The organism is Lacrimispora amygdalina, from assembly GCF_003432035.1.
Lineage (GTDB): Bacteria > Bacillota > Clostridia > Lachnospirales > Lachnospiraceae > Lacrimispora > Lacrimispora amygdalina.
In genome coordinates this window covers 1-57,671 of the sequence record NZ_QOHO01000026.1, presented here as the reverse complement: position 1 = coordinate 57,671, position 57,671 = coordinate 1, and the positions used below count along the sequence as shown (strand labels likewise).

General features: G+C 43.4%; 45 protein-coding genes and 1 other annotated feature (1 of these 46 running past the window's edge). Of the genes, 7 read left to right on the top strand and 38 right to left on the bottom strand.

What is annotated here, in order from left to right:
* Positions 1-805, top strand: partial view of a LysR family transcriptional regulator gene (locus DS742_RS09335; protein ID WP_117416726.1) — the 3' portion only. 74 nt of this gene lie to the left of the window's left edge; the window shows 805 of its 879 coding nt (coding positions 75-879); its start codon lies beyond the left edge, outside the window; it ends in the stop codon at positions 803-805.
* A gap of 70 nt (positions 806-875) precedes the next feature.
* Here DS742_RS09335 and DS742_RS09330 read toward each other — a convergent pair whose 3' ends face one another.
* From DS742_RS09330 to DS742_RS09300, 7 genes are all read right to left on the bottom strand, one after another.
* Entirely contained in the window at positions 876-2,165 is a 1,290-nt protein-coding gene (locus DS742_RS09330) for an aspartate aminotransferase type Ic (protein ID WP_117416725.1), read from the bottom strand.
* A 28-nt stretch (positions 2,166-2,193) separates the two neighbouring features.
* Entirely contained in the window at positions 2,194-3,627 is a 1,434-nt protein-coding gene (gatB, locus tag DS742_RS09325) for an Asp-tRNA(Asn)/Glu-tRNA(Gln) amidotransferase subunit GatB (RefSeq protein WP_117416724.1), read from the bottom strand.
* On the bottom strand, positions 3,628-5,124 hold the full coding sequence (gene gatA, locus DS742_RS09320; RefSeq protein ID WP_117416723.1) for an Asp-tRNA(Asn)/Glu-tRNA(Gln) amidotransferase subunit GatA: 1,497 nt from the start codon (positions 5,122-5,124) through the stop codon (positions 3,628-3,630). It abuts the gene before it with no gap.
* An 11-nt stretch (positions 5,125-5,135) separates the two neighbouring features.
* Positions 5,136-5,429, bottom strand: a complete 294-nt coding sequence (gene gatC, locus DS742_RS09315) for an Asp-tRNA(Asn)/Glu-tRNA(Gln) amidotransferase subunit GatC (protein WP_117416722.1) — start codon at positions 5,427-5,429, stop codon at positions 5,136-5,138.
* A 27-nt stretch (positions 5,430-5,456) separates the two neighbouring features.
* A complete protein-coding gene (gene aspS / locus DS742_RS09310) occupies positions 5,457-6,788 on the bottom strand; it encodes an aspartate--tRNA(Asn) ligase (protein WP_117416721.1) in 1,332 nt (443 codons plus the stop codon).
* Between the two features lie 481 nt (positions 6,789-7,269).
* Entirely contained in the window at positions 7,270-8,697 is a 1,428-nt protein-coding gene (locus tag DS742_RS09305; RefSeq protein WP_117416720.1) for an MFS transporter, read from the bottom strand.
* 13 nt (positions 8,698-8,710) lie between these two features.
* Positions 8,711-9,145, bottom strand: a complete 435-nt coding sequence (locus DS742_RS09300; RefSeq protein WP_117416719.1) for a MarR family winged helix-turn-helix transcriptional regulator — start codon at positions 9,143-9,145, stop codon at positions 8,711-8,713.
* Between the two features lie 522 nt (positions 9,146-9,667).
* On the opposite strand from DS742_RS09300, the gene DS742_RS09295 reads away from it, so the two are divergent.
* Entirely contained in the window at positions 9,668-10,231 is a 564-nt protein-coding gene (locus DS742_RS09295) for a manganese efflux pump MntP (protein ID WP_117416718.1), read from the top strand.
* 13 nt (positions 10,232-10,244) lie between these two features.
* Here DS742_RS09295 and DS742_RS09290 read toward each other — a convergent pair whose 3' ends face one another.
* From DS742_RS09290 to DS742_RS09245, 11 genes are all read right to left on the bottom strand, one after another.
* Entirely contained in the window at positions 10,245-11,054 is an 810-nt protein-coding gene (locus DS742_RS09290; protein WP_117416717.1) for a polysaccharide deacetylase family protein, read from the bottom strand.
* Positions 11,051-12,100, bottom strand: coding sequence for a glycoside hydrolase family 88/105 protein (locus tag DS742_RS09285; RefSeq protein ID WP_117416716.1), 1,050 nt, complete (start codon positions 12,098-12,100; stop codon positions 11,051-11,053). Before DS742_RS09285 ends, DS742_RS09290 begins: the two co-directional genes overlap by 4 nt.
* Positions 12,101-12,145: 45 nt before the next feature.
* Positions 12,146-15,274, bottom strand: coding sequence for a rhamnogalacturonan lyase family protein (locus DS742_RS09280; RefSeq protein WP_117416715.1), 3,129 nt, complete (start codon positions 15,272-15,274; stop codon positions 12,146-12,148).
* Positions 15,275-15,337: 63 nt separating this feature from the next.
* Positions 15,338-17,959 carry an exo-rhamnogalacturonan lyase family protein gene (locus DS742_RS09275; RefSeq protein ID WP_117416714.1) on the bottom strand — a complete coding sequence of 874 codons (2,622 nt, stop codon included), beginning with the start codon at positions 17,957-17,959 and terminating at the stop codon, positions 15,338-15,340.
* Between the two features lie 86 nt (positions 17,960-18,045).
* The gene (locus DS742_RS09270; RefSeq protein ID WP_117416713.1) at positions 18,046-19,608 is read right to left on the bottom strand and encodes an extracellular solute-binding protein; all 1,563 of its coding nucleotides are present in this window, start codon (positions 19,606-19,608) and stop codon (positions 18,046-18,048) included.
* Positions 19,609-19,645: 37 nt separating this feature from the next.
* A complete protein-coding gene (locus tag DS742_RS09265) occupies positions 19,646-20,548 on the bottom strand; it encodes a carbohydrate ABC transporter permease (RefSeq protein ID WP_117416712.1) in 903 nt (300 codons plus the stop codon).
* A gap of 15 nt (positions 20,549-20,563) precedes the next feature.
* The gene (locus DS742_RS09260) at positions 20,564-21,526 is read right to left on the bottom strand and encodes an ABC transporter permease (RefSeq protein WP_242996439.1); all 963 of its coding nucleotides are present in this window, start codon (positions 21,524-21,526) and stop codon (positions 20,564-20,566) included.
* Between the two features lie 224 nt (positions 21,527-21,750).
* On the bottom strand, positions 21,751-23,934 hold the full coding sequence (locus DS742_RS09255; protein WP_170313406.1) for a helix-turn-helix domain-containing protein: 2,184 nt from the start codon (positions 23,932-23,934) through the stop codon (positions 21,751-21,753).
* A 12-nt stretch (positions 23,935-23,946) separates the two neighbouring features.
* The gene (locus DS742_RS09250; protein ID WP_117416710.1) at positions 23,947-26,997 is read right to left on the bottom strand and encodes a DUF8487 domain-containing protein; all 3,051 of its coding nucleotides are present in this window, start codon (positions 26,995-26,997) and stop codon (positions 23,947-23,949) included.
* 83 nt (positions 26,998-27,080) lie between these two features.
* Positions 27,081-27,254 carry a hypothetical protein gene (locus DS742_RS28770; protein ID WP_170313405.1) on the bottom strand — a complete coding sequence of 58 codons (174 nt, stop codon included), beginning with the start codon at positions 27,252-27,254 and terminating at the stop codon, positions 27,081-27,083.
* A 99-nt stretch (positions 27,255-27,353) separates the two neighbouring features.
* Positions 27,354-28,052, bottom strand: a complete 699-nt coding sequence (locus DS742_RS09245; RefSeq protein ID WP_242996438.1) for a DUF1961 family protein — start codon at positions 28,050-28,052, stop codon at positions 27,354-27,356.
* Positions 28,053-28,248: 196 nt separating this feature from the next.
* Between DS742_RS09245 and DS742_RS09240 the strand changes: the two genes are divergently transcribed.
* Complete coding sequence (locus tag DS742_RS09240; RefSeq protein WP_170313404.1) at positions 28,249-29,580, top strand: HD-GYP domain-containing protein; 1,332 nt, start codon at positions 28,249-28,251, stop codon at positions 29,578-29,580.
* A 36-nt stretch (positions 29,581-29,616) separates the two neighbouring features.
* Here the strand turns inward: DS742_RS09240 and cypC are convergent, their stop codons facing one another.
* The 9 genes from cypC to DS742_RS09195 form a co-directional block, all read right to left on the bottom strand.
* Positions 29,617-30,888: a CYP152 family fatty-acid peroxygenase CypC gene (gene cypC / locus DS742_RS09235; RefSeq protein WP_117416709.1), complete on the bottom strand. Its 1,272-nt coding sequence runs from the start codon at positions 30,886-30,888 to the stop codon at positions 29,617-29,619.
* A 207-nt stretch (positions 30,889-31,095) separates the two neighbouring features.
* Positions 31,096-32,283 (bottom strand): MalY/PatB family protein, encoded by a 1,188-nt coding sequence (locus DS742_RS09230; RefSeq protein ID WP_341457626.1) that lies wholly within the window; start codon positions 32,281-32,283, stop codon positions 31,096-31,098.
* Positions 32,284-32,311: 28 nt separating this feature from the next.
* Positions 32,312-33,616 (bottom strand): PTS sugar transporter subunit IIC, encoded by a 1,305-nt coding sequence (locus DS742_RS09225; RefSeq protein ID WP_117416708.1) that lies wholly within the window; start codon positions 33,614-33,616, stop codon positions 32,312-32,314.
* 71 nt (positions 33,617-33,687) lie between these two features.
* Positions 33,688-35,613 (bottom strand): BglG family transcription antiterminator, encoded by a 1,926-nt coding sequence (locus DS742_RS09220; RefSeq protein ID WP_117416707.1) that lies wholly within the window; start codon positions 35,611-35,613, stop codon positions 33,688-33,690.
* Positions 35,614-35,654: 41 nt separating this feature from the next.
* On the bottom strand, positions 35,655-35,960 hold the full coding sequence (locus DS742_RS09215; RefSeq protein WP_117416706.1) for a PTS sugar transporter subunit IIB: 306 nt from the start codon (positions 35,958-35,960) through the stop codon (positions 35,655-35,657).
* A 2-nt stretch (positions 35,961-35,962) separates the two neighbouring features.
* Positions 35,963-36,292: a PTS lactose/cellobiose transporter subunit IIA gene (locus DS742_RS09210; RefSeq protein ID WP_242996437.1), complete on the bottom strand. Its 330-nt coding sequence runs from the start codon at positions 36,290-36,292 to the stop codon at positions 35,963-35,965.
* 330 nt (positions 36,293-36,622) lie between these two features.
* Positions 36,623-37,843 carry a tyrosine--tRNA ligase gene (tyrS, locus tag DS742_RS09205; protein ID WP_117416705.1) on the bottom strand — a complete coding sequence of 407 codons (1,221 nt, stop codon included), beginning with the start codon at positions 37,841-37,843 and terminating at the stop codon, positions 36,623-36,625.
* A 40-nt stretch (positions 37,844-37,883) separates the two neighbouring features.
* Positions 37,884-38,138 (bottom strand) — a binding site (T-box leader).
* 93 nt (positions 38,139-38,231) lie between these two features.
* A complete protein-coding gene (aroD, locus tag DS742_RS09200; RefSeq protein ID WP_117416704.1) occupies positions 38,232-38,996 on the bottom strand; it encodes a type I 3-dehydroquinate dehydratase in 765 nt (254 codons plus the stop codon).
* A 187-nt stretch (positions 38,997-39,183) separates the two neighbouring features.
* Positions 39,184-41,019, bottom strand: a complete 1,836-nt coding sequence (locus tag DS742_RS09195; protein ID WP_242996436.1) for a flavocytochrome c — start codon at positions 41,017-41,019, stop codon at positions 39,184-39,186.
* A gap of 1,067 nt (positions 41,020-42,086) precedes the next feature.
* On the opposite strand from DS742_RS09195, the gene DS742_RS09185 reads away from it, so the two are divergent.
* Positions 42,087-42,551, top strand: coding sequence for a hypothetical protein (locus DS742_RS09185; protein ID WP_117416702.1), 465 nt, complete (start codon positions 42,087-42,089; stop codon positions 42,549-42,551).
* Between the two features lie 375 nt (positions 42,552-42,926).
* Here DS742_RS09185 and DS742_RS09180 read toward each other — a convergent pair whose 3' ends face one another.
* Entirely contained in the window at positions 42,927-44,024 is a 1,098-nt protein-coding gene (locus DS742_RS09180) for a GGDEF domain-containing protein (RefSeq protein ID WP_117416701.1), read from the bottom strand.
* 311 nt (positions 44,025-44,335) lie between these two features.
* On the opposite strand from DS742_RS09180, the gene DS742_RS09175 reads away from it, so the two are divergent.
* A complete protein-coding gene (locus DS742_RS09175) occupies positions 44,336-44,884 on the top strand; it encodes a beta-class carbonic anhydrase (RefSeq protein ID WP_117416700.1) in 549 nt (182 codons plus the stop codon).
* 106 nt (positions 44,885-44,990) lie between these two features.
* Here the strand turns inward: DS742_RS09175 and DS742_RS09170 are convergent, their stop codons facing one another.
* Together DS742_RS09170 and DS742_RS09165 are read right to left on the bottom strand one after the other, a co-directional pair.
* Entirely contained in the window at positions 44,991-46,328 is a 1,338-nt protein-coding gene (locus DS742_RS09170) for a CitMHS family transporter (protein WP_117416699.1), read from the bottom strand.
* A gap of 126 nt (positions 46,329-46,454) precedes the next feature.
* Positions 46,455-48,629, bottom strand: coding sequence for an ATP-binding protein (locus DS742_RS09165; protein ID WP_117416698.1), 2,175 nt, complete (start codon positions 48,627-48,629; stop codon positions 46,455-46,457).
* Positions 48,630-48,742: 113 nt separating this feature from the next.
* Between DS742_RS09165 and DS742_RS09160 the strand changes: the two genes are divergently transcribed.
* Positions 48,743-49,429 carry a response regulator transcription factor gene (locus DS742_RS09160; protein ID WP_117416697.1) on the top strand — a complete coding sequence of 229 codons (687 nt, stop codon included), beginning with the start codon at positions 48,743-48,745 and terminating at the stop codon, positions 49,427-49,429.
* On the opposite strand, the gene citC is transcribed toward DS742_RS09160, so the two are convergent.
* The 8 genes from citC to DS742_RS09120 form a co-directional block, all read right to left on the bottom strand.
* Positions 49,419-50,444 carry a [citrate (pro-3S)-lyase] ligase gene (gene citC / locus DS742_RS09155; protein WP_117416696.1) on the bottom strand — a complete coding sequence of 342 codons (1,026 nt, stop codon included), beginning with the start codon at positions 50,442-50,444 and terminating at the stop codon, positions 49,419-49,421. The two genes, DS742_RS09160 and citC, sit on opposite strands and share 11 nt — an antisense overlap.
* Complete coding sequence (gene citG / locus DS742_RS09150) at positions 50,368-51,336, bottom strand: triphosphoribosyl-dephospho-CoA synthase CitG (RefSeq protein WP_117416761.1); 969 nt, start codon at positions 51,334-51,336, stop codon at positions 50,368-50,370. The genes citC and citG overlap by 77 nt, the downstream gene beginning before the upstream one ends.
* 3 nt (positions 51,337-51,339) lie before the next feature.
* A complete protein-coding gene (citF, locus tag DS742_RS09145) occupies positions 51,340-52,902 on the bottom strand; it encodes a citrate lyase subunit alpha (RefSeq protein ID WP_117416695.1) in 1,563 nt (520 codons plus the stop codon).
* A gap of 1 nt (position 52,903) precedes the next feature.
* On the bottom strand, positions 52,904-53,806 hold the full coding sequence (locus tag DS742_RS09140) for an aldolase/citrate lyase family protein (protein ID WP_117416694.1): 903 nt from the start codon (positions 53,804-53,806) through the stop codon (positions 52,904-52,906).
* A complete protein-coding gene (gene citD / locus DS742_RS09135) occupies positions 53,803-54,102 on the bottom strand; it encodes a citrate lyase acyl carrier protein (RefSeq protein ID WP_117416693.1) in 300 nt (99 codons plus the stop codon). Before citD ends, DS742_RS09140 begins: the two co-directional genes overlap by 4 nt.
* Before the next feature lie 126 nt (positions 54,103-54,228).
* A complete protein-coding gene (gene citX, locus DS742_RS09130) occupies positions 54,229-54,765 on the bottom strand; it encodes a citrate lyase holo-[acyl-carrier protein] synthase (RefSeq protein ID WP_117416692.1) in 537 nt (178 codons plus the stop codon).
* Between the two features lie 27 nt (positions 54,766-54,792).
* The gene (locus DS742_RS09125; protein WP_117416691.1) at positions 54,793-56,100 is read right to left on the bottom strand and encodes an MATE family efflux transporter; all 1,308 of its coding nucleotides are present in this window, start codon (positions 56,098-56,100) and stop codon (positions 54,793-54,795) included.
* A 45-nt stretch (positions 56,101-56,145) separates the two neighbouring features.
* Positions 56,146-56,436, bottom strand: coding sequence for a hypothetical protein (locus DS742_RS09120; protein WP_117416690.1), 291 nt, complete (start codon positions 56,434-56,436; stop codon positions 56,146-56,148).
* Positions 56,437-56,620: 184 nt separating this feature from the next.
* On the opposite strand from DS742_RS09120, the gene DS742_RS09115 reads away from it, so the two are divergent.
* Entirely contained in the window at positions 56,621-57,649 is a 1,029-nt protein-coding gene (locus DS742_RS09115) for a 3-deoxy-7-phosphoheptulonate synthase (RefSeq protein ID WP_117416689.1), read from the top strand.
* The last annotated feature ends 22 nt before the right edge of the window (positions 57,650-57,671 follow it).

Below are 57,671 nucleotides of genomic sequence, written 5' to 3'. Positions count from 1 at the left end.
GTCCATGACTCAGCCCGCCATCTCTCATGCCATCAACGAGCTGGAGGAATCCGTTGGTTCTCCCCTGTTTGACCGTGTATCCCGCAGAGTGATGATTAACGAAAACGGAAAATTTTATTTATCCAAAGTAATTCCTCTTCTGGAGTTATATCAGGATCTGGAGAACTATTCCGGTTCCCTGCACTTACAGGCACCTTTGCGGGTGGGCTCCTGTGTGACTCTGGCCAGCTACTTACTTCCAAACGCTGTTTCCCGTTTCGCTCTGACAAATCCTGACATACAGCTGAAGGTTACAGTGGATAACTCCGGAGAAATCATCAATAAGCTGTTAAGGAATGAGCTGGACCTGGCTCTTGTAGAGGGTGTCGTATCCGATGATCAGCTGGAGAAAATTCCATTCTCCTCCTATCCCATGGCAGTAATCTGCTCTCCAAACCACCCCTTTGCAAACCGGGCTGCCCAGCCCGTATCACTGGACAGGCTGATTGAGGAACCTCTTTTATTAAGAGAGACCGGATGTACCATCAGGGATACGTTTGACTGTGCGCTGGCACTGAATAACTTATCTGCTGAACCGTTATGGACCAGTACCAATTCCGACGTAATTCTGCAGGCAGCAAGAGAGAATATCGGTATCGGCGTTGTTCCCAGAATCTTTGCCGATGAATCCATTAAAAAAGGGGATATTTTCGAAATAGAGGTAAAAGATATGGAGATCAGCTGCATGAACCATGTGGTTTTCCATAAAGACAAATTTCAGACAGAATCCTTTCAGGCTTTTATTAATCTGGTTTTATTTGATTAATATTCATCCAACTGAAAAAAACGCCGCACATCATCTCCCGTAAGAGGGGACTTGTGCGGCGCTTTCTATTTTATGCTTTTTCAGCCAGAATGTGGTCAATGCTTACGAGCTTAACACAAAGTGCAAATAATTCCATTGCCTGCTTTAAATCCGGCAGAGTCGGATAAGACGGTGCAATCCGAATGTTATTGTCATGAGGGTCCTTACCATATGGATAAGTTGCTCCTGCACCAGTCATGATCAGACCTGCTTTTTTGCATTTTGCAACAATGGTTTTTGCACAGCCGTCCAAAGAGTCGAAGGATATAAAATATCCGCCTTTTGGACTGGTCCATTCTCCCACTTCCAGACCTCCTAACTCTTTTTCCAGAGTTTCAATGACCGCTTCAAATTTGGGTCTCATGATGTCTGCGTGCTTTCTCATATGTTCAACCATACCATGAATGTCCTTGAAGAAACGTACATGACGAAGCTGATTTACTTTATCGTGACCGATTGTCTGAATCTTTAACTGCTTCATGATATCCGTTAAATTGTTCTCGCTGGCAGCTATGGCTGCAATTCCGGAACCTGGGAAGCTTACCTTTGAAGTGGAAGCAAATTTATAAACCATATCCGGATTTCCGGCTCTCTTGCACTCAGCCAGAATTTCAATTAAATGATCCTGGTCATTGTCGTATAAATGGTGAATGGTATAAGCATTATCCCAGTAGATGCGGAAGTCGCTTGCAGCCGGCTTTAAACGTGCAAAACGGCGTACTGTTTCATCAGAATAGGAAATACCCTGAGGATTGGAGTACTTGGGTACACACCAGATACCCTTGATGGTATCGTCTGAAGCCACCAGCTGCTCTACCAGATCCATATCCGGGCCGGTTGAAGTCATTGGAACGTTCACCATCTCGATTCCAAAGTATTCTGTTATGGAGAAATGTCTGTCATATCCGGGCACAGGACAAAGGAATTTTACTTTATCCAGCTTGCACCAGGGAGTGCTACCCATAACACCGTGAGTCATGGAACGGGAAACGGTGTCATACATTACATTTAAGCTGGAGTTGCCATAAATAATAATATGATCCGGTGCAACCTCCATCATATCGGCAAGAAGTTCCTTTGCCTCCTTGATTCCGTCAAGCACACCGTAATTGCGGCAGTCCGTACCGTCATCACAGGTTAAATCATCGCTGCTGCTTAACACATCCATCATTCCCATGGAGATATCCAGCTGCTCGGCACTTGGCTTTCCTCTGGACATATCAAGCTTTAAGTCTCTGCCCTGAAACTCCTTATACTGTGCAGAAAGTTCCTTTCTAAGCTCCTGTAACTCTTCCTTTGTCATTTCAACATACGGCTTCATAGATTTCTTCCTCCTCATAAAGATTCCTTTAACCTAACAGTTCCTTCAGGATTTTGTTGACCGCTCCCGGATCAGCCTTTCCTTTCATGGAACGCATGGTCTGACCAACCAGAAAGCCCATGGCTTTCTCTTTTCCGTTCCGGTAATCCTCCACAGACTGGGGATTTGCAGCAAGAATCGCCTCAATGGCGGACTTAAGAGCGCCTTCATCGCTCACTACTTTCAGTCCCTTCTCTTCGACATAACGCTCCGGATCTATATCCTTTAGGAAAATCTTCTCAAACACTTCCTTGGCAACCGTGCGGTTAATGGTTCCATTATCCACTAAAATAATCAGTTTTGCAAGATTTTCCGCAGAAAATGTCATATTTTCCATTTCCATCTCATGTTCTTTTAACAGTCTCATCCCCTCTACCATCAGCCAGTTTGCAGCTTCTTTCGGCTTCTGGCAGATGGATGTAACCTCTTCAAATATATCTGCCATATGCTTGGATCCGGTGATAATATCTGCATCATATTCAGAAAGATTATATTCTTCCTGATACCTTGCCATTTTTTCCGTCCGCAGCTCCGGCTGTTTCTCCCTTATACTCTGTATCCATTCATCACTGATAGAGATGGGCGGCAGATCGGGATCCGGAAAATAACGGTAATCCTTGGCATCCTCTTTGGAACGCATGGCATGGGAGGATTCCTTGTTGTCATCCCATCGCCTTGTTTCCTGAACAACTGCCTTCCCCTCTTCAATCAGCTCGATCTGGCGCTTTCTTTCGCCTTCAATCGCACGGGCTATGGCTTTAAAGGAGTTTAAATTCTTCATCTCTGTTCTGGTTCCGAACTGGGAGGCACCTGCTTCTCTTACCGATAAGTTCACATCAGCTCTCATGGAACCCTCCTGCAGCTTGCAGTCTGAGGCGCCTAAGTACTGAATCATTAAACGCAGCTTCTCTAAATAAGCAATTACCTCATCCGCACTTCTCATATCCGGCTCGGAAACGATCTCAATCAGGGGAACTCCGCTTCGGTTAAAGTCAACTAAGGAGCAGTCCTCCCATTCATCGTGAATCAGCTTACCTGCATCCTCTTCCATGTGGATCTCGTGAATTCCCACCTTCTTCTTTCCTGCTGCTGTATCAATCTCCACATATCCGTCGTGGCAGATCGGCAGATAAAGCTGGGAAATCTGATAGTTCTGGGGATTGTCGGGATAAAAATAATTCTTCCGGTCAAATTTGCAATTCTGGTTGATCTGACAGTTAGCAGCAAGACCGACTGCAAGGGCGTATTCCACCACCTGTTTGTTAAGAACCGGAAGAGAACCCGGCATACCGGTACAGACCGGACAGGTATGGGTGTTGGGCGCTCCGCCGAATTCCGTGGAACAGGAGCAGAAGATTTTTGTTTTTGTAGCAAGCTCAACATGAACTTCCAGACCGATCACTGTTTCGTACTGTTTGCTCATTTACTTCTCCTCCTTTTCTTTCATTGCCTCTGCTGCCAGAGAAGGCATCTCGAAGGCTCTGCTCTGCTCCACAGCAAAACCAGCCCGTAAGATATTCTTTTCCTGGAAGCAGTCAGCAATCAGCTGAACACCGATGGGAAGTCCCTTCTGATCCGTTCCAAAGGGAACGCAAAGACCTGGAAGTCCGGCTAAATTCACAGAAATTGTATAGATATCTCCAAGATACATCTTTAAGGGATCGCTTAAGCTCTCGCCCAGTCTTGGGGCTGTCGTCGGTGCCGCAGGACCTAAAATCACATCATATTTGGAAAATGCCTCATCAAAGGCTTTCTTAATCAGCGCTTTTGTCTTTAAAGCCTTCAAATAATATGCATCATAATAACCGGAACTGAGCACAAAGGAACCTAGCATAATCCGCCGTTTTACTTCCGGACCGAAGCCTTCCGAACGGCTCTTTTTATACATGCCGTGAAGACCTGTATATTCCTTCGCCCGGTAGCCGTATTTCACACCGTCAAAACGGGAGAGGTTGGAACTTGCTTCTGCAGATGCAATGACATAATAGGCTGGAATGGCGTATTCCACCATGCCAAGACCAAAGGTCTCCACGACGGCTCCCTTTTCTTCCAGAACCTTCGCAGCCTTTAAAACAGCCTCTTTTACTTCCGGATCAAGACCTTTTCCCATATAATCTGCAGGAATACCAACCTTCAAGCCTTTTACCTCACCGGTTAAGTACTTCGTAAACTCATGATCTTCCCGCTGCACAGAAGTGCTGTCCTTTTCATCATGGGAAGCCAGAACCTCAAGAATAGCCGCGCAGTCTGTCACATCCTTCGCCACCGGTCCAATCTGATCCAGAGAGGAACCGTAAGCAATCAGACCGTAACGGGATATGGTGCCGTAGGTTGGCTTTAATCCCGTAACTCCGCAAAAGGAAGCCGGCTGTCTGATGGAACCGCCTGTATCAGAGCCAAGAGCGAAAAAGCACTCTGCAGCCGCAACCGCGGCACAGGAGCCGCCGGAAGAACCGCCGGGAACATGCTCCGGATTCCAGGGATTTCTGGTAACGCCAAATGCGGAGGTTTCTGTAGTACTTCCCATCGCAAACTCATCCATGTTGGTCTTTCCGATGATCACAGCTCCAGCCTGTTTTAAGTTCTCCACAGCCTTTGCCGTATACGTGGGTACAAAATCAGAAAGTATTTTAGAGCTGCAGGTGGTTTTCAGTCCCTCGATGCAGATATTATCCTTTACTGCTGCCGGAACACCGGCAAGAGGACCCGTCAGTTCTCCGGATTCAATGCGTTTTTGAATCTCCTCTGCCTGTTTTAATGCACCTTCCTCGTCAATGGTTACATAGCTGTTTAGTTCCGGTTCCATAGCCTTAATCTGGCCCAAAACGGCTTTTACAGCCTCCATGGAGGTAACCTCTCCGTCTTTTATTTTTTTCCCCAGCTGTACCGCTGTGAGGGACAATATTTCACTTGCTGTCATTTCAATTCCCCCTATTCCACTGTCTTCGGCACTTTGAACGCTCCATCTTTGCTTTCCGGTGCATTCCTTAAGATCTGGTCTCTGTCGTCTCCGTTTTTCACTACATCTTCCCGGAATACATTGTATACCGGAAATACATGTGACATGGGTTCCACCCCATCTGTGTCAAGTTCGTTTAATTTATCAATATAATCAAGCATACGGCCCATATCCTTTTTTGCCGCTTCCTTATCTGCATCATCAAGTTCCAGCTTTGCAAGAATGCCTACATACTCAATTGTTTCATCATCAATGATGTGTGCCATTTCTTTTTGTCTCCTTTCTGCTTTCTGTTACGGTTCCAGCCTTGTAACATCTCTTGGGAACAATGTGGTCTCTCTGACGTTTGACTCGTCAAGAAGTCGCATGGTCAGACGTTCCAGACCGATTCCCAGACCGCCGTGAGGAGGCATTCCATACTTAAATATCATTAAATAGGAAGAGATGTCTTCCGGATTCATTCCTCTTGACTCCATCTTTTTAATGATGGTGTCATAATCATGGATTCTCTGTCCTCCGGTTGTGATCTCAAGTCCCTTAAAGAGTAAATCGAAGCTTAAGGTGAATTTGGAATCTGCCGGATCATCCATGGCATAGAACGGGCGCTTTTTGGAAGGATAATGAGTGACAAATACGAAGTCGCTGCCATACTCTTCTTTAAAGTACCGGCCGATTAAAACTTCCTCCTCCGGTTCTAAATCATAGGGGTTTTTAATCTTTCTGTTATATTTTTCAGATACCAGCTCTTTGGCCTTGTCAAAACGGACCTGAGGAATGTTTGTTACATCAGGAAGGCTGATCTTTAACATGGCTAGTTCCTGTGCATACTCTTCACAAAGCAGCTCAAATACATACTGGAGCATGGCTGTTTCCATTTCCATGATTTCCTCAAAGCTGTCGATATATCCCATTTCAAAATCCATGCTGGTATATTCATTCAAATGTCTGGTTGTATTGTGTTTCTCTGCGCGGAAAACCGGAGCGACTTCAAATACCCGGTCATATACGCCAACCATGGTCTGCTTATAGAACTGCGGGCTCTGACCCAGCTCTGCTTTTTTATTAAAATAATCCAGTTTAAATACGTTGGATCCGCCTTCTGCGCCCCGGGCTACAATCTTTGGTGTACGGATTTCGGTAAAATTCTGGGAATGAAGAAAATCCCGGAAGCCTCTTACAATTCCTTCCTGAATGCGGAATTTTGCACGTTCCATCGGATTGCGCAAGGTGATCGGACGCAGACCCAGCTTCGTCTCCAGAGAAGTTTTTAACTTCCATTTGCTGATGGCGATGGGAAGCACTTCTGCCGGCTGTGACAGCACGGTTATTTCCTGAAGCCTGATTTCAAATCCATGAGGAGCCCGCTCCTCGCCGCTTACCAAACCGGTAACACGGATTGCAGACTCTTCCTTTAACTGGCTTAAATCGAAAGCAGTCTTTCCTTCTTCGAATACGCACTGCACCAGTCCTTCGGCTTTCCGCAAAATGATAAAAGCCACTTCACCCATGTCACGAATGGTATGGACACTTCCTTCCATCCTGACAGTTTTTCCTGCATAATCACCAGATATAATTTCCTGGATTCCCATTGTTTCTTTCTGTTTTACACCACTGATAAATTCCATGACTGTTTTCTCCTTACCTGAATGGAATTGCTTTGATTCCGGAGAAATATTTTATGACAATAAAATATCCCGTCCCGGAATACAGTTACATATTCCGGGACGGGATTACTATGGCATAAGCTCCCGCGGTACCACCCGCATTGAGATAAGATATCTCCACTCAAACATTTAACGCATGTATACGGATAAACCTACTCATGTCACCGGTACAAAACTCAGTTAGTACCAGCCGCTTCGATCTATCGGCTCCGGAGTGTTCCCATAGCCAAGTCTCTCGTGAAAGCGCTCTCAGTCGGTGACGCAATCTTCCTGTCCGGATCCATAGGCCAGAGTCTCCTTCTCTGCCTTTTTAAGTATTGATTTCATTCTGTAGCTTCATCCTGCCCTGTTTTCAACTTTTTTAAACAGTTCAACACTTCACTACAATGAATTTCACTTATAATATCACAATCTTTTTCGTGTTGCAATATTTTTTTATAATTTATTTCCCGGCCATGGCTGCTAAATTCTTTTTCTTTAATCTGAAAAATGTTAAAACAGCCCCAATTATACAGATGACAGATGCCGTGATATACACAATATTCATGCCATATAAAAATGCATCACTTCTCCCAGGAATATAGTCCGTTACACGGATTCCCAGCCGGCTGCTCATCATACCATAGAGAAGTGTTGTGGCAAGGGCAATTCCGCATACCATACCCACATTTCTCACAAGTGCATTGATGCTTCCTGCCACTCCAAGCTTATCACGGGATACGGTAGACATAATAAGGGAATTATTGGGAGACTGAAACAGACCCATTCCAACTGACATAATTCCGATAAAGGAGACCATAGTAATTACAGCTGAATTCTCATTTAAAAAGGACATGGAAAACAGGCCGATGCTGGTAAAAACAAGTCCTATAAAGGTGAGAACTTCAGAGCCTGTTTTGTCAGAAAGATGGCCGCTCACAGGTGCTGCAACCATTAGTATAAGCGGATAGGCCATCATAATAAACCCTGCCTTCTGAGGCGGATAATTCATGACATCCTGTAAATAAAAAGGTAGTATGATATTGTTGCAGAACATGGCAACAAAGCTGATAAAACCGCAGAAAATGCTCAAGGAAAACAGGCCGTTTTTAAAAATATCCAGCTGTATCATGGGATCTTTCCGTTTCTTTTCTACTAACAGGAATACTGCAAAACAAACTGCTGCAACCAAGAATCCTGTTAAAATAAGGGGATGTCCGAATCCAAGATTCAGTCCTTCACTCAGTGCACCAAATAAAGATACAATAGTCACAATGAATAAAACAGCTCCGTATAAATCCATTTTTCCATTGGCCTTTGCCTTTGTTTTTGGCAGCAGGCAGAATGCTCCTGCAACTGCAATAATTCCTATTGGAACATTAATGGTAAAAATAGTTTCCCAGCTTAAGACTCCTACAATCATACCTCCAAGTCCGGGACCCACCAGAGAACCCAGTGCGACTGCCGTTCCAAGAAGTCCAAGTGCTTTTCCTCTCTCCTGAACGGGAAATACTTCGGTTATAATTCCCTGGTTGTTTGCCATGGTGCCGGCTGCCCCGATTGCCTGAACGGCTCGCGCCACGATTAAAAACCAATAGGAATGTGACAGTCCGCACAGCAGAGAACCAATGGTAAACACCATAATGCCCAGTGTGAACATTCTGGTTTTGCCAAACATATCTCCCAGCTTTCCAAAAATCAGAACAGTGCCCGATATCACGATTAGATAGCTTGTAGCGACGAACTGGATACTTGCTGTCGTGACTCCTAAAGTATCTGCCATACGCGGCAGAGCCACATTGACGATGCTGCTGTCCAACGTTGACATGAAGGTCGATAATACAACAATAATTAATACCGACCATTTATTATGTTTCCTCACTTTTTCCATGTTAAATCCCTTCTTATGTGTTAAGTTCAAGCGCTTTATTCAGAATTTTAACCAGCGAAGATAAGGTAATTTCTTTTTCCTCTTCCGTCAGATCCTCCGTAATAAGTCCTGTTAAATTTTTTATTTCCTCTTTGATTTCAGGAAGAATCAGCCTTGCTTTATCAGTCAGAAACAGCTTATATGCCCTGCTGTCCAGCTGATCTTCTATTCTGACTACATAACCAAGCTCTGTCAGCCTGTTGATCGTTCTGGCAGACATCGCCTTATCGTGACCAATCAGTTCACTGATCCGGCTCTGACATAACCCTTCATTTTTTTCCAGTATAAATAAATAGCGAAAAGACCCGCTGCTCAGATCATATATTTTCAATGCTTTGTCTAAGTAACTCTGCGTATTTCTATATATTTTACTATTTATCATCAGCAGATTCACTGGTTCATTCCCCATTCTCTTACCACCTTTCCAATTTAAAATTTTATATTATCAGGATTTAGTTGATTAGTCAACTATCAATTTCAAAAAAAGACAGGTATCGCCGATACAAGTCTTTTTTTAGAACTTCTTATGTATGTTACAAATAGCTTTTAAATCTGGATTATTAACCCTCTCCGCTCCACTTCTTCTTTGAATAAAAGGTATTTTCCTTCATTCAGATTTAAAAATGAGCGGTAAAATACGCCGTATGCCAGGAACGTAAAGATATCAATCTGATTTCTTCTTGACAGAATCACTCGCATCCGTTAGAATAGGCAAAAGATGAGGGAGTAGTCAGCACCTGTCCGGGTCAGATCAGGTGCCTGCAAAGTCAACATACTGACAGAATTTTCTGTCTGGCTTTGCTAATTTGCTTTCGACGCAAAAAGATGAGACTTATCTGTGTGTTTTTTTCGTACACACAGATAAGTCTCTTTTATTATCTGCTTCCTCTCAACATATAGTAATAAAGCACATACACAGGAGGAATATCACATGTCATTACCAGAGTTGTTCATCATTGCGGTGGGGCTGTCCATGGATGCGTTTGCCGTTTCCATCTGCAAAGGTCTTTGCATGCCCCGGATGAACTGGCGAAATGCAGTTATCGCCGGGTTATACTTCGGAGGTTTCCAGGCGGGAATGCCGGTCATTGGTTACCTGCTGGGGTCCCAGTTCAAGGAAGCCATTACCTCCTACGATCACTGGATTGCCTTTTTGCTTCTGGGAATTATAGGCATAAATATGATCAAGGAATCGTTCAGCAACGATGAAGTGGAATGCACGGACTGTTCTCTGGAACCTAAAAATATGTTTATGCTTGCCATTGCAACCAGCATCGACGCACTGGCTGTTGGCGTAACCTTTGCATTTTTAAAAGTTCAGATCATTCCTGCGGTTTCCTTTATCGGAGTGACCACCTTTACTCTCTCTGTTGCCGGAATAAAGGTGGGAAATGTTTTCGGTACACGCTTTAAATCAAAAGCGGAATTCGCCGGCGGAGTCATTCTCATACTGATGGGAATCAAAATTCTGCTCCAGCATCTCTTTGGAATGTAACAAAAGCCAAAAATCAAATCATGATCTGGCCTCCGCCAGGCACTTTCACAATCGTTCCATCCACACTGATCCAGACAGCCTTTGCTGATGGATTGTACACAAGGTCTCCGTCAACGGTATACTTAAGGGCAGCTGCCGCATTCATATAATCAACAATCTCAATATTTGTTGCATACCAGGTATCCTCGCGCTGCCCTGCCATACGGCAGAATTCTTCCATAAGCCCCCAGTTGTCATCTCTGGGAAATTCATAGCTGTGCCCCCATACATACATCAAATAAAGATATTGGGTTTTATTAAGCGCAATGAAGCGTTTTCCATTTTCCAGCAGATTGTGGTTATGGTGGCAGGTGGATTTCCATGTTAGATAGTTTTCCGGCATGTTAAAATCATCCGTGCTTCCAACCACTCTGCAGTATTCAATTCCCAGGCCTGGAAGCATATCCACAATTTCCTGTGTATACGAACCATTGGGATAAGACATTCCCCGTACCGGGCAGCCTGCTGCCTTCTCTAACGCCCTCCTGTCCTCCAGCACCTGAAGGGCCACCTGAGGAAGGGGACTCCTGGCAATCGTAGGATGGAGTACCGTATGACAGGAGATCTCATGTCCTCTGTATAATTCTTTCCATTCCTCCGGTTTTATCCGGTTTTCATCCTCAATAAGTCCGGAATTTAAATGAAAAGTTCCTTTTATGCCGTATTGATTAAAAATTTTAATAAGTTTCCGGTCCTCAATCTTACCATCGTCATAACTCATGGTAAGAACCTTATGCTTCCCTCCCGGAAAGCAGGTATAAATTCTTTTCAATTGATTAATCATAATGCACCATCCCCTGCAATGTTATCATAATTCAGAACTGCGGCAAGGAATGCAAGAGCCATGCCCTGTCCCCAGCCCTGAATCCATTTTTTTGATATATTCCGGTATCCGTCACGGTCCTTCATGACTGCGGTTCCGCCCGAAACCTCCGTAACTCTGCCATCAGCAGCCACATGGGCCAATACACCCTCAATGGATTTTTCTATGTATTTGATATGGAGCGGATTCCCTTTTAAGGTCATGGCTGCAGCGATACCGGCAGAAGCGGATAGCTCCTCATAGGATTCGCCATCATTTAAGATGGTCCTCCACAGGCCTTTCTCCGTCTGCAGAAGCTTTAATGCGGAAAGCTGTTCATTTAAGCTTCCCACAATTTCCAGGTACTGGGGATAGAGGTAGCACTCCGGCAGAATCAGCCCTACCTTGCTCATGGTATAAGCTGCCCAGCAGTTAGCCCTTCCCCAGTAAAATCCCGACATATGGTCCTTTGTAATATTGTTGTAGCCATGATACCATAATCCGGTATTTTCATCCTGAAGATACTGGATATGCCAGTAATACTGGTTTAAAGCATCGCCTGTCAATTCCTCGTCCTTTGTCATAACACCCACCCGTAACAGAAAAAATGCTGCCATAAACAGAGTATCTGCCCAGCACTGCTCCGGAAAATCGTTGTTGGCGGAAACCGTATGCTGCAGCACATGGTCGCCGAAACGCAGGGCATCCTTCCTTAAATATTCCGTCTTGGAGCGGATGATGTCCATGTATTGTTCTTCCCCGGTAGCCTGGTATAATGTTATAAGGCAATGTCCCATGGCACAGGTATTCACGGTCCAGGCTGGAAGTCCCAGTTCAATCAGTTCATCCACCCGTTCTTTTAAAAATTCCAGATAGCCTTCCTTTTTCGTTACCTCATAAGCTTCTGCAAGTCCATAATATGCGACGCCGCAGGGCCAGTCCCAGGACATATCCATCCGTTTTGTACGTTCCACAATGCGGTCCATGGTTTCTTCCACCCTGTCCCTGTCATAATGAATCCTACCCATCTTACAATCCGCCTTCCTTCTCCGGTTTCTGCCGGTTAATTTGATTTATTTTTTATCTATTATAAGTGTTTTCCCTTCATTTGCCAATAATCGGGCATAACAATCTGCCCCTGCCCTGCTCAAATGTACCAGATCGGGAATGTATAGTCTTCTTGAATCCGTTTCGCCTGCTGTTTCACAATGCTGTTTCGTCAGACGGTTCATATCTATATAAAGGATTCCCTCTTTCTTTGCAAAATCCTCCATCTGACGGGAGTAACCTGGCAGAAGACGGGCAATCTCCTCCTTCTCTCCTTTCTGGTTCTCTTTGCACGGACATAAGCTGACCGGAGAAATCAGAACCGGAACCGCGCCCCCTTTTCTGGCTGCATCTGTAAAATGCTTCAGATACAAAGGAAAATCAGAAACCGGAACATATCGTTCTGCCCTGGAGGCAGATGCATCGTTGTGGCCGAACTGAATAAAAAGATAATCTCCTTCCCTGATATGGCTCCGGATATCCTCCAGGCGTCCTTCTTCCAGAAAAGTCCTGGTTGATCTGCCGGACATGGCGCAGTTATCCACAATCAAATGGCGGCTTTCATACCGCATTTCCTGTTTAAAGGGACAGTCCTCCCTGTGATAAGCCTCATAGCAGTTTCCTTCATCCAGATGCTTTAGAAGCATTTCTCCAAGTCCGTATCCGGGTCTGTCTTCTTCCCCTCCGGTCTGTGTAATCGAATCACCCGCCAGATAGATAACAGGTTTCCGGTTCATATAAGGAAGGACCCTGTTAAATTCCATGTCGGAAGCATAGTAAAATTCCGGATAGCACGGCTGGTTGTAGCAGTTGTTCTGCCATGCTACGCCGCACCGGTACTGGACATCATGCATCAGGGTAAACAGCTTGTGATCCGTCGGCTCCGTATTGGTATAAATGCGGATTGCCGAGCTGTCCTCCGTCCGAAGAAGGATCTCTTCCCTGAAATCTCCGAAGATATCAGCTGTCAGACAGGGATTTCCTTTGGTCCCGTTGTTGGTCAGGGTGTTTTCCGGCCGCAGCATGATTCCATGAGTAAAATCATTGATCACTCCTGCTGGCTTCTGGCTTAAATAGTCCGCCCCATCCGTGATCTGTGTGGTCAGATCGCCTGCCCACCGAATGGACATGTTGCTGCCTAATGTTTCTTTTTTAAGAAGCTTTCCATGGCAGTCATACGTCCCCACTCCGTTGACCCAGCACTGCAGCCCCCGCACACCGGGAACCACATCGCCGATCATGCACCGGCCTAAATCTTTGTTAGCATACTCTCCGAACAGGACTTTTCCTGACTGCGCATCCCTGAGGGCATAACCGTAAGGTGCATGGTCTGCCCCTTCAAATACGTTAAATATCTCATAGCCCGGCCGGTCCGGATCGATATCCGCCACGTGCATGGCATCTCCGTGTCCCAGCTTTGCGGTGCTGCCGTCCGGAAGCTTATCCCTGGAGCTGTAAAGCAGGCTTCCATCGTGATCGATACAGGCGGCCCCGTATAGGATCTCCATACAGCCATCCCCATCCACATCGGCGGAGGAAACGGAATGATTCCCCTGGCCTGCCAGTTCTCCGTAAACCGGATCAGTTCCGCATAAATCATGGGGATTGTCGCAGAATGGATTCTTCATGGGCACAAATCCGCTGTCCACGGACCAGGTCTCGTGAAAGCAGTTATCAAAAAAATCGTAAGCAGCAATTGCAGCTCTGGTATAATAACCGCGGCAGACCACCAGATAAGGCCGCTTTCCGTCCAGATAGGCCACTGCAGACAAAAACCGGTCCACCCGGTTGCAGGGTTCGATCCGGTTCATGGCATAATCGCCCCAGAGAAGACCGTCATCCACCCTTTCAAATGGAAATGGAATCGTCTGAAGCTCTTTCCCGTCTCCCCCGAACATAGTCAGGTACTCCGGCCCTTCAAAGATGAAGCCCTCGAACTCCCGCAGATTATTTTTAGGGCTCCTGGATGGTGCATAAATATCCAGGAAATAATCTGTCAGACATTCTGAATCTTCCTGGCTTAATGGGTAAGTATACTTCCCGGGGATGCCAAAGCACTGCTCCAGGCTTTCCGGCCAATGACCTGCCTTCACTTCCGGATGATCGTTCCATGAACGGAACACTTCCGTTAAATGCTTCCGGTAACTCTTAAAGCTGCACACATAGGAATGTTCATGGCTATATCCCTGTTCTAAGTCCTCCTCCGGCATGGTGATAAAGAATTCCTCTGCAGGCTTCCCATCCGGCCCATAGACCGTCATTCTGGTACCCGGTGCGGTTTTCACCGCCATTTCAGCCTTCCCGTCTCCATTGAAGTCGAAGCACATAAACTGAGTATAATGCGCTCCTGCCCGAATGTTGGGCCCCATATCGAGCCGCCATAAAAGGGTTCCATCCAGTTTATAGCAGTCTATATAACAGCGGCCTGTATAGCCTTTTATGGAAACATCATGGGAATTGGAAGGATCCCATTTTACGATATATTCATATTCCCCGTCTCCATCCACATCTGCAACGGACATATCGTTAGCGGAATAGGTAAAGGCTTCCCCGGAAGGTGTCACGCCCGGCTCCGGCTTCTTAAGCGGGATGTCCAGATACTCCTTATCCCACACCTTTACGGGCGGGCAGGCATCGTATTCGATCCCGTTTATCGCAGGAGCCACTCCATATTCTGATTGTGCATCCCCCTCCGGATCCAGATAGTTTGTACAGTCTATCACTTTTGCAATTTCCGTTCCATTCCGATAGAGATGAAAATAAACTCCGGTCAAACCACCGTTTTTGTAACCGGTAACTTCTGTTAAAAACAATCTCCAGCTTAAAAATACTCCGTTCTTTGTCCTGACAGCAGTCAGCCCTCGGTTAAGTGTCTCCAGCTGTTCCCGTTTTATATAGTGAACAGATGTAACATACACCTCCTCATAGATCGTGCTGTCCGATTTCACTGCGCAGATTCTGATATAATGAGGAATATGGGTAGATTTATAAAGGGTAAACCGCAGCGTGTTATCTGCGGATATCTCCTCCATAAACCGGTAATTCTCCAGTTCTGTATCCCGGTCGGACCAATAGACACGGTAAACTTCCGCTCCCTCCAGCCGGTCCCAGGAAACCGTCACCTCCTGGTTCGATATCTCTTCTGTCCTGATCATGTTTCCCTCCATTTTTCTGGCTAAACAAAGCTTCTTTTATAAGCAGATACGGATCATCTTTTATTATGCCTTATGGAACGTTTCCTCCGGCATGGTTTCTACCAGTTCATCCCCTTCCTTCAGTGTTTTTGGAAGATAACTGCGGATAAATTCAAGAACAACAATCACATTTAAGCACCACTGTGCAGTAAAATTCGTAGATATCCATGGAATCTCTTTCAGATTTTTTTGATTTCCCTGATTGGAAACGGTAAGAATTTTAAATCCGTCATGGTTTCCCTGGCTGATGGAAGCATGGAGGAGATACCGCCACGTTCTTTCTGCCAGCACCTGATCTTCCAGATACCAGGCCCCATAGGCTCCCATAGCGGCCGCCATAAAAGGAAGACTGAATTCCCTGCTGCCTATGATGCCGTCTGACTCTTCCATCTGCTGCTGCCGGGGCAGATAATAAAACCTGCCGTAATCCGCCAGCATCCGCTTCCATTCCTCATCCTCAATTAAGTCGGATAATTCCATCCATACCTCAGGTGCTCCCATGCAGATTTGAAGGTGGGTTCCTCCTGACGCCCTCTCTCCGATATAACGCAGATGGGCATCAGCCGGATTAAATTCAAAATCAGGACCTGATATCAGCTTTAACGGCGCCTTTTTAATATCCCGGATTCCCGTCAGAATCTTATCTCTGTATTTCTTATTGTCAAACCGCTCCCACTCAGTCAGCCAGTTTGCACACAGAGAAGACCAGTCCGGCCCGGTTCTGGCATGAGCCGGATAAACCATTTTCTCCTTGTCATAAAAATCACCCAGGGGGTCCTTATTTAAAAAAGTTATTTCATTATCCTTTAATTCTTCAAATATATCTTCCATCCGCCGGTCTCCGGTCAGATAATAATAAAACCGGTGATGGGCCGCCATGGCAATCCGTGCCTCCTTGCAGGGACAGCCCCAGTGCCTGACATTATGGCGGGAACCCAGTCCCTTGTATCTGCCCATATGGTACACATCTACCTCGGAAGCATGTCTTGACAGTTTCTCAGCCAGGACAAAGATATCTTCCCGGCCTGTTCTCATGAATGCATACCATAACCAGAGAGTGGGAACCAGTTCCGTATTGTCCCAGGCATATCCGCCCATATCATACCGCCACTGATGGCGCTCCCTGTCATAGGTATGCATGAAATCACCATAATTAAACAGCCCATACCAGTTTCTCTGATCCACTTCATTCCGGTAAAAATCAACGGCCATATCAAGCTGATCCTCCAGCCAGCATTCCATCTGCGTATTTTGCTGCGGCAGGGACCAGTATCCAAATGCCTTCCTCTCATGATAATATTCCGGGGTTCCCAAATACTGAACAGGCCGTTTCACTGATTCAGCAAATTCCGCCAGTTCCTGGTCTTTTGGAATCATCTCCTCCGATAACATGACAGAGCATTCGCTGGTACAGGCGATTCCATAAGGTGTGGCGCCTTTATAATCATATCCCTCGTAATATACCTGGTTATAGCCCCGGTTTGCATAGTGGCGGAAGTCCATGGCCTCCGCACCGGGAGACCACAGCCACATGACAGTCTCCGCCATATCCCCATCCAGATTCCGGAACGTATAACCTGACGGATACTTTTCCCAAAAATCCCTGATTGAAAACAATACCGAGCCATGCTCTGATCCCAATGCGGCTGCTCCCTCTGTCCTTTTTCCGTGTAGACAGTCCAGATAGCAGCAGTTTTCATCCTTTATTTTCTTTTTGATGCAGAAGTGGTTTGCACTGTCCTGGCATAAATCATATTCACTCCAAAACGGCATGTCTTTGAGTACTGTGTCCACTGTCTCTTTATCACTTCCGGTAAGCTCCAGCCTTTCTCCCCTGATCTGCTTTTCATAAATTTCCTGTGAAACCTTCGGCCTCCATGACAGAAGCTGGGCCATGCTTTCATGGAACACGCCATGGTCTCCCATGAATTTTACATGCCGGTTATATATCTTCCCCTCTAAAGGAGATTGAAAGCGAATCCCGATTCCTTTCAAAAAATCTTTCTCTTCATCACCGTCATATAAAAATGTATGTATAAAATCAATACGCGGGCTGTCAAAACCGACTTTCATACGGATGACAAACGGAATCTTTTGGTCTCCGACAGCTGATTCGTGATAACCGGTATATTTTATAATAACCTGTAATGCCCCTTCCTCCTCCACTGACAGTTGGGTAATCCTGGAATCATATTCCTTTTTAATTTTGACAGAATTGCCGTTCCAGACGGAAGGTTCCTCCAAAAGCAATACTGTTCTGCCATTTATAAGAAGCTTTTTTTCATGAAAATAAATAGAATCGATCAGCTTCATGCCGTCACAGGCAATTTTCACCTTCATGCTCCCGGCAAGAATCTCCATAAAACCGTCTTTTTTCAGAACCTGGATCTTCTGCTTTACTTGAGAAGGAGGTCCGGGCACGACTTCAATCTCCTTTCCCAAAAGGGCGGCATCCGCCGTATGAGCGGTCCATTTTACGGAACCATCGGGCCACCAGGCTGTAATCCGGCTCTGCATCGGAAGATTATCTTTCTGCCTGTTTTTTAACTGATACTCCGTTTCTTTGGTACAGCTTCCTTTCTCCCACAAACAACCCCAGGTTGTATATCCCGTCAGCCTTCTGTCTCCCAGGCTATGTAATATCATATCAATCTGCCTCCTAAAAATCCTGCTGCATAAAAGGCTTCAACCGTTATCACACGCCTGAAGCCTTTTGTATCATTGCTGTTTTATTATTTTGACGTATCGTTCTGATAGAGCTGGTTGATCTCCTCTATCAGCCTGTCACCGCCGCGGTCCAGCCACTGTTTTGCTGCTGCCTCCAAACCTTCATCATCAATCTGTCCGCAGATATACTGGGTTCTGGCATCATCAATAATCTGCTCAATGTCTGTTCCCACCTCTGCATTTACCTCAGAATTGGCCAGGTATCCAAGAGCCGGGTTATAAACGGCTACCTTTTCATTTCTTTCATATGCCTGATCCTGTGCGATCATCGGCTCATCCTTTTCCAGGGCCGGAGATTTCGGTTCCCGGTTTGGAATATAACAAATACTCTGGTTTAAGCCTGCAGACGGAGTATATTGTGCCTCCATTTCATGTCTTATTACAACTTTCCCTGCTTCATTTAAATCGTAAGTAACTCCTTCTAAACCGTAGTCAGCAAGTACAAGCATCTCATCATCACACATCTTATCCAGGAAATGCAGACAGTTCTTTACCTCTTCCTCCGTCTTTGCACCTGCCCTGGTAATCAGATAGTAACCGTTAAAGCCGCTGTTTGCCAGTGTTCTGTCATTGATTGGTCCTACCAATGTCATGGAAGCATTCTTAGAGGGATCTGTCACTGATTTCACACTGTTCATATTATAATAGGACCAGATTCTCTTAGCACCATCCATAACATCAAGAAACGCACCTGCTTCCCCTTTCTTACATCCATCCTGAAAGGTTCCAGAGTCAACCGTAGCCCAGTCTTTTCTGATCAGGCCTTCGTCATAGATCTTTTTCATCCACTTTAAAGCTTCTTTGTATTCTTCTGTCTGGTGGACCGGCACCAGCTTTCCGTCTTTTTCTACCCATTCATTCCCACAGCCAAACCATGTCTGGATAATATCAAGCGGCCCGGTATATTTTGTCATTTCAAGGCCATAGGTATCATTGATTCCATTGCCATCCGGATCGTCATACGTAAATTTGTAAAGCATATTATATACATCTTCAACCGTTTTCGGCTCTTCGGTAATACCTACCGCCTCTGCCCAGTCTGTACGGTAAGAAAATCCGTAACGGCCGATCACCCTGGACCGGTAGATTCCTATGATTTTTCCATCTACAGTCAATGCCTTCAACACTTTCGGATTTGCCTGTGACAGGTTTTTATAATTCTCCTTATCCTGCAAATATGGTGTCAGATCCCAGAATGCACCCTTTCTTGCTGCATCCACCACATTAGCCGTTAAGTCTCCGGAAGCAGTCACCACCATGGGCATATTGTCCTTATCCATTAATGTAAGTCCAAGCTTTTCTTTATAAGTATCATTGGATTCCCATTGCCAGTTCACATGGGTGCCGGTGTAATCTTCAAATCTTTTAATAACCTCATCAGACTTATCATTCTTTAAATCGGTACCATAAAATGATGGTGCCATGAAAGTAATGGTTGGTTTTCCATCTGCCGTTGTATTGGCAGCCTCCTTTTGGGAGGATGCCGCAAAACCGCCGCAGGCAGATACTGATATTGCCACCGCACCTGCTAATGATACCGATAACGCTCGTTTCCATGTCTTTTTCATCTTAAACCTCTCCTTTTAAATATAATAATTTTTGCACTCAGCCTTTCACTGAGCCTACCATAACCCCCTGGGTAAAGTACTTCTGTATAAATGGATATACCACTAAGATCGGAACAGTGGCAACCACAGTTGTGGCCATTTTAACCGCCTTCTCCGGAGGCATACCAAACAGCCCCCAGTCAAATCCACCTTCCGTTGCAACGGAAGACGTCAGAAAAATAATTCGTCTTAATACAATCTGAATTACTTCTTTGTTCTTATCAGAAATATACATCATTGCATCAAAGTAAGAGTTCCAGTGAGCGACTGCATAGAAAAGGGATACACTTGCAATGACCGGTTTGGAAAGAGGAAGTATAATTTTCAAAAATATCTGTGCATCATTACCTCCATCCATTCTGGCCGCTTCCTCTAATTCTGCGGGAAGTCCCTGAAAATAATTTTTAATTATTATCATATTGAATGCATTCACTGCCCCCGGAAGCCATAATGACCAATATGTATTTTTTAAATGCAATACATTGGAAACCAGCATGTAGGTGGGTACCATACCACCCGAAAACAGCATGGTGATAATAACCATATTGGTAAAGAAAATCCGTCCTTTAAAATACGTTCTGGACAAAGGATAGGCCAGCGTGCAGGAAAGAAACATATTAATCAAAACACCAAGGATTGTCACAAACAGAGAATTGGACAATCCTTTTACCACATCACCCGTTTTAAATATATACTGGTACGCATTAAAGGATATGGTATGAGGGAACAGAAAAAAGGCTCGCTCTGTCAGTTCCTTTTCTGTTGCAAACGAACCTGCAACAATATAAACAAATGGAAGAAGCGTAATTAATGCAAATATTCCTATAAAAAGGTAGATGAGACCCTGAATCAGTTCATCTCCCGGACTTCTTTTCACTTTCAAATGCTTTGTTTTTGCCATGTTTCATTCTCCTTTTTAATAGAATCCGGACTCTCCAAACGCTTTCGCCAGCTTATTTGCTCCTAAAACCATAATCATACTGACGATGGATTTAAACATACCTGCTGCCGTTGCCATAGAATAATTCCCGTTTACAACCCCTTTTGTATAGATGTAGGTATCAAAAACATCGGAAACGGACCGGTTCATGGAATTTTGCATCAGAAAGATCTGTTCATAGCTGGTATTTAAAATTGTACCGATTTTTAAGATCAGCATAATAACAATGGTAGACCGGATCGCAGGCAATGTAATATGCCACATTTTCTGCCATCGGTTGGCACCATCAACCTCTGCTGCTTCATAAAGCTGGACATCAACACCGGAAAGTGCCGCCAGGAAAATAATGGTGCCATATCCGGTTTCCTTCCACATGCTCTGCCCCACAATCATATGGACAAACAGCCCGGGATTTGACATAATATCCGGCGCATTGGCTCTTCCAAACATCTGGACCAGCACATGGTAAACCAGACCATCTGTCGTACTGAAAAGCTGAGCAGTCAATGCTGCCACAATTACCATGGAAATAAAATGGGGAATGTACACCATTGTCTGTGTTATACGCTTAAAAGCCACATTCTTTATCTCGTTTAAAAATAGTGCCAGTATAATCGGAGCTGGAAAGTAAAAGATCAAACTGGCAAAAGAAATAGACAGCGTATTTTTAAGAACCCTCAAAAAATCCGGGCCTGTAAAAAACTTTTTGAATATATCCAATCCAACAAACGGACTCTGGATAAACGCACCAATCATGGAATCGCCGTTATAAGGGCTGAAATCCTCAAATGCCATGATTAGTCCGCCCATGGGAAGATACCGGAATACCAGCATATAAATCACACCTGGTACAATCATGATATACAGCCACTTATGTACGGAAAGTTCATGTCTCCATGTACCCGCCCTGGGCCTTGCATTGCTTTGCATCTTTTCCATATGCTCTCCTTTTCAATTTACCCTTTTCATAAATCTACCTGGATTGGTGATTATGTCTGGTTTTTGTAGTTTGCGGCACCGCTGTGTGTGCACATTTTATATCCTGTAACCGGGATTTGTAAATAATCATTTTATAACCGGTTTAAAACAGGAAAAAAGCCCCATACCCCGCATTATGAAACGGTTTTATGAGGCTGATAAAGGGAAATTATCAATTTCTTCCATCACTTACGGTGTTCCCTGCGAAATGCCGCAGGGGTAAATCCCACATTATTTTTAAAAAAGCGGATAAAGTTTTGTACATTATTATAGGTCAGTTTTTCAGAAATCTCAGCAACGGAGTATTCTGTTGTCAAAAGCATATATTTTGCCTGCTTCAGTTTCTCTTCCATTGCCATATCGGTAAACGTAATTCCTAACTCCCGCTTAATGACCTTGCTTAAATAATTGGGATGGTAGGACAGCTTTTCTGCACAATCATTAAGGCTTAAATTCCCTTTGCTGTCTTTAATCAGAGCAACTGCATGCCGGACAATTTCAGACTCCTCTCCCTCCTGACCCTTTTTTATCAGCCTGGCGATAATTGGCTTAATAATCTGATCATTCACTGCTGAAATAACCTTTTTCTTATCATAGATCTGAGTGATGGAATTGAGTATATTATATTGTTCACTGTCAAATACATCAGATAACGAAATATTGGCAGATGACGGTATATTCAGCATAGCAGTCAATAACCTTGTCAAATAAAAATTACGTTCGATCCCAACCACATTTTTAATTTCCATCCGGTCAATGATTACATTCAGCAGGCATGCTGCTTCTTCTTCCTTGCCGCTTGTAATCGACTGGATCAATTCATTTTCCATAATCATATCGTAAACATTTCCCACCTGGCTCTTCATTAAATAATCATCAAACAGGACCAAAGTGGAATTATTCATGTCCGCTTTATTTGATTTATTATACAGCGCTTCTGCACATTCACTGTATGCACGCCTTACATGATGGAGTCTGTGAAATGGCTGGCTGATGCCCGATGCAATGACAAGGCCATAAGATTCTGCAATATAATCTTTCAGCCCCTTATAAAGCACAGCTGTTTTCGCATCCACATCCATATCATTTTGTGCCCCGGTTATGAATATCAGTTTATCCCGGTAATATACAGGAGCAATAAAAATATCGTTTTCCAGTGCCTTAGGAAGCGCAGAGAGAATTGCCATATATTTTTCTTTTATTTTTTCTTCTTCATACGGAACACTTTTGCAGATCATGGCAATCATCCGGTATGCAAATAAGGGAATGATTTCCGATTTTTTTAATGCTTCCTCTATATTTTTCTCATTCAGTTCCCCCTCAATTAGATTGGAGACCAACAGCTTTTTAATCTGACGATCCTGGTCATCCACATATTTTTCCAGCCTTCTAAGAGGCTTGGCAAATGCAGCCGCAGTCAGCTGAATGGAAAACAGGATAAGAGCAAAGCCCGCCAAGACAGCAAAAGAGGCAAAAATAAATACGAAGGCATCCTTTTTTACGTTGGCTGTATTATAACCCACCAGATATTTTAGTCCGCTTATCTCTTCGGTCCGTACATTTATATGATATTTATCACCGTTTACACTCTTATAGACTCCGGAACCTTCTCTCCCGCTGTTTCGATACACATTCGTCATTGTGGGATTGGTTTCCAGAAGCACTTCCCCGCTTCCGATCATTGAAACATCATACCCCATCATTTTATAGGACTTAGCCATTTCATTCAGCTGGTTTTTATCAATCTTAATGGTAAGAAGCCAGGATAATCCGCCAATTCCCTGTTCTTTTTTTATAACAAGGCGAAGACCGGAGGAATCCACGGTGTCCGTCATCCGCATACTTCCGTTCATAGGACTAAGAGCTCCGGGACGGTTAAGCCAGTACACCGACAACAGCATATTTTCCTGTTCTTTTAAAAATTGTTCTGTCTCTTGCCGGTTCTTCATTTTATCAAATGAAAACATTCCATATTTATTAAACACCCAGCCAAACTTTACATTGATGAACTCATAGTCAGCAATATATCTTCGCATAAAGTAATTGCCTTCTAAAATCCTCTGGGCCTGTTTTAAATTGCTGTACATGGAAAACGGAGGCTCTTCCTGACGTTCCAGCCAGTGGATGTCATCTTTGCTGACTGCTTCAATATAGTATTCTTTTAAAGTGGACAAAATATTTTCGTATTCCCGCGAAACCTCATCACTATAAGAGTTTAAAGCCATCTGTTTTTTTGAATTCTCTCCCTTAATATAGATATTGCACGATATAATCCCCATAACAATGAGCGGTATCGTCACCAGCCCCAGCAGCTTCACAAATATCTGCTTTTCATAAGTTAATGAGCTAATAATTTTTTTAATCCGCATATTCCCCATTCCTTAATTCTCAATTTCTTTCGTCTTGCTCTTTAGAAACTGTTTCCAGAAAAGCGTGTCATTTCCTTTTACCTTTTTATCGCAGATAATATGTAATCCGGCTGTCTGTATGGCAGGTATGCCCTGTTTTTTTATACAATGCCAGCCATCAGAGCGCTCTTCCCATACCGGCCGTTCCCCCATAGCGTAACCGGAAAGCGCTGTAAATTTTATCGCTTCTGTATCATATTCTTTATCAAACCAGGCTTTCTGAGACAAAAAGGAAGATGCAAAATGTCCTCTGGCTGTTTCCTCCCAGTTTTCTCCCTGCCGCACATGAACCACGTAGTCTTTTATACAGCCCTGATGCATCCGGTCTTTTTGATCCGGTACAACAATCAGTCCCGATACCAAAATCCTCTCACGGAAAAAAATTTCCACAGAAATCGGGTAATTGTCTTTTTCTATCCACACAGAATGGTCTGGGTTTTCATCTTCAAGAGCTGTGAAATTTATTACAGCTGCCTCTGGTTCTGCCCTGTAACTGGCATTCAACAGCCTCATTCTGTTATCTGGAAAAAGGTGGTTCTCAATCCATTCCGGCTTAAGCTCTGTTTCCGGGCAGAATAATTCTGAAGATGCATAGGTAAGAAGAGCCTTCTTTAAACTCCAGGCTGCCGGCCGCTTTTTAAATTCCCCTTCCAGGCATGCCGGGACAATAAGAAGCCTTCCTGCGTTTACTCTTCCTTCAAAAATCAGTCCCAGAGGCAGATTCCTGTTCCAATCATCGATCACTGAAACGATGGGAGTCAGTCCTTTTGGCATTTCATCAAGAAGAAAGCCTCTTGCCTGATCTAAAATCTCCTCCCACTGCCAGCCTCCGTATTCCTCAGTTGGAAAATTACAAAACAGGGGATGATCACTTTGTACCACCAGTCCAAGGCTTCTTGTCCAGCCCGGTCCCATCTGGCTGTTCCAAAATACTGGCCTCATGGAAAGAGGAGGGCAGTCAAAGTCCAGCTCGGACAGACAGGGGGAATAAACCACCCGTTTTCCCCGCTCCAGTTCTCTTTTCGCCTCCTGCCAGTCTCTGGTGTACACAACCTCACTGTTTTTCTCCATATCAAAACAATCACTGCTTTTCTCATACACAAAAAAATCCCAGTGATTTCTTACCTTTCCCATTTCCACAGTCAGAGTGAGCTTTTTATTTTCTTTTATTACAGCAAAATCAGGTTCGATTTCTCCGATCTGCGTATTCTTTGCTGCGGGGATAAAACAATTCTTCCACACCCCCTTAAAAATCACAGTTTTTAAGCCATTTTCTTCTGTCTCAATGCTCCATTTGACATCGCAGCTTTTTATGGGCTCTTTCCCAAAATGACATACTTCAACCGGAATAATAACCTGGTCTTCTGTCTGATAAACATAGGATGGCATCCTGGCCAGAAGTACGGTTTCTCCGCAAAATTCCCGGAATTCTTCCGGCTTTATATAGCCCTTACTTTCCCAGAATGGATCCAGCACACCTACAAGGGCAGTTCCCTGTCCCAAATAATCATGTAAGTCCAGCATTTCAAATCCATAAAGATGAGGAGTCCGAAAATTAGCTTCCATGTCTTCCTTATACATCAACACCTGATTTTTTCCAGAACACCAGGCAAATTCGCGGCACTTTTGAAGCACGCCGTGTGCTCTGGCACTTTCCCGGAATACGTTATAATTACCCGGTTTTAAATATCCGGTAAATTTCTCCATGACTGAAAAATCCGGATAAGAACACCATTGCCCCATCTCATGGCAAATAACAGGAAGCCTCGTCCCCTTTAAGGAAGCCCGGTAATCCTTCCCCCGCCAGCCTTCAAACCCACGAATGTTTCCTCCCAGAATCGGTCCAAAAGCCGAGCGGTGAAAATAAATATAATCGGTTCCTGTTATCTCTTCGGGAGGTGTATCGTAAAACCAGCCTGACTGGGCCGTATAAAGCCGTCTTCCTTCATACCCCAGACTGCAGTCGTATTCCCGGGTTTCTTTCACCCAGCGTTTCAGCGGACCGTACCATTTTCCGGATGGCTCATTGGAAGCAGAAAGCAGTACAAAGGACGGGTGATGACCAAACTGGCTTAAGATTCTCCTGGTCTCATCTTTTAACACGGAAAGCATTGGGATCCCTTCCTCAAATACATTCCACATCCCACATTCTGCCTGAATATAAACTCCTGCACGGTCGGCTGCGGCAAATGCCGCCTCAGGAGGACAGTACGAATGGCACCTGAGAAAATTAAATCCCCATTCCTTTATGGTTTCCATACGTTTTTCCCACCAGTCCGGGTTCGTCTCCGGATATCCGGTCAAAGGATAATCCCCGCCAAAATGGGTTCCGCGAAAATATTCCGGCCGGCCATCCACGTAGAACAAGCCTTCTCTCACTTCCAGAAATCTCGGTTGTTCCTTTGCATATCGTTTTTTTTCTTCCAGACGCCTCTGTGCTTCACCGGCGGAAATTACAGCTATTTCTCCAGCCATACCATTCCATGTTGCTCCCAGGGCATCCGATACCTCATGTCCATCGGGACGGTAAGGATACTGGAACCGGTTATCGATACAGACCGTCAATGTATGGGTTCCTTTACTCAGCTTTCCCAGACTGATCTGATGCGCAGTACACAACGAGCAGTCCCCGCCCCGCGGCGTTTTGTCAACCCATGCAAAAGAGCGCCATCTGGTTAATTCAATAATGAGACAGAATTCATCTCCTGTATCCTCTGTAACAGTGAATTCTCTCTCATACCAGGCTCTTCCTGTGTAATGACGTGGAGGCTGCGCCAGGAACGGAATACTTAAGCCCCCATCCTGTCCGTACGAATATTCTTCCCTTTCATACCAGAACGGATCATGAAGCCCGCTGATCCACGGCGTATCCACCGTAACCGGGTTACCATATCCCTGAGCCTGCAGAATCCCCGGAAGTCTGACCGATCCATCCGGCTTCCTATCCGGCCGTTCCTTTTCCGGTATTTTTTCCTCTGCATTTTCCAGCCAAATCTCCCATTTCCCCGCCAAATCCATTAACATACTTTCACCTTACCTTTCATTTTATCTGTGCTTTTCTTCTATCATGCATACAGGCATAAAAAAAGAGCAAAAGCTGCGTATTCTTATACTAACGCAGCTTTTGTTCCTTTTCTGCCCGCTTCCGGCATCCTGTTCCGGAACAGATCACTGTCATTAAACGTATGGGGAAGTATTACCTTCTGCAGTCCTCCCCGTTGTCCTGTGTTATCACGTTGTGGCATATTATATCCCTGGCACTGATAATTGTAAACAATCATTTTCTATCCACTTCTTGCTGATCTGCATCTCAATGACAATGAATATTTTCCAGTTTTAAACCGTAGTTATCAATTTATGCCTTTTAATAATGTTGAATACTAGATCAATTCATACACCTTTAAATTCCTGTAATCCGCAGTAAGAGGCGCCAGCTGGCGGAATCCGATTTTGCCTCCCTTTAAAACCTCTCCAAATGTATGTCCATCGTCTTCAAATTCAAACACCTGAAGATCATTGACTGAAAAACGGATCTCGTTATGATATTTCCGAATGGATATCCGGTAAAAACCATTGGCATCCGCTGCTCCCGGCAAAGGATCAGCCCCCTGTGCAACCAGATGGAATCCGTAGCTTTTTCTTAAATTACAGGTATGAAAAGCTCTCTCATCCGGCTCCTTCCTGCGGAAATAAGATACATGAAAGGCATTGATGTCACCGCTGTGATACTGGGGATATTCCCCAGTCCGTTCTGCCAGGGCAGAGTCAAATAAGTCTTCTCCGTTCCGTCCCGAAGCAGCAAAAAATAAAATGCACAGCCCCTGGTCAGTAACCGGCTTAAATTCCCAGGTAATCTTTACATTATCCGGAAATTCCTCCGGACACCACAAAACGTAATTGGCCTTTTGCCCCAGTTCCTGATCCAGGCCGTTTTTTAAACGCATACTTCCCTCTTCAAAGCTTATCGTTGCCTTTCCTTCCACCACGAAGTTCTCCAAATCTTCCGGCCTGGAAAGGGGATTGTCGTAAATTAATTTTTCTTCAATCAGCTGAATGTAACCGGTTGTTTCTTTCTTCATGCTATTCCCTCCATAAGCACCTTTCCTCATCATACATAACCAGTTTATTATACAACCGCACTCCATTATTCTCAACTCGTTTTCCAGAGCTGTGTTTAAAATTTTACCCTCAAAAGCTGACATTCTCTTCTTTCCATATCTGAACTGATATGGTAAACTATGTTACAGAACTGTGTACGAAAGGAGTATTCCATGCATGCAAGTGCAGTATACCAAAGCTATTAATAACGAAAGTATTCTTAACATCATACGCCGTTTTTGCAATTATATAGATCCCCGCCTCACCGAACACGGCTCCCATGTATCTTACATCGTTTTCCGTATGCTTAAGGATAGTGGTGAATTTTCCAAAGAAGAGTTGAGAAACATCTGTTTTGTGGCACAGCTTCATGATGTAGGAGCTTATAAGACAGAAGAAATCTCCCGAATGCTTCAGTTTGAAACAAAAGATGTCTGGGATCATTCTTTCTATGGATATCTTTTTATCCGTTATTTTTCCCCCCTTAAGGATTTAGCATCTGCAGTACTCCTGCACCATATTAACTGGGATTTTCTGGAAAATGAGAGCGGTCTTAATCCTGTAATGAAGGATTTAGGACAGCTGATCCATATTGCAGACAGGATTGATGTCTTAATGTCTCTGCAGAAATGTTCCTGGGAAGAAACGCTTTCTTTCTTAAAAAAGGATCAGGGAACCGTTTACGCCCCTCACATCGTAAAGCAGGCAGAAAAACTCTCTTTTAAAAAGTCCATTGAAGAAGAATGGAAATTGGACAGCCAGTTCAATGATTTCCTGACCGGAATTCCTCTCTCCGGGGAAGATATCACGGATTATTTAAAAATGCTGGTTTTTATCATTGATTTCAGAAGCCACCACACAGTCACCCATACCATTACCACAACAAGCATCAGCTACGAGCTTGGAAAGCTTCTTTCCTATCCGGAGGACCGTCTAAATGTGATTCTCTGCGGTGCTCTTCTTCATGATCTTGGAAAAATAGCAGTTCCTGTGGAGATACTAGAATATCCGGGAAAGTTAAGCCGCCAGGCAATGAATATCATGAGAACTCATGTGGATTACACGGAAGAGATTTTTGGGGGGAGCATTGACGAGGCGGTTGCCCGAATTGCTCTGCGCCATCACGAAAAGCTGAACGGTACCGGATATCCAAAGGGTCTGTCTGCAAAAGACTTATCAAAAGAGGAACGTCTGGTGGCAATTGCGGATATTATCAGTGCACTTACCGGAACAAGAAGCTATAAGGATACTTATCCGACGGAAAAGATAAAGACGATATTGGAAGGAATGAAAAACGATCAGCTTGTGGATCCCGATATTGTGAGCATCGCCATGACGCATCTTGACTGCATCCTTGATACTACTGCTGTCCGCTGCAGACCCATCCTTCATATCTATGAACGGCTGAATAAGGAATACCTGCATCTTTTAGAGCTTCCTTCCGATGAGGAAAAACTTCGTTTTGCCCTTTCCATAAAGCAGCCGGAAAAAGCTTCCTTATGGCCTTAAATCAAAAAGGTGTGTCGTAAAAACAGGATCAAAATCTCATGTGGATTTTAATCCTGTTTTTTTAATTTGTTTCATAATAAATCCACTTTTAGGCAAAGTAGGAATCCTTGAGAGACTATAGCTTAAGTCCTGCTCCGGCACTACAAAATCAATTTTGTTCACCAGGAAATTCAAACCGGCTTTCATAATTTCAATCGTAATACCTTCACCAGGACAGCGATGCCCTTTTGCCGGATCCCCGCCGCCTTGAGGAATAAAACTATATGTCCTGTCTTTTTGTTCCTGAAAGCGCTCCGGACGAAATCTGTCAGGATCCCCCCATATAACAGGATCATGGTTCATTCCGTATACATCAAGTAATACCAGTACTCCTTTTTTGAATTCGTACTGATCCCAGACAAAGTCTTTGTGAACTCTTGCTCCTACAAATGGAGTAAATGGATAGTACCGGCGTACTTCCTGTACAAACATTTCATAATAATTATCATCATTATGAAGCAGATCTTCCCTGCATTGCGGATGTTCATATATGGCTAAAGCTGTAAATGTGATATATGTTGAAATAGCCACAATTGGTCTGATTATGTTTATCAGTTCTTTTGCAGCCATTTGAAGCTCCATCAGATTACCATCTGGCTCCCTATGAAAAGCAATCAAATTAAGAGCTGAATCTTCTTTCACACTCAGCTTCCCCTGCCTTACCTCTTCTATGATTCCACTAATCCACTCCTCTGTTCGATTACGTGCAGTTTTTCCTTTCCAGTACCTGGGACCAACTCCTCCTATCCCATCTATCATTGAACAAAAATCGTCTGCCCTGTCTTCTACTTCAGATTCCTGAAAAGGAACTGCAGTCCATAGACATGATACCTTGCATATTATATTTTTGGCTTCACGAAAAAGCTCGATTTGATCTTGACTTACCCATCTTTCAGCAGCTGCCTCCATTTCTTTCTCAAACAGTTTTGACAGTTCTTTCTGATGAACATCAGTCATTAACGACATAAAGAATAACTTTCGCTGTGTGTGCGCTTCATTATCCATTCCCTGAATTGCATTAACTCCAAACAGAGTTTTTTGAATCCTCATTGGCATTGCACCTTTACGCTGAAATAACTCTTCATCATAAAAAATCTTACATGCTTCCTCTCCACTTAAACAGATCGCTTTTTCTCCCATAATATGAGTTTCAAACATATTGCAGTGGTACCGGTCAGTTCTGTTTTTTATAAAAAGATACCCTTCTTCCAATAGCTTAAGTGTGTGATCCAGCCCTTTATCCTGCACAATTCTCTCTTTAACTTCCATTTTATTTCTTCTTTCTTTTTATTAATGTTGTATTTAAATAAATCTACTGTTTGCTTTATTATCACTCTATTATTAATAATTATTCGTCTTATATCTTTTGGATTTCCACACGAAAAAAACAGGGGTTGAATTAAAATAGAATTCAAGCCCTGTTTTTTTGCATACTTACTGAAATTGCAACAACAACGAGTACTACAATAATGATACTTACAATGTATTTACAGCCCGCTCCAGTCTCCTTAAAGCCTCCCCCAGTACTGACCGGGGACAGGCTATATTGATTCGTTCAAAACCTTCCCCTGATTTACCAAACTTAAGGCCGCTGTTCAGCCAGATACCAGCCTTATTTTCGAGCAGATCCATACGCTCTTCTTCGGATAAGCCCAATTCCCTGAAATCCAGCCACAGAAGGTAGGTTGCATCCGGCTCAATCAATTTGATTCTGCTTATTTTTTTCTCCAGATACTCCCTTACATATGAGATATTTCCTTTTAAATATTCTAATAGCTGCTCCAGCCAGTCTTCCCCATAACGGTATCCTGCCTCACATGCAACAAGCCCCAGCGTATTAAGATGGTCATATCCTGCTGCTCTCATCTGCCTTAAGAACTTTTCTCTCAGACTTTCATTTGGAATAAAAATATTTGCAGTCTGCAATCCCGCCAGATTAAAAGTCTTGCTTGGAGCGGTGCATGTTATGGTTCTTTCTTTCAATCCTTCATTTATATTTGCAAATACCTGATGTCTTCCCTTGTATACAAAATCCTGATGTATTTCATCACTGATTATAATCATGTCTCTCCTGATGCAAATATCACCCAGCTCCTTGAGTTCTTCCTGGCTCCATACTACCCCGCCCGGATTATGAGGATTGCATAATAAAAACAATTTAACATGATGCTGTACTGCTTTTCTTTCAAAGTCTTCAAGATCCATATGGTATATCCCGTCTTCTCCGAGAACAAGTGTATTATCAATAACGACTCTGTCATTCTCCCTTATGACTTTGTCAAAGACCTGGTATACCGGTTGCTGAATCAATACGCCGTCTCCAGGTTCAGTATAAGCTCTTACTCCCATTGCCAGAGCAAATACAACTCCAGGGCACTTAACCAGCCATTCTTTTTCCACAATCCAACCATGCCTCTTCTCCAGCCAATAACGGACTGCCTCAAAGTACCTGTCTCTCGTCTCAGTGTAACCGAAAATGCCTTGATCCACCCGTTGGTGAAGGGCAGCCACAATTTCATCAGGTATCTTAAAATCCATATCAGCTATCCATAGAGGAAGAATGTCCTCTGGTTTTCCTCTTTCAATAACAAAGTCATATTTTAGGCTGTCCGTATTTTTACGATTGATAACCTCATCAAAATCATACTTTCTCTTCAACATCATTTACACACTCCAATTCCCATTCCTATGGCTAAGCACTAAGATTTCCCTGATTCTCCTCCTTGCAATACTGCTGGTCTAACACTTTAACAAAAGGATAGTAAATAAGCGTAGATGCCAGAACCGCCACAACTTGAGTCACAGCACATTGCCAGCCGGAAACAGCAAATCCTGAAAAGATAATCGGCATAGCCCATGGAGCCTGTCTGGCAGCAAACATCGGCATGAATCCAATTGCAATTGAAACGTAAGCAATAATTACTGAAACAATGGGAGCCAGCGTTATCGGTATTAAAAACAACGGATTGAAAATTACCGGAACGCCAAATATAATCGGCTCATTAATATTAAAAAATGAAGGAATCAGAGATACATTTAACATTGCCTTCATTCGGGAAGAACGCCTGACCAGAAACATACTCAGTACAAATCCTATGGTTAAGCCAGCTCCCCCGATTGTGCCAATCTGATCTAACATCTGTACCGTGCCGATATGACCTGTCTGCAGAGTCAGATTACCAGCTTCTGCCAATGCCTGATTTGCATCTGCATTTGCATACAAAATAGGATAAAGCATGGAGTTGACAACAGTCGGATGAATACCAAACCACCAGGACAGGCCATTTAGGCCGGCTACTATTATAATGGCGATTGGAGAACCAATAATTCCCTGTAATGGAACCTGAATAATCGAATAAAGAAGCTGAGGGAATGAACCTGATATTCTGACTCCGATTCCATTAAAAATTAAAGCTGTTAATACAATTAAAAATCCAGGAATCAAAGCACTGAAAGCATTACTTATCATAGGAGGAACACTGTCAGGCATTTTAATAATAATTTTTTTACGAATACAAAACCTGGTGATCTCCACTGAAATAATAGACATGATTAACGCAGCAATCACTCCTTTTGTTCCTGTCCATTCAAATGGCATCACTCTGCTGATAATTTCACCTGATTCAGAAACAACCGTTTTGGGAATCACCACAACGTAAGCAACAATCCCTAATACCAGAGATGTTAGTTTATCCATCCCGTATCGTTCCGCCAGTTTATAAGACATGGTACCGGAAAATACAAGTCCCATGATATTAAAAGTAGCCCGATAAGCCGGAGAAATATAATCCATCCAGTTTTCACCAAATATACCGGACATCCATTCGGCATAGCCAGGAATTGGAAAATCAGTAATGAGCATAAAAATAGAACCTATGATAGTCAGGGGCATAATTGCCAGAAAACCATATTTTATTGCCTGAAAATAGCGAGAATTAGTAATTTTATTCATTTTACCGACCAATACCTGTTGCACCCAGTTTGTCAACTTATCCATTTTCCCACCTCACAAAATATTTTTCTTTTGCCAGAACAATAGTAACTTAAAGCAATTATCACAGTACCAGATTATTCAGCAGAATCTTTCAGCAATTTTACCAGGTGATCGAAATCTGGCTCATCTATTAACTGTTTTATCTTCTCCGTATTGAATAACAGGTTTGTTATCAGCTGATAAAAATCTTCAATATTCTTGTCACCTGCTTTAGAGATAGATACTAAGAATACGATCTGCACATCATTGTGTCCCCACCGAATCGGTTCTTTTAATATACCAACTATAACGAAGCTTTTATCCGTCATGATAGTGAATGGGTGTGGAATGGCGGCAAGATTGCCAAAATCCGTCTGTCCGAGAAATTCGCGCTTCATAACTGATTCATAAAAATCTTCTGGTAATGTAAAATGCTGATTTGCAGCATCACACAGGAAACGTATCACTTCCTCCCTGCTCTGCAATTGTATATTATTGTAAAAATGTTCAGGAACAAAAAACTGCTGAATCACCTTTGTATCATCCTGTTCAAATAATTTATGAACATTGGTGAAGTCATCCCTGTCCCAAAACAGGCTCACAACAAAAACAGGTACCGGTACCGGCACATCAAGCGGTACCGTAGTGAATAAATAATCAATATCGGAATAATCATATGCGGCTACTTCCAGTACGGTACATTCCCGAATTTGATCCACATACTTTCCAAACATCTGTCTGTACCGGTGGATAAATAACTGCGAACTTCCCACTCCCGATGAACAAACAATAAGAATGTTTTTTTTCTGTATCTTCTTCTCCTGCTTCTCAAGAGCGAATTGAAACAAAAGAGCAAAATAACCAATTTCCTCTTCCGGTATACTCATACCGTAATGTTCATTTAAAACAGTACATGCATGGGCTGCCAGATTATACGCATACGGGTATTCCTTTTTTACATTATCCAAAATTGGATTCTTCAGAGGAATACCATACAGCATACGAATATTGAAAGGAACCATGTGCTTGTTCAAACACATACGCAAGTCAAAATTATCTAAAAAATCCAGTTTAAAGCCCTCGCGCACTCGCAATATCATCTGCATTGACAGATCATCTATGAAATGAGTAATTTGCAGGTTTTTATTAATGGGCAAGTCAATATCTGATAATACAGTACCCGCCAGAAGAACTGCGATATACCCAACCTCTTCCTCCGGTAATGTAACAGAAAATTGGGTTTCGACTTCAACTGCTACAAAAGCAGCCACCTCCATTATCCTGACATCGATATCCACCCTGCCGTTTACACGATCCACCTTACTGGCAATGCCATCCGCTTCTATGTGATTTCCCATCTGGATTCTCTTAACCCCAAAATACAGGCACATTGTCAATGCCTGAAAAGCGATTTCCGAAATACGCAGTGAATTCTTACAAAGAACGCTCTGCAAAATCAGCGACACGGTCTGCTGCTCGTCGTGCTTCATTTTATCATTCTTAAAAGAAAGGTTTGCTTTTAAAAAATGATTCGCCATGCAAATACGTTTGTCAAATTCACTCCCAACCGCCTTAACCCCATAATTAGGCCTTCTGACAAGCTCTATATGGTAAAAGTGAAAAATATACTCAACCTTCTTGATATCAGCGGTTATTGTATTGCGTGATACATATAAAATATCAACAAAGTATTCCAGCTTTACATAGTTAGAATGATTTAAAAGATATTCCAGCATGTAATTGACACGCTCCTCAGAATTCGATGGGAGCATCTGATATCCGCTCTCCCCTAAGGAAGAACAGAATGATGTATATAACTCTAAATCGTGAACCAACAGACGATAACCATATTTTTGCTTTGATACAATGGAAGCTCCATTGGATTCCAGAATTCTATTAAGTTCTTTGATTCGAGTACGTACAGTTTTTTCATGTGCTAAAACGGAATCAGCCAACTGAGCCGCAGTCTTGTAAGTATTCTCAGTAAGCAGACTCAGGATTTCTGTAATCTCACGATTCATAAGCTCCTCCCTTTTTCACTCTGAACGCCTCTCCTTATGGATCAGCTCAGCATAGCAAGAGCATCATCCAGAACCTTTTCTCCATTCATCATTCCATAATCCATTTGATTCACAACTGTTATATAAGGAATCTTATCTTTATACCTTTCTTTGAATCCTTCCAGCATAAATGACAGCTGAGGACCTAAAAGAAGTATATCGGTATGACGGTCAGAACTTGGAAGATTGCTGTCCGCCATTGCCACAATATCCACCTCCAAAGACCGGTCTATTGCGCTTTTACGCATTTTGTTCATTAACATACTGGTTGACATACCCATATTGCACACGAGAGTAATATAAATCATAATTAGTCCTCCTTTTCTTTGTAAATTACTTTGTACATTTCAATCATTTGAATTGCCAGGTCTCTTATTGTTATTGCATTCATTAAATGATCCTGACCGTGGACCATAATTAAACTGACGGGAGTCTGGCCGCTTTCTCCGGCCTCAGCCTGAAGTATCCCCGTTTGAAACTCATGGGCTCTGTTGAGAGCTACGTTGCATTGCTCGATATTTTCTGCAGCAAGATCATAGTCTTTACTCTGCGCAGCGGTGATCGCCTTCATCGCCATACTCCTGGCATTCCCCCCATTCACCACCAGTTCCATGACAATTTGCTCAAGATTATTTATCACTCACATCACCTCCATATTTGTATGGATTCATTATACTTTTGATTAAATCTAAACTCCACCACATGATTTTCCTTTTTTAATATGATAATTATTGTTCATCGCCCCTAATATCCGGATCCCTAACTGTAAGATTCATAATAAGCAGAGATCCGGCGAAAATCAATCACTCCTGGAATAACAGATACTTTTTACCAAAATCCAACCGGCTATTATCGTATAAGTTGAAACATTTTGAATCCATCAACTGTTTCATACAAAAAAAGACCAAAAAATGGCTGCAATAAGCGTCCATTTTTTGATCCATATTAACTCTAAGATAGCATAACCTTTTTATTTTGCAATAACCTTCACGAATTTCTTCTTTCCACGTCTCACAACCGCACCATCAGCCAGCTGTTCCCTGGTATAAAAAGCTTTTACATCATTCACGGAATCTCCATCTACGGTAACTCCGCCCTGTTCCACATTCCGTCTGGCTTCTGAACGGGATGGTGCCAGACCTGATTTCTGGAGAATGGTTAAGATGTCAACACTTCCATCTGTAAAATCAGCTTCTCTCAGCTCACATACAGGCATGTTTTCTGCATTGCCGCCTGTAAACAGCTCTCTTGCGCTCTTTTTCGCCTTCTCTGCCTCTTCTTCCCCATGTACCAGCTTGGTCAGTTCGTAAGCCAGGATTTCCTTTGCCTCGTTTAACTGGCTGCCTTCCCAGCTGTCCATCTCATCAATCTGGCTTAATGGAAGGAAGGTGAGCATACGCAGACACTTTAATACATCAGCATCGGCAATATTTCTCCAGTACTGGAAGAAATCGAAAGGAGAAGTCTTCTCCGGATCAAGCCACACAGCACCCGACTGGGTTTTTCCCATCTTCTTGCCTTCGGAATTCAGCAGCAGGGTGATAGTCATGGCATGGGCATCCTTACCAAGCTTTCTTCGGATCAGCTCGGTTCCGCCAAGCATATTGCTCCACTGGTCATCTCCGCCGAACTGCATGTTGCAGCCATAGCGCTGGAACAGCTCATAAAAATCGTAGCTCTGCATGATCATGTAGTTAAACTCCAGGAAGCTTAATCCTTTTTCCATACGCTGTTTGTAGCACTCTGCACTGAGCATGCGGTTTACGGAGAAATGGGGACCGATTTCCCGGAGAAAATCAACGTAGTTTAAATCCATCAGCCAGTCAGCATTGTTCACCATCATGGCTTTTCCTTCGGAGAAGTCAATAAAACGGCTCATCTGCTTTTTAAAGCAGTCACAGTTATGAGCGATGGTTTCCACTGTCATCATCTGGCGCATGTCGCTTCTTCCGGACGGATCGCCAATCATAGCGGTTCCTCCGCCGATCAAGGCGATTGGTTTATTACCAGCCGCCTGCAGGCGTTTCATTAAACACAGAGCCATAAAATGTCCCACATGCAGACTGTCTGCTGTCGGGTCGAATCCAATATAGAATACAGCCTTTCCTTCATTGACCATTTTGCTGATCTCTTCTTCATTGGTCACCTGGGCAATCAGCCCTCTGGCCTTCAGTTCTTCGTAGATTGTCATTCCAATTCTCCTTTACATAAAAAAATAAACCCCGTCCTGTTAAAAGGACGAGGTTAAAATCTCGCGTTACCACCTTTTTTTATAAACAGCTCACGCTGCTTATCTCTTCGAGTACTGTTCTGATACTCTAGCACAATAACGGGTGCAGGAATCCGTCGCCGCCTACCGGGCCTTAAAACCTTTGGGAGCGAAGCTCAAAGATGTATTCACAGCCCGTTTTCCATGCGCCTCTCATCAACCGGCTGCTTTCTGTCTGGTATCCCGAACTGCTACTTGTTCTTATCAATGCTTTTTCTTATATATGAAGTTAGTTTTTAGTATATGAGGTTTCTTTTTATTTGTCAAGATCCTTTTTTTATCAAAGCGAATCAGACAGAATAATGCAAAATTATGAAATAATATCGTGGATCTGGCTGAGTATCTTCTTTAAACTTCCAGCTTCAATCTGCCCCGGTGCCGATTCTTTTCCAATTGCAGCAAAGGTCAGGGCAGATCCAAAAAACTCACCGGAGAACCGGCTGATCACACCCTCTTTTGACATGGACATGGTAATAATGGGGCGGTCAGAAATATCGTGTGACATCTCATAAGTTGCCGTCAAAAGCATCATAACGTCCTCCATGCTTCGCGGCATGACTGCAATTTTAGGAATGTCTGCGCCCAGCTCAATCATCAGCTTCACGCGGCGAAACAGCTCCTCTTTCTCCGGTGTTTTCTGAAAATCATGATTGGAAGCGATAACACAGACGCCCTCTTTGTGAGCTTCTCCCACAATTATCTTACCGGCTTCATCATCAAAAAACAGTTCCACATCAATCAGGTCTACATAACCGGAACGTATCAGAGCGAGATATAAATCAATATACTGCTGCACACTGATTTCCTTTTCTCCCCCTTCCCCTGCAGTCCGGAAGGTTGCAAGAAGAGGAACCTCCTTAAGGGCTTTTCGGATGCAGCCTGCCGCTTCCACAACTTTACTGATATCATGTGCATCATCAAGCCAGTCAATCCGCCATTCCGCCACATCGGCACCGCCGGCTTTTAAGTTTCCGGCAGACAATACTGCATCTTTCACTTTTGTTTCCACGATAGGCACGCATACCTTTGGCACACCTTCTCCTATGACCACATCTCTCACTCTGACCGTTTTCATTCTAATCCCTTCCTTATGCCCATATAGCATCCGTAAATTATATTTTTCTATTATAACGTTGAAGAGTAAATAGTTCAAATACAATTTTTATTCGATTTGTAAAATGTAAATACTGTCAGAAAAATACACTTAAAAAATAGCGCCGGATAAGTTCCGGCGCTATTTTGACTGCTATCATAATTCAGGTTTATTTTGCCTTTTCAAGAGCAGCCGCAACCGCCTCTTTGATTCCCTTAGAAGAGTTGGTCGCACCTGACACCCCGTCTACAGAAGTACTTTGTGTTCTTATAATGGATGAAGTGACCGTTTTCTCTGCTGCCTCATAGATTCCCGGAGTCTCATGATGATCGGTCAGTTCGATGGCAGTCACACTTCCGTCTTTCACCACAACCTCTACAGTTATCTCTCCGTTATTTCCTTTACCGGTTCCGGTATAGGTTCCATCCTTATAGTTTCCCTTTACTTCCGGCTGTGCTGCATCTCCTTCTTCTGCTAACTTCATGGTTTTCTCAGTGAAACCGCCATTTGCAGCAACATAGTCATAAGCCGCACTTCCTGCCAGTCTTCCGAAAACCACAATATCAGTCACTGCGTTTCCGCCCAGCCGGTTTGCTCCGTGAACTCCGCCAACTACCTCTCCGGCTGCAAAAAGTCCCGGTATTGCACTGCCATCCTCTTTTAACACCTGGGTGGTGGTATCAATCTTCACTCCGCCCATGGTATGATGAACAGCAGGCGCACACAGTCCCGCATAGTAAGGCGGCATACTTAACGGAACTTCCATACTTTCTCTTCCGAATTCTGTATCCTTACCCTCTGCCTGGTACTTTGCATACTGTTCCAGAGTTGCTTTCAGCTGATCCTTATCAACACCGAGGGCTTCTGCCAGTTCCTCCGGTGTATCCGCCTGGGTAATAATGCCCTGACCGATATATTTCTCAATTGCGGATAAGCTATCTCTTACAGACTGGTCAAATACCATGAAACAGGTTTTTCCCTCCTGATTTAAAATGGCCTCTGAAACCACGTCTCTTGTTTCCAGCTCATTGACAAAACGTTTACCGGACCGGTTTACCAAAATTGCTCCGTTTCCACGGACACCTTCTGTGTACATGGTAGTTGTATCCGGATTAACGGTTGGATGTGTCTGGATCTGGTCAATATCCACAAGTCCTGCCTTCAGCTCCTCTGCCATGACAATTCCATCACCGGTAGCACCGGAGTGGTTGGTGGTGCAAAAGCCGTCTAAGTCTTTTTTATATTTCACCACCATCTCAGAATTGGCTCCAAATCCTCCTGTTGCTAAAATCACAGCCTTGCAGGAGATCGTATAAGGCTCGCCGCCCTTTGTTACTGCCTGTACTCCCTGCACAGCGCCCTCTTCGCTCAGTAAAATATGTACTGCTTCCGTCTCTAAAAATACAGGTACATCCAGTTCCTTCAGCTTTGCATTAAGAGCATTTACAAGCATGGGACCCACTGCGGAAGTATCGGACGGACGGTGGATTCTCTTAACGCTGGCTCCGCCGAACTGCCCTACTACGGATAAATCTCCGCCTATTTCATTGACCCATGTAACCGCATCTGCAGACTGCTCCGCCATCACCTGAACAAGCTTTGGATCATTTAAATCTTTGCCGCCTTTCATGGTGTCTTCCACAAACAGTTCAACGGAATCCTCAATTCCTTCTGCTTCCTGATACGGTGTTTCAGCCGCATTCAAACCGCCGGTGGCGCGGACAGTATTTCCTCCTGTAATCGGCATTTTTTCCAATACAACAAGATTAGTGGCTCCTTTTTGGACTGCTTCAACAGCTGCTGTCATACCGGCTCCCCCTGCGCCGATAATAACAATGTCCGCCTGCTTTTCTTTTTCGTTTTCATTCCTGCCTTCTGCCGCTGCTTCCTGAACATTCTTTTTCCCGGATTTATCCAGACTGGTATAAATAGGACCAGACAATGCAATTACAGCTGCAGCAGCGGCCGCCATCACGGCAAGCCCCGCGAATTTTCCTTTTTTCATAACATTCTCCTCACTTTTTTGCTGTTAATAACAGTTTTTAAGTTGATATTATCGCATGATAACTTTGATAATAATTTATCATATATAGATCAGATTAAAAAGTTTTGGAATATAAAAAAGACCTTTTGTAAGTAAAAAAAGTCCCCGAAAAGGAACTCTCTTTACACTGATGTAATAATCATAAAATATCGGATGATTGGGTAATCCATTCTTTAATTTCGATACCATAGTTGTTTCTAGAATCGAGGGGTAACAGGGGTTGCACCCGCAATGAAAGCCTATATCTCTGGATTCCTCTAAAGCACTCATTCTGACTTAACTGCCTGGTTGACTGAAACCATAATTTCCCTGAAATACTGGAATATATTCTTAAATTTGTATCGCTAAATATTGGATTATCAGATACAAATTTATTCGCAACGGTAGCAGAGGCAGGATATTATTTTATTGATATGTATTATTTTGTTGATTAAATAATCAGTTTGATTATGTTGTAATATACGCAAAATAGCATCTTACTTCGTTAGATCCGCTGTGTGCCGATGTTGCCCGTATCGTGCCATATTCTGTCTCAATGTATATCGGGACTGTCTCAGTCGCTCCGGTTGTTGTGTTTCGTCCTATAACTGTAAAATATGTGCATTAGTGGGTTTTCATGGAAGACTGAATAATGCCTCATCGGCAGTTATTGTCCCGCTGGCTTTGCTCGCATAAACATTGCAAAAGCAAAGCTTACCAACCTTTTTACAGTCATTAATTGTAATATCAGCAGTCCATTTGACCGCTGTTCCCGTTACAACAGTTAAATTGCTATTTTCATAAAGCTGACTAATTTAAATATTAGACCAGCCAAAGAGTGTCAAATAATGCGACGAATAAAATGTACAAAAACAGAAGATATATTGACCATATCTGCGAAAAGTGGGATAATTATTTTGTAATTAGATCCCTATAATAATTACTAAGGATATCTTCATTAGGGGGGAGATGTCTGTTATAATCAATTGGTTTGTTTATAACAACTATAAGATATTTGTTTTAAAAAAATAAAAAAGGGGATGTAAAATATGAAAATTGGTAAGAACTTAAAAAAAATATTTACCATAGTAATAGCAGTAGCAATGAGTGCTTCACTTAGTATTGCGGCATTAGCAGCATCTAATACTCATGATGTTTATAACGATTATTGTTTAACCAAAACAGAATGGAATAGTGGTGCATGGGGTAATTCAGAAGATGTGGTTAACTTAGTTCTGAATGATAATGATAACTACGAGTTCTCAATTATAAAAAGGTATAGTAAATGGTCAAACGGTGGATTTTTGAGCTTCGTGCGAATATCAGATAATAAAGTTATGTGGCAGAGAAAACAGCATGAAGCTAATGATTGGTACTATTATACTATATCTGGAGAAGATTTACTCAATTACTACCATATAAATGATGGAGATTATAGGTTAGCTTATGGATATCACGGTGATTTGATGCTTTATTACAGTAAAATAATAAGAGTAACGCACGCTAATAAGTAATAGGCTGAAAGATTTTATTAGATATATTAGCACTTTGGATTTAGTGTTAAGAGGGGCAAAGTTAAAAAATTCTCCTCTTACTAGTTTAACAAGTAAAAGGTTTCATCGACATATAGAACACATATACCTTGGGGGGTCGGTAAAATTCCGACTCCTTTTTATAATAAAATTAAATTGCTATTTAACTGAGTTATCTTCTCATCAATAATAGTATTATCAACTTATGTTCGAAAAAGGTTGACAGTTAAAGATAAAAGTAATGATTTGACCATTATCTCCTGACAGCATAAAAAATAGCGAAGCAGTCTTAAACCACTTCGCTATAATGCCGAACTTATTAGTATCTCATCATAACTGACTTATTTTACAACAGCCTCATTCCGCTGCCTTCCCCTCTCTCATTTTCGCCTTATTCTGATACATCGCCTCATCTGCGAGTAGGATTGCTTTGTGTATATCATCTCCAGGCTGATGAACAGCAGTACCGTAGGAAAAAGAAACCGGCAGATCAAAACCCCCGCTGCATTGTTCCTGTGCTGTTTTAAGGACACGGTCCATCTCCTCTTCACACATCCGGCTGCTGACAAGTACGAATTCGTCTCCTCCATAGCGGTACAGCTTCATATGTCTGGACTTCTGCTTTAAAATTGCGGCCGTAACACTGCAGATTGCCTCATCTCCTGAAGAATGTCCATATTGGTCATTTAGCTGCTTTAAATTGTTTAAATCGATCATGGCAACCGTACACGGGAGCTTAAAGTTCAGTTTCTCCATCCGTCTTTCATAGGCAGTACGGCTATATGTACCAGTCATCGAATCGTACAATATTTTCTGTGTGGTAAGAAGGAGAAAATATAAAATAACACATACGGAAGAAACATTCCATATCATGAAACTCAGTCCAAAAAACACCTCCAGACAAGCAGCTGAGCCAATTCCTAAAAAAGCAGCTATAAGAAATGTTGTCTCCGCCCGCCGGTTTGGCTTATTCTGCTGTCTGGCAGAAAATACTATCAGTGTGAGCAGATAAAAAAAACCAACCGTTAAAGGCATGGGAAACAGCGGTCCTCTTCTGTATACATTGCTGATGCTCACTGAAAAAATCCATCCGCTCCATATGCTTAGGACGCTGGTGGTAAAATTTATAATCTGGGGAACGTAAAATATTTTTGGTATCTTTCCTGAAATACCCGTATCATAAATCAGCACCAGAATCATGGGAGAACACGGACCTATTGCAAAATTCAGGCAGGTAGTGATGTTTCTCAGCCTCCACACAAGCCCATTATCTCCCATGAATGCAAAATACTGATCCAGCCAGGTGACAGCCATTAAAAAAAGCTGCAGACAAATCTCCAACAGAAACAGGCGTTTAATCTTCTGTGAAAAAAGCTTGTCCACAAAAACCATGACTCCGAAAAACAACAGGATTAAAAGAGGAGCGTAATAGGACTTCATTGCCTCACGTAACATAATGACTTCCTCCCGATCATAAGATGTCGATCATTTTTAAAGCTGGACAAACAAACATTTATTATAGTTCTATATTATCATCTAACGGCTGTTTTCACAATTTCATTTTCTGCCATTTTCTACAATTTTCGACAAAGATCGTGCTGCAAAAACGGTAACATCTCCCGGCTGCAATAGCGCCCCCATGGCGTTCTGGGTATTTTTCAAGCTCAATTCCATGCCAAGCTAAATAATCTTTAAGGAGAAACGTAAGTAACGGTTAAGATTAAACCTTTATCATAAATCTGACACCATCAAAAAGGAGGCAGATTATGATTGAGGAAATTCTAAAATACAATGATATCTTTGTAAACAGCGGTTTTTATAAACGCTTTAATACCAACAAATATCCCCGAAAAAGGCTTGCCATACTGACCTGTATGGACACCCGGCTGGTAGAGCTTCTTCCTGCAGCTCTCGGTATACACAATGGAGACGTTAAATTAATTAAAAATGCCGGTGGTCTGATCCTGGACCCATGCGACAGTACCATTCGAAGCCTGCTGATTGCCATACTGGATTTTGATGTTGAGGAGATTATGGTAATCGGTCATACTGACTGCGGTGCCGCATCCGTCAGTGCGGAATCCATTATTACCCGTTTGGTACAGCGCGGTATAACAAGAGAGACCATACAGAATCAGAGAGAGATGGGATTTGATTTTGACAACCTGTTTCAGGGGTTTGATGATTCAAAAGCTTCTGTCAAACGCTCTGTTACCCTGTTAAAAGAGCACCCGCTCATGCCTTCCGGTGTTACCATAAAAGGCTTTGTTATGGATATTTCCTGCGGCAGGCTGGATCCTGTCAGCGTTTCATAAAATAGAATTGCGTTCTGACTGCCTGAACACGGCATCTCAGAACGCAATTTTTTTACAGAAAGAAAGACGGGACTGCAAATGCAGCCCCGTTATTCTTAGGAGATATTTAAAATGTAATGACACCAAGCACAACACCGGCAACCAGACATACAAGGCTGACGCCCCAAATCCAAAGAAACGAATTCTTTATATGGTCTTTGATCTCAACACCAGCAAGACCGACACCGAGGAACGTGGCCGGAACTACCGGGCTGATAAAGGTTGCACAGTTGCGGCATACTACCATGGCAATTGCCGTATGAACAGGATCTACTCCAAAGCTGTTTCCTACACTGATAAGAACCGGAAGCAGTCCGTAGAAATAAGAATCCGTACAGAACAGCATTGTCAGCGGTACAGATAAAATGCCGATAATCAGAGGCATAAAATGGCCCATAGACTGTGGAATGAATGAAGCAAGAATATTAGCCATATGGTTCATGATTTCACTCTGCTCCAGCACGCCTAAAAATACACCGGCTGCAAGAATGGTAGAAGCCATCATAAGAGCAGGGCCGGAATGAGATTTAATAATCTTATTCTGCAGTTTAGCTCCCGGATAGTTAACCAGAAGTGCAATTACACAGCCCACCATGAAAGTTAAGTAAGATGGAACCTTTAAAAATACAAGACAATAAATAACAAGCAGAGTAAGAGCTATGTTAAAGAATAAAAGCTTTGGTCTTGCAAGATCACCCAGTTCACTGGTAGAAGCACTTTCTTCCAGCAAATCGGAATCTTCCATTTCCAGTGTGCTGTCAATTCCTGCACCACGCTTCTTCTCCACAACACCCCAGAAGAATGCGGTAAATAACGCAATTACAATACCAACTGCCTGCATCGGAAGAATTCTCATCCAAAGCACATTGGCTTCAATCCCAAGAACAGAAGCAGCACGCATGGTAGGTCCGCCCCATGGAAGTAAATTCATAACGCCCATTGCTGTTACGCAGATTAAAAGCAGCGTGGTAGAACGCATTTTCAGCTTTTTGTAAATCGGAAGCATAGCCGGTATGGTGATCAGGAACGTAGAAGCTCCGCCTCCGTCCAGGTGACCAATCATTGCAATAATACAGGTCATAAATGCAACACCAACTACATTGTGCCCCACTTTTTTCATTAAAGCATTGATGATGCTGTCAAACATACCCGCATCCGTCATAATTCCGAAAAATAATACGGAAAATATGAACAGTGCAGCAGTGGAATGCACATCAGCAACCCCCGCCTTAATAAAATCCCCAACTTCTTTGACTGTAAAGGTTCCTGTTAATACCAGAATCAGCGCACTGACACAGGATACTCCGATGAATGCCAGAGCCGGAACAGTAACATTTCTCAGCAGTAAAACAATGATCATGATAATGGTTGCAAATCCTAATAATGCAAGCATTGTCTCATTCATGTTTTTCTTCCTCCTCTATATTTTGTTTATGAGGAAAGTATAAAAGTCCAACCTTACAGCCTCACATCTTCTCCCTTTCATTTCTTTAAGAGAAAAATTAAAAGTTGTTAAGATTAGACTTTTGATTTAATATAAATCCTTGAAATTCTTTACTGCTTTTAAAATAGAGGAATCCGAAACCGGCTTATCAATGTATTCGTCTATCATTCTCCGCTTCTTTGCCTCTACAAGCTCTTTTGTCACCCGGTCAGCCATAAGAATGCGGATCACCCCCGGATATGGTCCCTGCAATGACATACAGAAATCCACCCCACTTTTCCCCCTGACATACTGCTCTGTTACAACCGCATCCACTCCCTGCTCTTTTAAAACTCTTCTTGCCTCCTCAAAATCCATACAGGAGATTAGAGGAACATTCAGCCGGCTGAAGTTTTTCTCCAGAAGGCGCAAAACTTTGGGATTATCATCCACAATCATAATGCGAAGAACCGGTCCGCCGGCCTCCAGCTGGATCTGATCCTCCCGTTCCTTCTGCTCATTAACAGGAAGATACAGATGAAAGATACTGCCTTTTCCCAGGGTACTTTCTGCGAACACATATCCTTTATGGGAGTGAATAATCTGCTCCACCAGGGACAGACCAAGCCCTGTACCTTTTCCGTTTTTCTTAGTGGTGAAAAACGGATCAAAGATCTGTTTGAGCACTTCATCGCTCATTCCCCCTCCATCATCTTCCACATCAATCCGGATATAATGATCCCAGCCCTCCGGCAGCGTGGAAAGCTTATACTGGGCCAGTTCCTCCCGGTCCACTGTCTGACAGGATATGGATATGGCTCCTTCTTTATGTCCTATTGCATGAATGGCATTGACACAGATATTCAGTATTACCTGATTTAACTGGGTTTCATTGCCCAGAAAACACTCTTCCTGAAGAGTAATCATTTCCTTTAAATGTATATTGGTAGGGCAGACAGAACTAACCATCTTAATCGCCCGTTTTAACACTTTTTCCCCATGAAGATTTTTAAAGGCAGTTTCCATATTTTTTCTGCTTAATGATGAAATCTGCTGGATAATTTCCTTCGCTTTTGCCGATGCCTCATAAATTTCGGAGGCGTTGTCATAGTTCTCTGACCGCTCAGGCAGATCCATCATCAAAAGTTCTGCATACCCCATAATGGGAGTCAGTAGATTGTTAAATTCATGAGCGATGCCCCCTGTCATGGTTCCCATAATCTGCAGCCTCTGCTGATGGGCAATGGTTTCCTCACTTTGGTGAATCTCTTCCAGTATCTTATTCAGTTCCAGCAAATATGCTATTTCCTCTGTATCCTTTCGTTTCTGGACCCTTAAATCTCCAATATAAATTACCAGACCCAGAACAATTGCCATGGCACAGAAAAAAACAAGTCCAAGTTTAAAAAATCCGGTTGCAACTGGTATATAAATATCATTGTAATCAATCACTGCACTGACAACCAGGAATCCGTCCCCGATATGTGCCGGTGAATAGGCACTGATTTTTTTTACTTCCGGGACCCCCGGATCCACCCACCAATAAGAATAATACTCAGAAACCCCTTCTTCCCCACGGTTCTGTTTGTCTATCATCTGCTCCAGGCTGTTTAAATTCACGCCCGGAAACATCTCTTTCCTGCCGGAGATTACATTAATTCCCCACTGCTTCTCCTGGGGATGGGCCAGAATGATGCCTTTAGAATCCTTTATGACAACATATCCGTTGGTTCCAAGGCGGATATTGGAAACCAGTGACTTATAATAGCTTCTTTCATTAATAACTATGGAAATGGATCCGATGTCAGGTAAATTGCGCTTTAACACCAGATAAAGATCACCGTTTTCCAGTTTGCACTGAAGAAACTGCTCCGACTTGCTAATTGCAGTGACCGAGTAGGTTTTCTCAACACCATAGCCTTTCATGCTCTTTATTAAATTTCCCGAAGTATCTTCCACAATCACATCATAGACAAACCGTTTATGATTGGAAACATATTCACTGATAACACTCCAGTCCCTGGTTCCTGTTTTTTTATAATTTTCCTCCATAATATCATAAATCGTACTTAAATCTGACTGATATCCTTCAATAAAGACTTTTAGATTCTCTCCCATGCTCTGGGTTGTCAACAGCATCTGCTTCTTCTGGTTATTAATAATGGCATCCTTATATTCCTTCCAGATTCCAAAAACAAGTAAGCAGAAAATAATCAGAACTGCTGCCATCGCGCAGCAGATAAATATTCCGGCATAATTTCTATTTTCCTTTATTTTCTTCATGATTTAAAGCTCCTCGTTTTCTTCTTCCTCATTGACTTGTTCTGTTATTAATATTATAATAAATTATAACATATTTCGATAAAATTCTACATGATTTTCATTTGGGGGAAGCTATGTCTGATAAAGTATTAATCGTAGATGATGATCCATCTGTTTTAAAGCTGCTGGAAAAAGTCATGCACAGCAATGATTTAGAAACCACTCTGGCAGACAGCGGTCTTGCTGCTCTTAACTGTATAAAAAATCATACCTATGATATGATCCTTATGGATGTCATGCTGGGAGATATGGAAGGCTTTGAAGTCATTAAGAAGCTTCGGAGCCAGGGAATACAGACGCCGGTTATGATTGTCAGCGGTCGGAACGAGGACTACGATTCCTTATATGGTCTTTCTCTGGGGGCCGATGATTATATCACCAAGCCTTTCCGCCCACTTGTATTAGGCGCCAAGGTAAAGGCGCTCATAAGGCGCTACAAGAATCAGGTACTGGACAGTTCCGATATTCTGGAATGCGGTCCCTTTTCCTATAACACTTCCACCATGCGCTTTTATAACAAAGGGGAAGAGATCATTCTCTCTTCAAAGGAAAGCAGTCTTATGCTGCTGTTTTTAAAGCATCCAGGGCAGGTTTATACAAAAGAGATGATCTATGAGCACGTATGGGGCAACAGTGTTGCAGTTGACGATAATGCCATTATGGTTTATATCAATCGTCTCCGGAGTAAAATCGAAGAAGACCGGCAAAAGCCGGCCCATATTGTAACTGTCAGAGGTCTGGGATACCGGTTTATCCCTTAGGCCTCTGGCTTTTTTTATTGATCAGATATTGAAGCGTGGTTTCAGGCACCACATCCTTAATATGTTTAAAATCACCCTTTTCATACCAGGCTCTCACCAAAGAGGCACTGACTGCAGTTCCTTTGATCTCTTTTCTTTCAAATTCCATAACCTGAATTCCATATTGGGGCAGAATCTGTTTCATTTCTTCATTGTACTGTCCTGTTATGGCACAGTTTGGCTCGGTCCCCACAAAACGCTTTGTAATTCCCAGTTCCGGAGCTATGCGGCGTGCAAATAAAGTCAGATCCAGAAGGCAGTTGGCCTTTTGAGCCTGGGCTTTCTCCTTAATAAAATAGGTGGGAAACGTAGCAGCGGAGATAACAAAATCTGATGACCGGTGAACGATAACCCGGGATAAATCATGAACGCCTTCTTTTACCAGCTGATAACGGTCCTCCGCGTTAAAAAAGCTCCTGTCATCGGATAAGACAAGCACATGAAGATAATCACAGTGGTTCAGTGCCTGCTCCACCAGATACCGGTGTCCATTGGTAAAAGGATTGCAGTTTACTACCATACAGCCGATTACCTGGCCGGTAAGCAGTGCTTCTTTCGGTGACTCCTCTTTCAAACGGCGGATAAACTGATCAAAGCCTTCTTTCCGGTTCTCCATAAAAAGAATTTCCCCGGTCTTTAAAACGCCATAAAATCCCAGATTTTCAAACATTTCCTGATTCTCCGGCTTGGTATAAAGGAGTATATGGGACCTTCCCTTTTCAAATTCATACTGAACCAGTGCGGAAACAATGGTTGCCGCCAGTCCGAACCCTCTTGCAGCCTGATCCACAGCAATGCATTTTAACACATTGTCATGAGCAGAGCCTGTTGCCACAATCTGGCAGTTTTCATCCAAAAGGCATATGGTATACTCGATTTCGTGATCGTAATCCAGATGATTACAGGCAAGAAACTCCTTCAAACGCTCCAGCTCTTTCCCCCGAAAGGGTCTGCCTTCCAGTCTCATGAATTCCATAAAGTCCTCCCCACTCTCCTGTTAACAGCGTGAGAAATATGGTGACAGCAAGAAGATCCGCACTTCCTCCTGCACTGATATTCTTTTTCACAAACCATTTGTCCAGTTCTTTTAGTAAATCAATACTTTCTTTCCTGTAGGCACCTCCGGCTTTTAAAAACTCTGCGGCGATTTTCTTCACCTGGTTTAACACCTTGGGATTATGCCTGGAAAGAATGTTGGAATCATCCACCTGGCTCATAAGGTGGAACAAGGTTTCCAGCTTCACCCGGTTCCACTCCTGACCGTTATAAAGACCCATGGACATCACCGGCAGTGAAATTTTAAATACAGAGAAATATCCGCTGATGGCCTCTCCTCTTGCACCGGTCAGCCCGTACTTTTGAAGGTTTTTTTCACCTTTTGAAACAAAGGTTTCCATGTTCTGTACTTCTTTCACCAGCACATTTCTGACCATTGCCTGTTCCATCTCCATGAGCTGTTTTAAGGCAACCCTTCCGAAAGAGCGGTGGCAGGCTCCTGCTGCCCCGCATAAAATTCCCAGATGAAAGACCAGCCCCTTGTGTGTATTCACTCCTCCAGTCGCCTGATACATGGCACGTTCCGCCAGAATTCCGATTCTGCGAATGGTTTCAAATAACACAGGAGGCGCTTCCCACAACCTCTCCCCCTCCAGAGCCATTGTGACAAAATAAGGCTTCAGGGCCTTGGCGCTCCGCTCAAAGGAGACCACATTCATATCAGTATGGGCCCCGTTGGAATAAGGATCTACCAGACCCGGCTTGGGAAGAGTATAGACCTCCTCAAGCAGCGCACGATACGCCATATTTCCAATACGATATGCAGCTTCTTCCTCTCTGGACGGTACGTTCACACAAGACCTGCTTTGCATTGTCTATTCTCCTGAAAATTCAAATTTTTTAATCTTACGGACAACATCCATTACTGTGCCATCACGGCTTTCAATGATTCCCACTACTTTATCATCAAACTGCACCCGTTCCGGCTCCCCTACGATGGAATATGCGATATCCCGCAGTTCTTCAATGGTTTTAAACGGAAGATCCACATTCTTCATGCAGTCAATTAAATCCTGTCTTCTGGGATTAATTGCAATACCGTAATCAGTAATTACCACGTCAATGGATTCTCCCGGAGTGGTGACCGTCGTTACATCGGTACAGATAGCCGGAATTCTTCCCTGAAGAAGAGGTGCAATCACGATGGTACATTTTGCACCGGCCGCTGTATCCGGATGGCCTCCCTGGGCACCGGTAATGATGCCGTCGGATCCAACCACAACGTTACAGTTAAAATTCACGTCTACTTCCAATGCCGCCAGTATTACAAAATCCAGCTTATTGACGACTGCTCCTTTGTTAAATGGGTCCGCATATTCACCGGCGCTGATTCGGAAATGTCTGGGATTGATTACGGACTCCACTGCATTTAAATCAAAGTCCTGGGTATCTAACAATGCGTCTACCTGGTTATTCTCCAATAGATCACACATGGGTTTTGTTAAGCCACCCACACCGAACTTCATTCGTATATTTCTCTCCTTCATGATTTTGGAAAGAGATATGGTAGAAGCGATGGAAGCGCCGCCAACACCCGTCTGATAAGAAAATCCGTCTTTGAAATAAGGGGTGTTTACCACAAACTGGGTGCAATAATCCGCCATCATCAGCTTTCTCATATCTGTGGTGGGTTTTGCAGCTCCTGTGGCGATTTTATCCGGGTTTCCGATCTGGTCAACCACAACCACATAATCCACTTTTGTCATGGAAATATGGGCAGGAAAGTTTGGAAATGGAACCAGACAGTCCGTGATTGCAACCACCTTATCCGCATAATCCGCATCAACCATGGAGTAGGAAAGCACGCCGCAGTCAGACTTTCCGCCAATTCCACGGCAGTTTCCGTAATCATCGCAGGTAGGCGCTCCGATAAATGCAATATCGATTCTCACTTCCCCAGTCTCTATGGCACGGACTCTTCCGCCGTGGGAACGCATGACAGCCAGTCCTTTCAGTTTTCCTTCTGAAATGGCACGTCCGATTTTTCCTCTCACGCCGGAAGACTGAATGTTTGTAATTGTTCCGTCTTCTATATATTCCACCAGCTTATCATGGGCTTTTCCCAGAGAACTGGCACAGATGGTAATATCCTTAATCCCCATGTTGTGAATCTCTTCCATCACCATGTTAACTACATAATCCCCATCACGGAAATGGTGGTGAAAGCCCAGTGTCATTCCATCCTGAATGCCGCATTTTACCAGCACCTCATGAATGTTCTCCACAAGTTTGCTTCCTTCTGAATTGATGACACATCTGGTAGACGGACCATCCTTCTTATATTCATAGCCGTCAAAATAATGATTTCCCTTAAATGGTTCTTTTCCTGTTATTTTTAAGATTTCTTCTGGAATCTCTCTTCCTACTGCATTGATCATCTTATAAATCTCCTTTATATACGCCGGAAGCCTTAGCCAGTTCAATGGTTCTCCTTGCTCCGTCATAGAATGCAATATCAATCATCTTACCATCCACTGTAAATACACCGATACCCATTTTCTTCTTCTCTTCAATCTCTTTCACCACTTTTTCCGCAAAGATAATATCCTTTCCGGAAGGAGTAAAGATTTCATGAACAACAGGAATCTGGCGCGGATTGATGATCGACTTGCCGTCAAAGCCCATGAGATGAATTGTTTCCACATCCTTTCGGAAGCCTTCCATATCATCAAGGTCGGTATATACCGTGTCAAAGCACTGTACCTTTGCCGCCCTTGCTGCAATTATTAAATTCTGTCTGGCTCCCATCAGCTCAATTCCGGTTCCAGTAATACGGGTCTGCAGGTCTTTGGTATAATCTCCTCCTGACAAAGCGATTCCAAAGAGACGTTCCGATGCTTCGCAGATATCCAGAGCCTTCATGACACCTCTTGCTGATTCGATGGCTGCCATAATAAGGGTTCTGCCTTCCGGCATCCCAAAATCCTTTTCTGCCTTTATAATTTCTTCTTCCACCCTGTGAATGTCATTTGGACATTCCGTTTTTGGAATACGAATGGCATCACAACCGCCGGCTACTGCACAGCGGATATCTTCCTGCCAGTATGGCGTATCCAGTCCGTTAATACGAACCACCCGTTCACACCCTCTGTAATCAATCTCTTTCAGAGCGTGGTACAGGGAAAACCTGGCAGCATCCTTCTGGTTTTCTGCAACCGCATCCTCTAAATCCAGCATGATGCTGTCCGGTCTATAAATATAGGGATCCTTAATAAGTCCCGGTTTCTGGGCATTTAAAAACATCATGGTTCTTCTGAGCCGCTTTTTCACTAAATTGATCATTCTCTGGCACCTCCCCAATGAATATTGACAAAGTGGTCCATGGAGCGGGATACTGCTCCTTCTACCCTGGCTTTAATGGTACAGTCAAGAGCTCCTTTGTCTACTATGGAAATTTTAATATTATCCACTCCCAAATGATTCAGAGTTTCAAAAACCACGTTTCTGATCTGGTTGCCATACTGATTGATCACTGCACTCTCCAGTGTAAAATCGATCCTGCCGTCTCCTGGCTCCACAGTCACCTGACAGTCACTGGATTCCAGCGTTCCGGCCATAGCCGGTCTTTCTATCTCCATTTTGTTTAAAGCCTCCCTTTTATTTTCTATGGTTTCAGTTTACACGGGGAATCTTAACTCTGGAAAAAATGTACCTTAAAAAATATTAAGAAAGGGAGCCTGCAGTCAAATACAGGACTCCCTCTCTTAATCTGATTTTTTTTCACTTTTCCAGACATGAATTAAACGCTCCACTTCACGATAAAGTTCCTCAACCGAATGGCTTCTGTTTCTGGCACATCCTTTCGCATCCTGCCCGCAGATTAAACATTTGCGGACAGGTGATAAAAGAGATTCCCTGCTTATACTGAAACCTTCTTTATCATAAACGTCAATATCCCACAGCCGTCCTAATGGATGGTTTTCTTCCAGTCTGACTGCCAGACCTTTTACTGCGGCAGCATCAGTACAGTCTAAAGCATAAAATTTTATATAACCTGCATTCTCCGACACCACATTCATCTCTTTCATTCTCACACCCGCATCCGAAACTGCCTGTTCCAACATTTTCGTTCCCTCCTCAAAAGCAAGCAGAATGTCGGGGGAAGTCTTTACCGGTCCCGGGATGTTCATTGCCAGTGCCATCGTCACCATCCCCTTATGTTTTTTTCTCAGTTCCTCCTGGATTCTGACTTTCTTCTCCCGAAACGAAAGCATTTCCTCAAGATCTACATATCTCTCCATATTTTACCTCTTAACCTGCTTTAATACTTATAGTTTTCTGATCTTCATTGTCAAAGGAATTACCATAAGAATCCAGACGATTGGTTCTGCTATGATAATTCCCATATATTTAAGAACCGGTGCCAGAAATGCTGCAATGGCAACTTTCCCAGCCAGTTCAATAAAGCTGGACACAACCGGTGTTTTATGATCCCCACACCCCTGAAGTGCATTTCTGAATATGGAAATTGCGGCAGGCACAAAATAGAAAAGGGTATTGATCCTTAAATAAAGGGCTGCAGTTCCGGCTATCCGGCGATTCAAAGAGCCTGTCACCAGATATACCAGATAAGGCGCCACAGTGTAGCTTAAAAGAATCATTGCCACCGACCAGACGGACGTAATGATAAGTGCCTGCGAAATCCCCTTATGAATCCGGGATATCTTACCCGCTCCCATATTCTGACCGCAGAAATTCGCCATGGTAACGCCCATGACCGAAAACGGAAGCATGAAAAACTCCGTGATCTTACGTGCAGCAGTGTGGGCAACGATGATATCTGTCCCCAGAAGATTGATTGCGCTCTGCAGGGAAAGGGTTCCGAAAAATACCAGTGACATCATAAGTGCCATGGATATTCCATATGTATAAAGCTGCCGGACCTCTCCCCCTGTAATCCAAAAATCCCGGATATGAAAACGAAAAACCGGATACCGCTTTATCATATAAACCAGGCTTAAGACTGCTGAGAGGGACTGGGACAATACAGTTGCAATAGCTGCTCCCTCCACCCCCTGATGAAGGACAAGTATGAAGAAAAGGTCCAGAAACACATTAAGAATACTGGACAATATTAGAAACACCAATGGAGCTGCCGTATCCCCCACCGCTCTTAAAATGGAAGCACAGGCGTTATAAAGCATGGTCATGACCATTCCAAGCAGAATGATCCGGATATAGCCTTTCGCAGCAGGCATTAGAGATTCCGGTACATGAAGCGCCCTTAAAAAGAATGGCAGTCCTCCCACACACAGCAGTGTGAGCAGAACAGAGGTCAGGGTACCAAGAAGCAGGCATCCTGCCGAATACCTCCTGACCCGCTCTTCCACCCCTGCCCCGTAACTTCTTGCTGTAAGCAGGGCAAATCCGCCGGTCAGTCCGGATAAAAAGCCAATAAACAGAGTGCTGATGGAAGTGGTTGCCCCCACAGCTGCCAGCGCACTTTCTCCCAGGGTGCTTCCCACTACCCGGGTATCTGCAAGGCTGTAAAATAGCTGAAACAGATTACCAGCTGCAACAGGAAGCGCAAACTGGAGCATGATTTTCCCAGGGCTGCCTTTTGTTAAATCCCTCATTCTTTCTCCTTTGTAACCTCATTATTCCCCCTCAATCAAATACCTTCAGACAGTAAAATCTTCAAACCCGGAAATCATGGGATATGGCGCAAGGCTTTTTACCGGACCGGTTATCGTACCCTTGACATAAGAGCTGAATGCCGGGCGGCGGAATGGTTCTTTTGTTTTATTTTTAATCAGTCTGTCGTTTCTTCCCAATTCTCCTATGTAATTTCCGCTCCTGTCATACAGCTCTCTGCCGTAAAATTTTCCAAGAACCGTTCCGTCACACGCAACTAAATAATCCCGTTGCTTTACCCCGATATAGCTACCTCCCCAGTTCCAATATTTTTCCATATTTTTAACACCTTTCCAATTTTCATTCGTAAACATCATACAACATTTTCAGAAAAAATGGAACACTTAAGACGAGACACTTAGTCAAACTTGACCAAATTTCAAGGAACACTGGATTTTTCCCGTGTTCTGTTATATAATCAACAGCAAAAACAAAAAACCAGCACATACACAGGAGGATATTATGGGATTTCAATATGTCAGTAATCTGCCCAGCCCGGAAGAAATCAAAGATCGTTTTCCCCTTCCGGCCGCTTTAAAAGCCCTTAAGATAGAAAGAGACCAGGCCATCAGTGACGTACTTACAGGAAACAGCGACAAATTTCTGGTTATTATTGGTCCCTGTTCTGCTGATAACGAAGATTCTGTCTGTGATTATGTAAATCGTCTGGTAAAGATTCAGGAAAAAACAAAAGACCGTCTGATCCTGGTCCCCAGAATTTACACCAATAAGCCAAGAACCACAGGCGAAGGATATAAAGGAATGCTTCACCAGCCTGACCCGGAGAAAAAGCCGGACATGCATGAAGGTCTTATCGCCATCCGCCATATGCACATGAAAGTATTTGAAGAAACCGGTTTATCCACAGCAGACGAGATGCTTTATCCGGAGAATTTAACCTACCTTGACGATATCATGTCCTACATCGCCATTGGGGCGCGTTCCGTGGAAAACCAGCAACACCGTTTAACTTCCAGCGGCTGCGAAGTGGCCGTTGGAATGAAGAACCCCACCAGCGGTGATATGTCGGTTATGCTTAATTCCGTAGTTGCCGCCCAGCAGGCCCATGACTTCACCTATCGCGGCTGGGAAGTAAAAAGTTCCGGCAATCCCCTTGCCCATACCATCCTGCGCGGTGCGGTCAACAAGCACGGCCAGTGTATCCCCAATTATCATTTTGAAGATTTATTTCTTCTTCATGAGATGTACAGCAGACGCAGCCTGAAAAATCCTGCCTGTATCGTCGATGCAAACCATTCAAACTCCAACAAAAAATACAGGGAACAGATCCGTATCTCCAAAGAAGTCCTTCACAGCAGAAAGCATGCACCGGAGATCCGCAGCCTTGTTAAGGGATTGATGATTGAAAGCTATATTGAGCCGGGATGCCAGAAGGTTGGAGATGGATGCTATGGAAAATCCATCACAGATCCATGCCTTGGGTGGGAGGAATCCGAGCGTCTGCTTTATGAGATCGCTGAGAACTGCTGATTAATAGAGTAGAGAAATAATT

Excerpts from the sequence above, each read along its gene's own strand:
- DS742_RS09330 (WP_117416725.1), bottom strand. The coding sequence starts at position 2,165 with ATGAAGCCGTATGTTGAAATGACAAAGGAAGAGTTACAGGAGCTTAGA.
- gatB (WP_117416724.1), bottom strand. The coding sequence starts at position 3,627 with ATGAGCAAACAGTACGAAACAGTGATCGGTCTGGAAGTTCATGTTGAG.
- gatA (WP_117416723.1), bottom strand. The coding sequence starts at position 5,124 with ATGACAGCAAGTGAAATATTGTCCCTCACAGCGGTACAGCTGGGGAAA.
- gatC (WP_117416722.1), bottom strand. The coding sequence starts at position 5,429 with ATGGCACACATCATTGATGATGAAACAATTGAGTATGTAGGCATTCTT.
- aspS (WP_117416721.1), bottom strand. The coding sequence starts at position 6,788 with ATGGAATTTATCAGTGGTGTAAAACAGAAAGAAACAATGGGAATCCAG.
- DS742_RS09305 (WP_117416720.1), bottom strand. The coding sequence starts at position 8,697 with ATGGAAAAAGTGAGGAAACATAATAAATGGTCGGTATTAATTATTGTT.
- DS742_RS09300 (WP_117416719.1), bottom strand. The coding sequence starts at position 9,145 with ATGGGGAATGAACCAGTGAATCTGCTGATGATAAATAGTAAAATATAT.
- DS742_RS09295 (WP_117416718.1), top strand. The coding sequence starts at position 9,668 with ATGTCATTACCAGAGTTGTTCATCATTGCGGTGGGGCTGTCCATGGAT.
- DS742_RS09290 (WP_117416717.1), bottom strand. The coding sequence starts at position 11,054 with ATGATTAATCAATTGAAAAGAATTTATACCTGCTTTCCGGGAGGGAAG.
- DS742_RS09285 (WP_117416716.1), bottom strand. The coding sequence starts at position 12,100 with ATGGGTAGGATTCATTATGACAGGGACAGGGTGGAAGAAACCATGGAC.
- DS742_RS09280 (WP_117416715.1), bottom strand. The coding sequence starts at position 15,274 with ATGATCAGGACAGAAGAGATATCGAACCAGGAGGTGACGGTTTCCTGG.
- DS742_RS09275 (WP_117416714.1), bottom strand. The coding sequence starts at position 17,959 with ATGATATTACATAGCCTGGGAGACAGAAGGCTGACGGGATATACAACC.
- DS742_RS09270 (WP_117416713.1), bottom strand. The coding sequence starts at position 19,608 with ATGAAAAAGACATGGAAACGAGCGTTATCGGTATCATTAGCAGGTGCG.
- DS742_RS09265 (WP_117416712.1), bottom strand. The coding sequence starts at position 20,548 with ATGGCAAAAACAAAGCATTTGAAAGTGAAAAGAAGTCCGGGAGATGAA.
- DS742_RS09260 (WP_242996439.1), bottom strand. The coding sequence starts at position 21,526 with ATGGAAAAGATGCAAAGCAATGCAAGGCCCAGGGCGGGTACATGGAGA.
- DS742_RS09255 (WP_170313406.1), bottom strand. The coding sequence starts at position 23,934 with ATGCGGATTAAAAAAATTATTAGCTCATTAACTTATGAAAAGCAGATA.
- DS742_RS09250 (WP_117416710.1), bottom strand. The coding sequence starts at position 26,997 with ATGTTAATGGATTTGGCGGGGAAATGGGAGATTTGGCTGGAAAATGCA.
- DS742_RS28770 (WP_170313405.1), bottom strand. The coding sequence starts at position 27,254 with ATGATTGTTTACAATTATCAGTGCCAGGGATATAATATGCCACAACGT.
- DS742_RS09245 (WP_242996438.1), bottom strand. The coding sequence starts at position 28,052 with ATGAAGAAAGAAACAACCGGTTACATTCAGCTGATTGAAGAAAAATTA.
- DS742_RS09240 (WP_170313404.1), top strand. The coding sequence starts at position 28,249 with ATGCAAGTGCAGTATACCAAAGCTATTAATAACGAAAGTATTCTTAAC.
- cypC (WP_117416709.1), bottom strand. The coding sequence starts at position 30,888 with ATGGAAGTTAAAGAGAGAATTGTGCAGGATAAAGGGCTGGATCACACA.
- DS742_RS09230 (WP_341457626.1), bottom strand. The coding sequence starts at position 32,283 with ATGATGTTGAAGAGAAAGTATGATTTTGATGAGGTTATCAATCGTAAA.
- DS742_RS09225 (WP_117416708.1), bottom strand. The coding sequence starts at position 33,616 with ATGGATAAGTTGACAAACTGGGTGCAACAGGTATTGGTCGGTAAAATG.
- DS742_RS09220 (WP_117416707.1), bottom strand. The coding sequence starts at position 35,613 with ATGAATCGTGAGATTACAGAAATCCTGAGTCTGCTTACTGAGAATACT.
- DS742_RS09215 (WP_117416706.1), bottom strand. The coding sequence starts at position 35,960 with ATGATTTATATTACTCTCGTGTGCAATATGGGTATGTCAACCAGTATG.
- tyrS (WP_117416705.1), bottom strand. The coding sequence starts at position 37,843 with ATGACAATCTACGAAGAACTGAAGGCCAGAGGGCTGATTGCCCAGGTG.
- aroD (WP_117416704.1), bottom strand. The coding sequence starts at position 38,996 with ATGAAAACGGTCAGAGTGAGAGATGTGGTCATAGGAGAAGGTGTGCCA.
- DS742_RS09195 (WP_242996436.1), bottom strand. The coding sequence starts at position 41,019 with ATGAAAAAAGGAAAATTCGCGGGGCTTGCCGTGATGGCGGCCGCTGCT.
- DS742_RS09185 (WP_117416702.1), top strand. The coding sequence starts at position 42,087 with ATGAAAATTGGTAAGAACTTAAAAAAAATATTTACCATAGTAATAGCA.
- DS742_RS09180 (WP_117416701.1), bottom strand. The coding sequence starts at position 44,024 with ATGTTACGTGAGGCAATGAAGTCCTATTACGCTCCTCTTTTAATCCTG.
- DS742_RS09175 (WP_117416700.1), top strand. The coding sequence starts at position 44,336 with ATGATTGAGGAAATTCTAAAATACAATGATATCTTTGTAAACAGCGGT.
- DS742_RS09170 (WP_117416699.1), bottom strand. The coding sequence starts at position 46,328 with ATGAATGAGACAATGCTTGCATTATTAGGATTTGCAACCATTATCATG.
- DS742_RS09165 (WP_117416698.1), bottom strand. The coding sequence starts at position 48,629 with ATGAAGAAAATAAAGGAAAATAGAAATTATGCCGGAATATTTATCTGC.
- DS742_RS09160 (WP_117416697.1), top strand. The coding sequence starts at position 48,743 with ATGTCTGATAAAGTATTAATCGTAGATGATGATCCATCTGTTTTAAAG.
- citC (WP_117416696.1), bottom strand. The coding sequence starts at position 50,444 with ATGGAATTCATGAGACTGGAAGGCAGACCCTTTCGGGGGAAAGAGCTG.
- citG (WP_117416761.1), bottom strand. The coding sequence starts at position 51,336 with ATGCAAAGCAGGTCTTGTGTGAACGTACCGTCCAGAGAGGAAGAAGCT.
- citF (WP_117416695.1), bottom strand. The coding sequence starts at position 52,902 with ATGATCAATGCAGTAGGAAGAGAGATTCCAGAAGAAATCTTAAAAATA.
- DS742_RS09140 (WP_117416694.1), bottom strand. The coding sequence starts at position 53,806 with ATGATCAATTTAGTGAAAAAGCGGCTCAGAAGAACCATGATGTTTTTA.
- citD (WP_117416693.1), bottom strand. The coding sequence starts at position 54,102 with ATGGAGATAGAAAGACCGGCTATGGCCGGAACGCTGGAATCCAGTGAC.
- citX (WP_117416692.1), bottom strand. The coding sequence starts at position 54,765 with ATGGAGAGATATGTAGATCTTGAGGAAATGCTTTCGTTTCGGGAGAAG.
- DS742_RS09125 (WP_117416691.1), bottom strand. The coding sequence starts at position 56,100 with ATGAGGGATTTAACAAAAGGCAGCCCTGGGAAAATCATGCTCCAGTTT.
- DS742_RS09120 (WP_117416690.1), bottom strand. The coding sequence starts at position 56,436 with ATGGAAAAATATTGGAACTGGGGAGGTAGCTATATCGGGGTAAAGCAA.
- DS742_RS09115 (WP_117416689.1), top strand. The coding sequence starts at position 56,621 with ATGGGATTTCAATATGTCAGTAATCTGCCCAGCCCGGAAGAAATCAAA.